Raw genomic sequence first — 56,363 nt, 5'->3', positions numbered from 1 at the left:
GCCTACCGGCGCAGCGTGGCCGGGATCCAGAGCGGGCGCACGTTCCGGGTCGCCTAGGGCGCGCCATCAATCCCCGAGCAGCTCGCGCCACTCCCGCGCATGCGTGTTCACGTCAGCACTGGCGCGGCAGCTTGCACGCGCAAGAGCCGCCCTACGGATTGGGCCTGTCAGGCCGCCAGCCGGCACCGCGCGGCTTGAGCTGACCGCCAGTCAGGCGCTGCGCCACGCAGCGCCGGCTGGCGACCTGACAGACCCAGCGCGACCTGCTCGGGAATTGATGACATGCCCTAGGGCAACAGGCCGCGCCGATCCTGCGCACGAACGGGACAAGCAAGAGAGCGGACGTGGACGCGTGTGCAGTCCCGAACCATGACGCGCCCCGCGTACGCGCAAGCGGCCCAGCGGCCTGCGCCACGCGGCTTGAGCCGACCGCCAGTCAGTCGCTGCGCCACGCAGCACCAACTGGCGACCTGACGATCCAACGTGACCTACTCGGCACTGCATGACATGCCTTGGCGGCATGGCGACGCCATCGGCGATAATCGGCCGATGACCACGACCCCCATCTGCAACATCGCCGCGACGCTGCCGCCGTTGGCCCGCGAGCGCCCCGACCAGATCGCCATCCGCTGCCCGGGCGGCCGCGGCGCCAACGGCCTGGCCGCCTACGACGTGACCCTGAGCTATGCGCAGCTGGATGCGCGCAGCGACGCGATCGCCGCCGGGCTGGGCGGCTACGGCATCGGCCGCGGCACCCGCACCGTGGTGATGGTGCGGCCGTCGCCGGAGTTCTTCCTGCTGATGTTCGCGCTGTTCAAGGCCGGTGCGGTACCGGTGCTGGTGGATCCGGGCATCGACAAGCGCGCGCTCAAGCAATGCCTGGACGAGGCGCAGCCGGAGGCGTTCATCGGCATTCCGCTGGCGCAGCTGGCGCGGCGCTTACTGGGCTGGGCGCGCTCGGCGCGGCGCATCGTCACCGTGGGCCGGCGCTGGGCCTGGGGCGGTACCACGCTGGCGCAGATCGAGCGTGCCGGCAGCGGCGCCGGCAGCCAGCTGGCCGACACCGCGGCCGACGACGTGGCCGCGATCCTGTTCACCAGCGGCTCCACCGGCGTGCCCAAGGGCGTGGTCTACCGGCATCGCCATTTCGTCGGCCAGATCGAACTGATGCGCAACGCGTTCGACATGCAGGCCGGCGGCATCGACCTGCCGACCTTCCCGCCGTTCGCCCTGTTCGATCCGGCGCTGGGGCTGACCTCGGTGATCCCGGACATGGACCCGACGCGGCCGGCCAGCGCCGATCCGCGCAAGCTGCACGATGCGATCGACCGCTTCGGGGTGACCCAGTTGTTCGGTTCGCCGGCGCTGATGCGGGTGCTGGCCGACTACGGGCGGCCATTGCCGAACGTGCGCTGCGCCACTTCTGCCGGCGCGCCGGTGCCGCCGGAGATCGTGGCCAAGATCTGCAGCCTGCTGCCGGAGGACGGCAAGCTGTGGACGCCGTACGGCGCCACTGAGTGCCTGCCGGTGGCGGCGATCGAAGGCCGCGAACTGCAGGACACGCGCGCGGCCACCGAAACCGGCGCCGGCACCTGCGTCGGCGCGGTGGTGGCGCCGAACGTGGTGCGCATCATCGCCATCGACGATGCGGCGATCCCCGAGTGGCCGGGCGTGCGCGAGCTGCCGGTGGGCACGGTCGGCGAGATCACCGTGGCCGGGCCGACCACCACCGACACCTATTTCAACCGCGATGCGGCCACGCGCATCGCCAAGATCCGCGAGCGCCTGGACGACGGCAGCGAGCGCATCGTGCACCGCATGGGCGACATCGGCTACTTCGACGCGCAGGGCCGGCTGTGGTTCTGCGGGCGCAAGACCCAGCGCGTGGAGACTGCGCAGGGGCCGCTGTACACCGAGCAGGTCGAACCGATCTTCAACACCTTGCCGTGGCTGCGCCGCAGCGCGCTGGTCGGGATCGGCGCGGCGGGCGCGCAGCGTCCGGTGCTGTGCTACGAACTGCAGGCGGGCGTGGCGCCGCCGGCGCAGCCGGACGCCGTGCTGCGCGCGCTGGCGCAGACGCATGCGCACACCGCCGGCATCGCCGATTTCCTGCGTCATCCGGGCTTCCCGGTGGATATCCGCCACAACGCCAAGATCGGCCGCGAGAAGCTGGCGCTGTGGGCCAAGGACCGAGTGCGCTGAGGCCGCCGCAATGGGCGAGCGCTACCGGCTGGACGACCTGCGCATCGACGTGGCGCGGCAGCGGGTCGAACGCGACGGCGTGGCGCTGGAACTGGGCGGGCTGAGTTTCCGCCTGCTGCATTACCTGCTGCAGCAGGGCCAGCGGGTGGTCGGCTTCGACGAACTGATCGCGCAGGTGTGGGCGCCGGCGCTGGTCAACGAGGAGACCGTGACCCAGCGCGTGCGCCTGCTGCGGCAGGCGCTGGGCGATGCCTCGCGGCAGCCGCGCTACCTGCGTTCGGTGCGTGGCCAGGGCTACCAGCTGTGCGCACCGGTGCGCAGCGACGAAGACGACGGCGACAGAGACGACGCACCGGCACCGCGACGACCGCGTTGGCGTGGCATTGCGATCGTGGCAGTCGTGGCGCTCGGTGCCGGGACGCTGGCGGCGCTGGCGTGGTCATGGTCTGCGCCGCCGCAGGAAGCGGCGGCGTCACCGCTGCTGCAACGCGCCGAGTACTACGCCGGCATCGGCCAGCGCGACGACAACGAACGCGCGATCGCGCTGTACCGGCAGCGTCTGCAGCAAGTCCCCGACGAGCCGCGTGCGTTGCTCGGGCTCAGTCGTGCCTACAGCGCGCGCGTGTGCCAGTACGGCGGCGATGCGCAGTACGTCGCGCTCGCGCGGCGCCTGGCAGCGCAGGTGATCGCGGCGCAGCCGCAGCTGGCCGCCGCGCATGCCGCACTCGGCTACGCGCACGATTGCAGCGGCGAGTACGCGGCGGCGCTGGCCGCCTACGAGCGCGCGCTGCAGCTGGATCCGGGCGCCGATGCAGTGCGCGGCTCGGCTGCGTATCTGTACGAGCGCAAGGGGCAACTGGCGCAGGCGTTGGCCGCCAACCTGCAGGTGCGCGATCCGGCGCGGGTGCGGTTCCTGCCGATCCAGATCGCCAGCAACCTCAACCTGCTCGGCTACGTCAGCGCCGCCGAGGCGCGCTATCGCGACAGCTTCCAGCTTTATCCGGACAGCGCATTTTCCAACGTGGCCTGGCCGAGTTTCCTGTTCGCGCATGGCCGCACCGCCGAAGCGCAGGCGGCATTGGACGAGGCGCTGGGGCGCGGCACCGACTACGCCGGGCTGTATCTGCTGCAGGCGGAACTGGCGTTGGTGCAGGGGGATGCGGCGCGTGCGCGCCAGGCCAGTCTGCATGCGCTGCGGCTGCGCCCGCAGGGCAGCCTGGCGCAGACGCTGGCATGGACGCTGGATGCGCAGCCGCGGCCTGCCGCGCCGGCGCTGCGCGCGCGGGCGCAAGACCTGTTGCGCAGCCTCGCGGGTGGCGCCGACCCACTCGATGGGCTGGATGCGGCGCTGCTGCTGCAACTGGCCGGCGACCCGGACGCGGCGCTGGATGCGTTGCGCCGTGCACAGGCCGCCGGTTATCGCGATGCGGCCTACCTGCGGGTGTCGCCGCTGCTGGCGCCGCTGCGCGCGCAGGCCGGCTTCGCCACGTTGCTGGCGCGCAACCAGGCCGACATCGCCGCCCAGCGCGTGCAGGTGCGCCGCGCCGGCCTGCTGCCGCAGGAAACCGGCGCGGCTACGGCAGCGCCTTGAGCACGTAGTCGGCGAGCAGCGCCTGCGACTGCGGGTGCATCTTCGGCGTGTTGTAGGCGCCGCGGGTGATCACCACCACCAGGCGTTCCTCGGGCAGCACGAACACGTAATTGCCGCCGTTGCCGGACATCGCCCACACCCCGCGCTCCACGCCGCGCACCGGGAAGCGGAAACGCCACAGCAGATAGCCGTAGTCGGCGTCCTCGCGCGCCTGCGCGTGCACCGTGGTCATCGCCCGCACCCAGTCCGCCGGCAGCACCTGCTGGCCGTGCCAGCGGCCCTGGTCGAGCAGCAACTGGCCGAACTTGGCCAGGTCGCGGCTGCGGTAGCGGGTGCCGCCGCCGCCCATGCCCACGCCCTCGGCGGAGCGGCCCCAGTGGACGTCGGTGATGCCCAGTGGCCGTTCCAGCGCCTGCGCGGCGAAGTCTTCCAGGTGCCGGCCGGTGGCTTTCTCCACCAGCGCGCCGAGCAGGAAGCTGCCGGCGGTGCAGTAGGCGAAGGCGCGGCCGTGCGGGCTGTTCTCGGGGCGGCGCATCCATGGCGCGTAGCCCTTGATCGGCAGGTCCAGCGCGAACTGGGTCCAGTCGGCACTGACATACATGCGTTCCTCGTTGCCGCTGGAGAACGCGTTCTCGTCGTCGCACTCCAGCTGCGAACTCATCGTCAGCAGGTCCTCGACGGTGATCGCGCGCTTGCGCGGATCCGGCTGCTGCCAATGGCGGTCGCCGAAGGCGTCGTAGACCTTGGCCTGCGCGCCGGCCAGGCGGCCGCGGTCGATCGCCGCGCCCACCAGCATCGCGGTGACGCTCTTGGTCGCCGAGCGGGTGTCTTGCAGGGTCTGCCGATCGGCATCGCCGAAGTAGCGTTCGTAGACCAGTGCGCCGTCGCGCACGATCAGCACGCTGCTGGTGTCGGGCGCCTTGCCGTCGGCGATGGCCTGCTCCAGTGCCGCGAGCGTGGCCATGTTCCAGCCGGTGGCCCTGGCGTCGGCGACCTTCCAGCCGTCTCCGAGCGCCGGCGGCGCGGTGGCGGTGGTGATGGTGGTGGCGGGCGCGGCATGGACGACAGGCGCGGCGAGGGCGAACAAGGTGCACAGCAGGAACGGGACGCGCGACATGGTGGAACTCCGGAAGGAAGCGGTCCGCGCACTGCGCCAGCACCGTGGATGAAGTGCCTGATGCCACGGTGAAGAATTATGAAGTTCCGAAATATCAATGGTTTGGCGTGCGCAGCGGCGTCGCCCGCCGCCGCGCGGATCGCCTTCCCCGGCGACCCCGGCTATCGTGTGCGCCCTGGTGCGAACGGTGCGGCGCGATGAAGATAGTGGTGACGGGCGGTGGTGGATTCCTGGGACAGGCGCTGTGTCGCGGGCTGGTCGCGCGCGGGCACGAGGTGATCAGCTACAACCGCGGCCACTATCCGGAACTGCAGGCGCTGGGCGTGGCCCAGGTGCGCGGCGACCTGACCGATGCGCAGGCGCTGCACCATGCCGTACAAGGGGCCGAGGCGGTGTTCCACAATGCGGCCAAGGCCGGTGCCTGGGGCAGCTACGACAGCTACTACCAGCCCAACGTGGTCGGCACCGAGAACGTGCTGGCCGCCTGTCGCGCGCATGGCGTGGGCCGCCTGATCTACACCTCCACGCCGAGCGTGACCCATCGCGCCACGCATCCGGTCGAAGGGCTGGGCGCGGACCAGGTGCCGTACGGCGAGAACTTCCAGGCGCCGTACGCGGCGACCAAGGCCATCGCCGAGCGCGCGGTGCTCGCCGCCAACGACGCGCAGCTGGCGGTGGTGGCGCTGCGGCCGCGGCTGATCTGGGGGCCGGGCGACAATCAGATCCTGCCCAAGCTGGTCGAGCGCGCACAGGCCGGCCGCGTGCGCCTGGTCGGCGGCGGCGACAACCGGGTCGATTCCACCTTCATCGACAATGCCGCGCAGGCGCATTTCGACGCATTCGAGCATCTGCGCGTCGGTGCGGCCTGCGCCGGCAAGGCGTACTTCATTTCCAACGGCGAGCCGCTGCCGATGCGCGAGTTGCTGAACAAGCTGCTGGCTGCGGTCGGCGCGCCGCCGGTGACCAAGACCCTGTCGTTCAAGGCGGCGTATCGCATCGGCGCCGCCTGCGAAACGCTGTGGCCGCTGCTGCGCCTGCGCGGCGAGCCGCCGCTGACCCGCTTCCTGGCCGAGCAGCTGTGCACGCCGCATTGGTACAGCATGGAACCGGCGCGGCGCGATTTCGGCTATGTGCCGCAGGTTTCGATCGAGCAGGGCCTGCAGCGGCTGGCGTCGTCATGGCGCCGCGACACTTCCGTCACTTCCTGACGACCGGCGGTTTCCGAAGATACCTGCGCGCCGATTCGGCACGACAACTTCTGGACCTTGCCATGCTGCATTACGCCATCATCTTCTTCGTCATCGCCATCATTGCGGCCGTGCTCGGTTTCAGTGGCATCGCCGGCGCCGCGACCAACATCGCCTGGATCCTGTTCGTGGTGTTCCTGATCCTGGCCGTGATCTCGATGTTCCGTCGCGGCAAGGTGTAGTCGCCCGCGCTGCATCGCGAACGGCCCGCCGCACCGGAGACATCCGGTGCGGCGGGCCGTTCGTTTTTGTGCGCGCCGCTGGCGCCGGAGTCGCGCCATTGCATGGCCACCGCGCTATTCGCCGGATTCCGGCAAGGCCACCGCGCTCCGCAGCGCCGCATCCTGCGCATGGCGTTCCAAGGCCAGCTCGATCAAGCGCGTGATCAGCGCGCGGTAGCTCAGCCCGCTGGCCTGCCACAGCTTCGGATACATGCCGATGCGGGTGAAGCCGGGCAGGGTGTTGAGTTCGTTGATCACGATGCGGCCGTCGCCGGTCAGGAACACGTCCACCCGCGCCAGGCCGGCGCATTCCAGCACGGCGTAGGCGCGCAACGCGACGGCGCGGATGCGTTCCTGGGTGGCCTCGTCGATCGCCGCAGGCACCACCACCTCGGCCCCGGTCTCGCTGATGTATTTGGTCTCGTAGGAATAGAACGCGTCGTGCACCACCACCTCGCCGCAGACGCTGGCCTGTGGGGCGTCGTTGCCGAGCACCGCGCATTCGATTTCGCGCCCATCGATGGCCGCTTCCACCAACACTTTGTGGTCGTAGGCCAGGGCCAGCGCCAATGCCGCGTCGAAAGCAGTCGCGTCGTGCACCTTGCTCACGCCTACCGACGAGCCCTGGTTGGCCGGCTTGACGAACAACGGCAGCCCGAACTGCGCGGCCAGCGCGGCGAAATCGGCCTGCGTCGCATCGCGGCGGCGGATGCAGGCGAACGGCGCCACCTCCAGCCCGGCATCGCGCAGCAGGCGCTTGGCCACGTCTTTGTCCATCGCCAGCGCCGAGCCGAGCACGCCGGAGCCGACGAACGGCAGCCCGGCCATGCGCAACAGGCCTTGCAGCGAGCCGTCCTCGCCCAGCGTGCCGTGCACGATCGGGAACGCCACATCGATCTGCTCCAATGCCTGTGCCGGCTGCAGCGCGCGCAACGGCTGCGCGTCGTCGCCGGGGATCACCGCCACGCCGCGTCCGCTGCGCTGCAGCGCGATCCGTGCCGGATCGTTGGCATGCAGCAGGAAGCCGTCGCGCTCGTTGGCGTGCCAGCGGCCCTGCTTGTCGATGCCGATCAGGGTGGCGTCGAAACGCTGCGGATCCAGCGCATCGACGATGTTGCGCGCCGATTGCAGCGAGACCTCGTGCTCGGCCGACTTGCCGCCGAAGATGATGCCGACCCGGATCTTGCGCATGTCGCGGCTCCGTCATTGCCCGATGAAGGGGCGATAGCATGGGCCATCGCCGCGCGTCGCGGGAGAGGGTATCTGCGACGCACGCGCAGGGCTCCGCGGACTGTGGCGGGCATGGACGCCGTTCGCGGAGCTTGCCAACATAGGCCGCTCAGGGGACAGGGGATGCACTCGATGCGACGTTGGACGTTCGTGGCCGGCCTTGCGCTGGCCGGCATGGCATGCGCGCAGGCCGAGCCGCCGCCGCTGGATCTGACCCCGTATCTGAAGCGCGACCAGTTCGAGCGGGTCAAGATCTCGCCGACCGGCGCCTACTATGCCGTCACCCAGCCGATGGAGGACCGGACCGGGCTGGTGGTCGTTCGCCGCAGCGACAAGCAGCTCTCGGCCAGGATCATCGGCGGCGCCGACTCGGTGATCGACGATTTCTGGTGGGCCAACGACGAGCGCATCGTGGTGTCGATGGCCGAGCGTTTCGGCACGCGCGATGAACCCGTGGCGATCGGGCAGCTGCACGCCATCGATGCCGACGGCAAGAATCCCCGATTGCTGGCCAGCCCGTATGGGATGAACGACGCGGTCAACGCGGCCACGCTCAAGGTGGGCCTGGATCCGTCGGTGTACATGCTCGATACGCTGCCGCAGGATCCGCGCAACGTGCTGGTGTCGGTGGTGGAGCAGACCAGCGACCCGACGGTCCATATCGATAAACTGGACATCTACAATCACCGGCGTACGCCCGTGGCGACCGCGCCGGTCTCGCGAGCGGACTTCGTTGCCGACCACGCCGGACGCGTCCGTTTCGCCAACGGCGCCGATACCGGAAATTCCAGCAAGCTCTACTACCGCGACGACAGCGCCACGCCGTGGCGGCTGATCAACGACGAAGCCGCCAGTTTCCATCGCGCCTATCCGTTGGGATTCTCCGCCGACGACAAGCTCGCCTATCTGCAGGTGGAACAGGCCAGCGGCCCGGATGCGGTGGTGTCCTGGGATCCGGCGACCGACCGCTATTCGCCCTTGCTGCGCGACGAGCAGGTCGACCCGCACCGGGTATTGCGCGACCTGGACGGCAAGACGCCGATCGGCGTGTCGTTCATGAGCGACCGGATGCATAACCGTTTCTTCGACGACAACGCGCCGACCTCGCGCCTGTATCGATCGCTGGAAAAGGCGTTCAACGGCGATGCGGTGTTCATCACCTCGGCAACGGCCGATCGCCGGTTGCTGTTGCTCTACGTCTGGAGCGACCGCAACAATGGCGACTATTTCCTGTTCGACAGCACGGACAAATCGGCCAAGCGCGTGTTCAGCCGGCGCGAATGGTTCCGGCCCGACCAGGTCCCGCCCAGCCGCGAAGTCAGCTTCAAGGCCAGGGATGGCTTGCCGCTGCACGGCTATCTCACCCTGCCGCTGCATGCCGAGGCAGGCAAACCCTTGCCGATGGTGTTGCTGCCGCACGGTGGGCCGTTCGGCGTGTTCGACGCGTGGGATTTCGACGACGACACGCAACTGCTCGCTGCGGCGGGCTATGCGGTGCTGCGGGTCAATTACCGCGGTTCGGGCAACTATGGCCGTGCCTTCACCCAGGCGGGGGCGAAGGAATGGGGCGGCCGCATGCAGGACGACCTGACCGATGCCACGCGCTGGGCGGCCGCGCAGGGCATCGCCGATGCCGCGCGCATCTGCATCTATGGCGCCAGCTACGGCGCCTACGCGGCGTTGATGGGCGCGGCCAGGGAGCCGGGCTTGTACCGCTGCGCCGCCGGCTACGTCGGGGTATACGACCTGGAGACGATGTACCGCGACCAGGCCAGGCGAGCGCGCTGGGCAAAGAACTGGGCCGGCGACTGGCTTGGCGAACGCGGCACCCTGGCCGCGCGCTCGCCGGTCAATCTGGCCGATCGCATCCGCATCCCGGTGTTCCTGGCCGCGGGCGGCAAGGACGAGCGTGCGCCGATCCAGCACACCGAGCGCATGGAAAAGGCGCTGAAGAAAGCCGGCGCGCCGGTGGAGTCGCTGTACTTCCCCAACGAGGGCCATGGCTTCTACACCGAGCCGCACCGGCGCGCCTACTACACCCAGTTGCTGGCGTTCCTGAGCAAACATCTGGGCGGCGCGCAGGCGCAGTAGCGCGGCACGCTTCACAGTCTGCCGCTCGCACGGTGCGGCGACGTGTCTGCCGCTAGAATGCGCGGCATGCCTGGATCTCCCTTCGATGCCCTCAAGCCCCTGGCCGGCCGCGCGCTGGAAGCGGCGCTCAACCGCGCGCTGGCGCTGGACCCGGATACCCGCGAGGCGCTGCGCGGTCTCGACGGCCAGCGCGTGGCGCTGACCCTGGACGCGCCGGCGCTGGCGCTGCAGATCCGCGTGGACGGCACGCGCCTGCAGGTCGGCCCGGTGGATGCGGCGCAGGAGCCGGACCTGGCGGTGCGCAGCACCCTCGGCGGGCTGTTCGCGCAGCTGCCGTTCCTGGCGCAGGCGCGGCGCGGGGCCAGCCCCGGCGGGCGGGTGCGGGTGTCCGGCGACGCCGAGCTGGCGCGGCGCCTGCAGCAGTTGGCGGGGCGTTTCGACCCGGACTGGCAGCGCCCGTTCACCCAGGTGTTCGGCGACGTGCTCGGCGTGCAGTTCGCCAACGCGGCGCGCGCGGCGCTGCAGCAGGCCCAGCGCAGCGCGCAGGACCTGGCGCAGAGCGCGGCCGAATTCGTCACCGAGGAATCGCGCGACGTGGTCCCGCGCGCCGAGCTGGATGCGTTTTACGACGATGTGGATGCGGTGCGCGACGACGTCGAGCGCCTGGCCGCGCGCGTGGCGCGGCTGCAGCCGGGACGTGGCGCATGAAGGCGATGTTCCGCGCCAGCCGCATCGGCCGGGTGATCCTGCGCTACCGCCTGGACGACCTGCTCGACGGCACCCCGGCCGAGCGCTGGCTGCGCCTGGCCAAGCCGTTCGTGCCGCGCGCCAGCCCGGACATCGCCGCGCAGTCGCGCGGTGCGCGCTTGCGCCTGGCGCTGCAGGACCTGGGGCCGATCTTCGTCAAGTTCGGGCAGATCCTGTCCACCCGCCGCGACCTGATGCCGCCGGACGTGGCCGAGGAACTGACCCTGCTGCAGGACCGGGTGCGCCCGTTCGACGGCGAGGCGGCGCGGCGCATCGTCGAGCAGGCGCTGGGGCAGCCGATCGGCGTGGCCTTCGCCAGTTTCGACACCACGCCGCTGGCCTCGGCCTCGATCGCGCAGGTGCATGCGGCGACGCTGCACGACGGCCGCGAAGTGGTGGTCAAGGTGCTGCGCCCGGACATCGAGCGGCAGATCGACGCCGACATCGCGCTGCTGAAGTCCGCCGCCGCGCTGGTCGATCGCGCGCATCCGCGCGCCGACAAGATCCGCCCGCGCGAAGTGGTGGCCGAGATCGAGACCACCCTGGCCGCGGAACTGGACCTGCAGCGCGAAGGCGCCAACGCCAGCGTGCTGCGCCGCTTCTGGCTGCATTCGGACGACATGTACGTGCCGGAGGTGATCTGGAGCCACACCGCCGAGCGCGCGCTGACCCTGGAACGGGTGCGCGGCATTCCTTCCGACGACATCGCCTCGCTCGATGCCGCCGGCATCGACCGCAAGGCGCTGGCGGCCAAGGGCGTGCGCGTGTTCTACACGCAGGTGTTCCGCGACAACTTCTTCCATGCCGATGCGCACGCCGGCAACATCTGGGTGGACAGCGATCCGGCGCGACGGATCAACCCGCGCTTCATCGCGCTGGACTTCGGCATCATGGGCCAGCTGTCGCAGGAAGATCAGTACTACCTGGCCGAGAATTTCATGGCCATCTTCAACAAGGACTACCGGCGCATGGCCGAGCTGCACGTGGAGGCGGGCTGGATGCCGGCCAACGTGCGCATCGACGAACTGGAAGCGGCGGCGCGCTCGGTGTGCGAGCCGTACTTCACCCGGCCGCTGTCGCAGATCTCGCTGGCCGAGGTGCTGATCAAGCTGTTCCGCGTGGCCCAACGCTACCAGCTGACCCTGCAGCCGCAGCTGATCCTGCTGCAGAAGACCCTGCTCAACATCGAAGGCGTGGGCCGCCAGCTGGATCCGGAGCTGGACATCTGGGCGGTGGCGCGGCCGGTGCTCGAGCGCATCCTGATCGAGCGCTACAGCCCGCAACGCGCGGTGCAGGAGTTGCGCAAGCGGCTGCCGGAAATCATGACCCATGCGCCGGACATGCCGCGCCTGGTGCACAGCTGGCTGCGCCAGCAGGTGGAAGGCGGCCACGAGCTGTCGATGCGCTCGCGCGACCTGTCCGACCTCAATCTGATCCTGCTGCGCATGCAGCGCCGCGTGGTCACCGCGATCACCGGCGTGGGCCTGCTCACCGTCGCCGTGCTGCTGTACGCGCTCCACGCGGGCGGGCCGCAACTCGGCGGGGCCTCGCTATGGGCCTGGATCGCCGGCGGCATCGGCGTGGTCAGCCTGCTCTCGGCGTGGTGGCGGCGCTAGGCGCTTCGCCGCCGCAATCGAACGCCCCGCGCTGGCCGCGTCCTGCGTCTTTCACCTGTTGGGAGCTGCGCATGCCCTGGATCGTCGGCAAGTACCTGATCACCGCCGCGCTGGTGGTGGCGATTTCCGAAGTGGCGCGGCGCAGCGACCGGCTCGGCGGGCTGATCGCCGCCTTGCCGCTGGTGACCTTGCTGACGCTGATCTGGCTGCAGTTGGAGCGGCAGCCGCAGGCCAAGATCGCCAACCATGCCTGGTATACGTTCTGGTACGTACTGCCGACACTGCCGATGTTCCTGGCGTTTCCGCTGCTGTTGCCGCGGCTGGGCTTCTGGTGGACGTTGGCCGCGTGCGCGCTGCTGACCATCGCCTGCTTCGCTGCGTTGGCGCTGGGCGTGCGCCGCTTCGGGATCCAGCTGCTGTAGGGCCTGTCATCCACCCATCAGCAGGTCGCGCCACGCCTGCGCGTGCATGGGGCAGGAAACGGGAGGACGCGAGCCTATGCGATGACATGGCAGCGTTCGCGCGAACGCGGCACGACTTGCGCGGAAGCGACACGCCATGGCGCCGATGAGGCTGCCGGCCGCCACCGGCAGCCATCGCCGTGGACGCCGCGGCTCAATGTCCTGCCGGTACCGCGGCCACCTTGGCGAAGAAGTCGTAGATGCCCTGATCGCTCATCTTGCGCGCATTGGCCAACTCGCCGGCCTTGGTGGTGTACAGCGTCTTGCCGTCGGCCCCGACCACCACCGCGGCCGGGATGCCCTTCTGGATCGGGTCCCCGTAGGCCTGGCTCAGTTCGAGGTTGTGGTCGAAGTTGCCGACATCGATCTTGACCACTTCGAAATGCGCCTTCACCAGCGCGGCGTTCTTGGCCGTGTGCAGCGAGGCGTCGAGCGCGCGGCAGTCGCCGCACCAGTTGGCGCCGAAGATCAGCAGGGTCGGCTTGTGCGCCTTCTTGCCGGCGGCCAGCGCCTGCCGCACCTGCGCCTTGGCGTCGGCCGCGGCGTCGTAGGGCAGGTCCAGCGCATGCGCCAGCGGGACCACGGTCAGCAGCGACAACAACAGCCAGCGCTTCATCGGGACTCTCCGCAACATGGGGGAGGATCATCGTCGAGCGGTGGCGCGGCGGCGTCAACGGCCGGCCATGGGACGCTGCGTGACGCGCGCATTGTGGCCGGGGCCGCCGGGCGCGGATAATCCGGCGGTGAGCATTTCCCCCGATTCCCTGCAGATCCTCTATCTGGACCCGTTCCTGGCCGTGGTCGACAAGCCGGCCGGGCTGATGGTCCACGACAGCAAGCTGGCCCGCGGCGAGGACGACTTCCTCGCCGATCGCCTGCGCGCGCAACTGGGACGGCCGATCTTCCTGGTGCACCGGCTCGACCGTGCCACCAGCGGCTGCCTGCTGCTGGCCTTCGACCGCGACACCGCCAGCGCGCTGGGCAAGGCGCTGATGGGCGGGGAGGTGGACAAGGACTACCTGGCGATCTGCCGCGGCTGGCCGGCCGAGGAGCGCTTCGACGTCGACCACGACCTCGACGGCGGCCCCGGCAAGCCGCTGAAGAAGCCGGCGCAGACCCGCTTCCAGCGTCTGGCCTGCGGCGAATTGCAGGTGCCGTCCGGCGAGTTCGGCACCTCGCGCTACGCGCTGCTGCGCTGCAGCCCGCTAACCGGGCGTTTCCGCCAGATCCGTCGCCACCTCAAGCATCTGTCGCATCACCTGATTGGCGACACCAGCCATGGCGATGGCCGCCACAACCGGATCTTCCGCATGCAGGGCGTGCACCGCATGCTGCTGCATGCCGAGCGGCTGGCGTTTCCGCATCCGGACGGGCGCCGGATCGAGGTGAACGCGCCGCTGGATGCCGAGTTCGTGCGCGCGTTCGGGTTGTTCGGGTGGGCGGCGGCGCCGTGGTCGCGGGGCGAGGCGGAACGCTTGCTGGATACGCCGGGCGAAGCCGCTGGCTGACCGGTCAGCACGCCCTGTAGGAGCGGCTTCAGCCGCGACGGGCATTACCGGTAAAGCCCGTCGCGGCTGAAGCCGCTCCTACAGGTGTCATGGCTGCAAGAGGAGGTGTTTTGGCCGTGCTCGGGAGCGTTTGACTCAGGTCCTTGCCGAGACCGGAACGCTCGCTGCTTCGTTCGTCGCGGTTGATGGCCCGAGGCCACCCGGAACCGCTCCGACAGCCGCAGCGCAGTGCAGGCGTCGCGCGCGCGCAGGGGCGCGGCGCGGTTGCCGCGGCAGGACTACTTCTTCGCCGCCGGCGGCGTGTTGACGGTCTGCTCCAGGTCCTTCTGCAGGTCGACGAACAGCGGGGTGATCTTCTGCTGGATCGCGCCCATCAGGTTCTGCATCAGCTGCGGGGTCTTGTCGAGCATGCTCTGGCCGGCCGGACTCTCGTAGAACTCGGCCATCGCCAGCACGTCCTGCTTGGAGAACGACTGCTTGTAGAGGTTCACGTACAGCGGGCGCATTTCCTGCCACGACAGCGCCTTGCGCACGGTGGCCTGGGTGCGCTCCTGGATCTGCTGCACCTTCTGCTGCTGCGCCGCGTCGAGCGGGTGCTGCGCGGTCAGCTGCGCGAATTGCTGGCGCTGCATCGCCTCGATCTGCGGCAGCATGCTGTCGAGCATGTTCTGCGCGCGCGAGGCCGACAGCAGGCGGTTGACGTCGCCATCGCTGGGCGGCTCGGCCAGGGCGGGAGCCGCGGCCAGGGCCAGCAGCGCGGCCAGTAGCAGGCGCTGCGGCCAGCGACGGGAAAGGAGCGGGGTCGGATTCATCGAGCGTCCTGCAAGGCTATGACCGGCGGCCAGGATACGGGAATCGCCGCGGCCTCGCCGTCTGCGCGCTTGCCGCGATTCGGTCTCCCGCGGCTTCGCCGGACCCGGCGGGCGATGCGCGAGCGGGCCGGCTCGAAATAGCGCAACAGCCCGGCGCTGCCGTGCGGAACTGGTCGGCGCTGTCGAAATGGCGGCGCAAGGCGCGCAGCGTGGCCTGGTCGGTGTCGAGCGTGCGGTGGCGTGCTCATCCCGCGGGCCATGGGTCGGTGTCGGTGCCTTGTCGCCGATCTGCAGCCGGGGTCCAGGTCATGCGCCGTCGCTCGGGACCCAGCCCTGGGACGGCGGCAGGCGGCGCCGTAGTCGCCGACGCCGCTTGCGCCCGGCCGTTCAGGCCGCAGGCCGTCGAAAATCAAGCGGTCTGGCGGATGCCCTACAATTCGCGGATGGGTACCGGGGCCATCCACATCTCGAACAGCCTGGCGATTCCGGAAAGCGAAATCGTCGAGCGCTTCGTGCGCGCCAGCGGCGCCGGCGGGCAGAACGTCAACAAGGTCTCCACCGCGGTGGAGCTGCGTTTCGATCTGGCCGGCTCGCCGTCGCTGCCGGAGCCGCTGCGTGCGCGGCTGCTGGCGCGGCGCGACCGGCGCATCACCGCCGAGGGCGTGCTGGTGATCGATGCGCAGCGCTTCCGCACCCAGGACCGCAACCGCGACGATGCGCGCCAGCGCCTGGCCGAGTTCATCGCCGCCGGGCTGTCGGTGCCGAAACGGCGCATCGCCACCAAACCCTCGCATGGCGCCAAGCTGCGGCGCCTGGATGCCAAGCGCGAGCGCAGCCAGATCAAACGCGGCCGTTCGCCCGGCCGCTGGGAGTGACTTTTGAGCGAACGCGATTTTTCGTTGCCCCCCGCGACCCCGAACATGCCGATGGTCAAGCCCAGCCGCTTCGGCCGCTGGCTCGGCCGCACCGCGCTGCGCCTGACCGGCTGGCGGGTGGTGGGCGAGTTCCCGGACGTGCCGAAGCTGGTGATGATCGTCGCCCCGCATTCGTCCAACTGGGACGGTTTCCTCGGCTTCGCGGTCAAGTTCGCGGTCGGCTTCGAGGTGCGCGTGCTCGGCAAGACCCAGCTGTTCTGGTGGCCGCTGGGGCCGCTGCTGCGCAAGCTCGGCGGCATCCCGCTGGACCGCAAGTCGCCGCGCGGCGTGGTCGAGCAGGCGGTGGCGCTGATCCGGGAAGCGCCGCGCATGTGGTACGTGATCACGCCGGAAGGCACGCGCAAGCGGGTGGAGAAGTGGAAGGTCGGTTTCTGGAAGATCGCGCATGGCGCCGAGATCCCGATCTTCCCGGTGTACTTCGACTACCCCAGCCGCACCGTCGGTCTCGGCCCGCTGTTCCACACCAGCGCCGACATGCACGCCGACATCGCCGCGATCCGCACCTGGTACCGGCCGTGGCGCGGCAAGCATCGCGATACGTTGTGAGGCCGGGCGGCACCTCGATGCGAATGCGCTTCCTGTAGGAGCGGCTTCAGCCGCGACCGGGCGTTACCGGTAGCATCCTGTCGCGGCTGAAGCCGCTCCTACAGGGGCGCGTACCTGCAACCTCTCGCAAGGCCGCTGTTCCGCACCAGCGCCGACATGCGGGCCGACGTCGCAGCGCTGCTGCCGATAGCGTTGCGACATCCCGGCGTCTTGCGGCCGGCGCAGTGCTGTGGGAGCGACTTCGGTCGCGACGGGCTCTACTGGTAAGGCCCGTCGCGACTGAAGTCGCTCCCACAAGGTCGCCGCGACCTGCAAAGGGTCGAAAAACGCCCTGGCCGCGGTGCCGGCGGCGGCGCCGCTACAACGCGCTGCCGCCGAACTTGTGCGTGTACTGCAGGTACAGGCTGCGGCCCACGGTGTCGAACCAGGACACGTCGTAGTACGGATACGACGTGTAGGTGCGGTCGCGCGGCGGCATCTTGTCGAACAGGTTGGTCACCGCCAGCGACAGCTGCGCGTGGTCGCCGATGCGGTACTGCACCGAGGCGTTGTAGCGGTAGGTGGCGCCGATCCACGGGCTGTCGCCGCTGTCCGGGTCGTAGACCTGGTCGTAGGAGTCGGAACTGGGCAGGCGGCCCAGGCGCTCGCCGTGCAGCGTCGCCGACCACGCCTTGCGTTCCCACGACACGCTGGCGCTGGCCTTGCTGCGCGGGATGTCGTAGCCGCTGTTGACCGCGAATTCGTCCACCATCGCTTCGCCGGCGTAGACCTGGATGTCGTGGCGGCGCACCCAGGTGTAGCTGCCGCTGAAGCGGAAGGTGCCGATCCCGGTGTCCAGCCGGTAGTGGGTGCTGAGGTCGATGCCGCTGGTGCTTTCGCGGGCGATGTTGATCGGGTTGACGTAGACCCCGTACAGGTCGCCGTCGGCGCTGCGGGTGACCCGCGCCAGCGCCTGCTGGCAGGTGGTCGAGGCCGCATCCAGGTTGCCCAGTCGGCAGTCGGATTCGTCGCGCAGCACCTGGTCCACGCGCAGGTCCTGCACCTGGTTGCGCATGTCGATGTCGAAGTAGTCCACCGACACGTCCAGCTCCGGTCGCGGCGACCAGACGAAGCCGGCGGTCCACGAGGTGCTGGTTTCCGGGTCCAGTTTGCGGTTGCCGCTGCGGCCGCGGATGATCGCCTCGTCGTTGTAACTGCAGTCCTCGATCGCCACGCCGGGTTCTTCGCTGGCGCAGCGGTAATAGTCCACGCCGGAGGTTTCGTCGTTGCCGGCGCCGGCGTAGATGTAGTGCAGGTCCGGCGCGCGGAACGCGGTGCCGTAGGAGCTGCGCAGCAGCAGCGTGTCCAGCGGCCGCCATTCCAGCCCGCCGCTGTAGGTGAACTTGCCCAGGGTGCGGCCGGAGAAGCGGTACTGGTCGTAGCGTCCGGCCAGGCTCAGCGCCAGCGTCGACAGCACCGGCAGGCGCAGCTCGCTGGCCAGCGCCCAGCGGTTGCGGCTGCCGTGGCCGTCGGAGTCCTTCCAGCTGTAGTAGTAGTACTGGGTGGCCAGCGGATCCGGACGCAGGTCGTAGCCCTGGTTGCCGAACTCGGCGGTGGCCGACAGCCCGGCGTCGCCGCCGGGCAGCGCGAACAGGCTGGGATTGGTCACGGTGAAGGCGGCGGTGTCGGTGCGCGAGCGCGGTTGGTACACGCTGCGCTGGGCGATGCTGTCGTATTCGGTGCGGGTCAGCGGCGTGTACAGGCGCTGCGGGTCGGCATTGAAGATCGGCAGGCCGGAGTCTTCGTCCACGCCCAACTGCTCGCCGAGGAACAACGCGTTGGCACGCTCGGCGACGATCTGCGGCCAGCTGATCGTGGCCTGGTACTGCGAATGGCTGAGGCTGGCCTCGTAGTCCCAGTCGCTGGCCAGCTTGCCCTTGAAGCCGGTGGTCAGGCTGAAGGTCTTCTGCCGGGTGCGGATGGTGCCGGCGTTGAGCCCGCCCATTTCCTCGGGACTGAACTGGCGGCCCCAGGCCTCGATCTGGTCGGTGGCCTGGTTGTAGAAATAGCCTTCCTCGTTGCCGTCCGCGGCCATGTAGCCCCACTGGGTCACGTCGCGGAACAGCGACAGCTCGTGGTAGCCGAGTTGCAGGTCGGCGAACCACTCGGTGCCGCCGTCGAAGGCGTAGCTCAGCGAGGCGTAGGCGTTGATGCCGCGGCGCTTGTTGCCGATGGTGCCGTAGCCGATCGACGCGCTGCTGCCGCAGAACTCGCCGTAGCCCGGGCGCGAGGCGTAGCCGGTGCTGCCGCGGTTGAGGCCGGACACCGCCTCGCAGGTGGCCGCGCCGGGATCGAGATAGTTGTCGTCGTAGTCGGTGCGCAGGAAGGTGCGGCGCGGCACCTGCGAACGCACGGTGGGGCCGTCCAGGGTGCTGTCCTGGCGGCTGCGCTGGTAGGCCCACAGCGGATTCTGGGTCACCGCTTCGGCGCCGAACACCGCATCGAACGCGCCGCGCGAGAAGCCGCTGCTGATGCTCAGGTTGAAACTGTCGCCACCGCCGCCGCTGGTGTCGCCGAAGCGGTAGTCCAGGGTGGTGCCGTCGGCGTGCTTCTTGAGGATGAAGTTGACCACGCCGGAGATCGCGTCCGAGCCGTAGATCGCCGAGGCGCTGCCGGTCAGGATCTCGATGCGCTCGATCATGCCCAACGGGATGTTGGAGATGTCGGTGAAGTTGCTGCGGCCCTTGAACGGCATCGGGAAGTCGGCGATGCGGCGGCCGTTGACCAGCACCAGGGTGTGGTTGGGGCCGAGCCCGCGCAGGTCCACCTGCTGCGCGCCGGGCGAGAAGTCGGCGCCGCTGGCCGACTGCGGGCTCTGCGTCTCGCCGCCGTTCTGGGTCATCGCGCGCAGCACGTCCGGGACCGAGGTGAAGCCGTTGGCCTTGATCTGTTCGGCGCTGATCACGCTGATCGGCGCCGGCCCTTCCAACTGTGCGCGCGGAATGCGCGAGCCGGTGACCTGCAGCGTCTGCAGCTCGGCGACCGGTTCGGCGGGCGCGGCGGCGGGCAGCGTGGCGCGCACCGGTTGCGCGCGCGGCGCTGCCGGGGCCGGCTCCTGGCGCCGCACCAGCCAGGCGCCGGAGGCATCGCGCTGGGCGACGAAGCCGCTGCCGTGCAGCACGCGTTGCAGCGCCTGCGCGGTGTCCAGCTGGCCGTGCGCGCCGGCGCTGCGCGCGCCGTCGAGCTGGTCGGCGCGGTAGATCAGCTGCGCGCCGGATTGCCGCGCCAGTGCCTCCAGCGCCGCGCGCAGCGGGCCGGCGGGAATGTTCATCTGGCTGGCCGCGGCTTGGCCGTCGGCAGCGGCTTGCGCCTGCGCCGCGCAGGCGGTCGCACAGGCCATGCTCAGCAGCAGGACACGCATCGGATATCGCATCGAGTTTTCTCCCCTAAACCAGGCGCAGGGCCACGCCCCCGCTAGTCATGACGAACGAGTTACGCAAATCCCCCCGTCGCGCCGCACCGCCGCGCGCGGCCGCGCTCAACGGCTGTGCAACAGCACCTGGTCGCCGCGGCGCTCGGCGCGGATCGGGAAGCCCTGCTCGAGCAGGCGCACGAACGCGTCGGTGTTGGACCAGCGGAAGTTGCCGCCGACGCGCAGCGCGCCGGCACTGGCGTCGGCCACCTGCAGCTTGACCGTGTTGTAGCGGTTGAACTCGGCCACGGCCGCCTGCAGCGGGGTGTCGTCGAAGGTCAGGTAGCCGTTGCGCCAGTCCAGCGCGCGTTCGGCCTCGGCCAGTGCGACCCGGCGCACCAGCACCCCATGCGGGCCGGCCAGGGCGATGCTGCCGGCCGGCAGCAGGGTCGGCGGCGCCTGCGGATTCGCCGCCGACTCCAGCCGCACCGTGCCCTCGGTGACCACCACGCGCAGCGCGTCGGCATCGCGGCGCACCGCGAAGCGCGTGCCCACCGCGATCACCCGGCGCGCGCCGCTGGCGACCACGAACGGCCGCGCCGGATCCTTGCTCACCTCGAAGAACGCCTCGCCGCGCTCCAGGTCGATATGCCGCTGCGCGCGCGACAGCGCCACGTCGATGCGGCTGTCGCTGCTCAGCGTCGCATGCGAGCCGTCGGCCAATGCCAGCGGGCGCAGGCTGCCGGTGGCGCTGGCGTAGGCGACCGGCTGCAGCGCCGCGGATTGGCGCCAGGCCAGGCCCAGCACCGCGCCGAGCAGCAGCGTCGCGGCCAGCGCCAGCGGCCAGCGCCGGCGCGCGCGCGCGGGTAGGCGCGGCGCGAAGCGCAACTGACCGAGGTCGGCTGGCGTACCGGGTGCGATCGCTGCCGCGGCGCCGTCGTTCGCTTCGGTGGCGTTCGCCAAGGCGTCTCCACCCGCCAATCCCCGCCAGCTGCCGCGTGGCGGAATGTGGCCGTCGCGCTGGCCCGCACCCAGCGCCTGCAGCCGCCCGCTTTCCTGCCACGCCGCGCGCAGGCGCAGGAACGCCACCCGGTGCGCCGTGGCCGCGGCCAGCCACGCCTCCAGCCGCGCCTGCTGCTGCGGCGTCCAATCGCCGCGGTCGCAGCGCGCCAGCCAGGCCGCGGCGCGCAGCTCAATCCGCCTGCTGTCCATCCTGTGCCCGTGCCTGCCGCGGCGCCGCGGGCGCGCGCGCGCCGTCGTCGCCATGAAAATGATCGGCCAGCAGGCGCATGCCCTTGGCCACGTGCTTTTCCACGGTCTTCTCGCTGATGCCCAGACGCATGGCCACCTCCTTTTGCGACAGTTCCTCGACCCGCCGCAGCCAGATCACGCTGCGGCAGCGGTCGGGCAGGCGGTCGAAGGCGGCCGCCAGCCGTCCCAGTACCTGCCGCCCGCCGCACCAGCGTTCCGGCGACAGCTCGTCTACCAGGACGTGCAGCGACTCCAAATCACCCACTGCCTCGATCGACACCACCCGGCTGCGCCGCCGCCGGTCGCTCATCAGGTGCCGCGCGGTGGCGAACAGGAACGACTTGGGCAGGCTCGGCCGCGCCTTGCCGGCGGCCTCGTAGACGCGCACGTAGATTTCCTGGCGCAGGTCGTGCCATTCGTCGCGCTGCGGCCAGCAGCGCCGCAGGTAGCCGCTCAGCGCCTGCTCGTGGACGAGGATCTCGTGGACGAACCAATCGTCGAGGGAGGCGGGCATGCATCCCACATTAGCCGATCGTCCGCCCGTGTGGCAGCGCCCGCGCGCCGCCGCGAACCGGTACAACGACGAGGGGGGAAACCGCGCCGCCGTTCGTCCCCTGTCTGCAACGAACCGCCCGTCCGCCCTCGAGGAGATCCGCATGACCCGTTCCGTCGGCACGTTCCGGCCCTGGCTGGTGGCATTGCTGGGCCTGTGCCTGGCCGCGCCCGCCGCCGCTCGCGATTACCGCCAGTACCTGGTCGGCGATCCGGCCCTGCCCACGCCCGGCCCGGTCGCGCCGGGGCTGCTGCTGATGGGCGGCGGCGACCGCAACTACGACGCGCTGCGCTGGTTCATGGCCAAGGCCGGGCACGGCCACGTGGTGGTGCTGCGCGCCTCGCAAGGCAACGAAGTGGCCGAGGAGTTCTACCGCGACGTCGGCGGCGTGGCCTCGGTGGAGACATTCGTGTTCAGCGGCCGCGGCGCCTCCAGCGATCCGGCGCTGCTGCGCAGCCTGGCCCGCGCCGACGGCATCTTCATCGCCGGCGGCGACCAGTCGCGCTACGTGCGCTACTGGAAGGGCACGCCGGTGGCCGCCGCGCTGGACGCACACGTGCGCGCCGGCAAGCCGCTCGGCGGCACCAGCGCCGGCCTGGCGATGCTGGGCGAGTACCTGTACGGGGCGATGGACGGCGGCAGCCTGACCAGCGTGCCGGCGCTGGCCGATCCGTTGGGGCCGGCCACCACCATCGAGACCGACTTCCTGCACCTGGACCTGCTCAAGCGCGTCATCACCGACACCCACTTCAAGGAACGCGACCGGCTCGGCCGGCTGTTCGCGTTCCGCGCCAAGGCGGCGACGCTGGCCCCGGCCGGGCAGCCGCTGATCGGCCTGGGCGTGGACGAGAGCGCGGCGTTGGCGGTGGAGGGCGACGGCAGCGCGCGGGTCTATGCCACCGATCCGCAGGCCGGCGCCACCGTGGTCGCCGGCCCGCTGCAGCCGGCCACGCCGGCCGGACAGCCGCTGCAGGCGGCACGCATCGAGACGGTCGGCGTCGGCCCCGGCTCGACTCTGCACCTGCCCGACGGCCGGGTCGATGCGCCGGTGTTCCACCGCTACTACGCGGTGCGCGATGGGCAAATGCGCGAGATTCCCGCCACCACCCTGGTGATCCACGGCGGCGCCGGGGTCGAGCGCGCCAGCAGCAGCGCCGCCGACCTGGCTGAGGCCCGCGCGGCGATGGAAACCGCCCTGCGCACCGGGCAGGCGCTGCTGGCGCAGGGCAGGCCGGCGGTGGACGCGGTCGCCGCGGCGATCGCGGTGCTGGAGGATTCGCCGCAGTTCAATGCCGGCAAGGGCGCGGTGTTCACCCACGACGGCCGCAACGAACTGGACGCGGCGATCATGGACGGCGCCAGCGGCAAGGCCGGCGCGGTGGCCGGGGTGCACCGGGTGAAGAACCCGATCCAGCTGGCGCGCGCGGTGATGGACCAGTCCGAGCACGTGATGCTGGTCGGCGACGGCGCCGAGGCATTCGCGCGCCAGCACGGGGTGACCCTGGTCGATCCGTCCTACTTCCGCACCGAGAAGCGCTGGAAGCAGCTGCAGCAGGCGCTGAAGGAAGAGGCGAACAAGCAGGCGCACGCCGACCTGGAGACCGCCAAGCACTTCGGCACGGTCGGCGCGCTGGCGCTGGACACGCAGGGCCGGCTGGCCGCGGGCACCTCCACCGGCGGCATGACCAACAAGCGCTATGGCCGCGTCGGCGACTCGCCGATCATCGGCGCCGGCACCTATGCCGACAGCCGCTGCGCGGTGTCCGGCACCGGCTGGGGCGAGTTCTACATCCGCGCGGTGGCGGCCTACGACATCTGCGCGCGGGTCAAGTACGCCGGGCAGAGCCTGGCGCAGGCGGCCGAGGCGGTGATCGACCAGCAGATCCCCAAGGCCGGCGGCGACGGCGGCGCGATCGCGCTGGGCGCCGACGGCAGCGTCGCCTTCCCGTTCAACACCGAGGGCATGTACCGCGGCTGGATCGGCGCCGACGGCGTGCCGCACGTGGCGATCTTCAAGGACGAGGCGCTGCCGCTGCCTGGGACGCTGTAGTCGATGTGCCGGCCGGCTGGCGATCGCCAGCCGGACCATGTCTCCCGGGCAAGCCCCGTCGCGACTGAAGTCGCTCCCACAAGGAGCCTCGCCGTTGCTGCCATGTCGGCCAAGCCCACTGTGGGAGCGACTTCAGTCGCGACGCGCCGAGCCTTCAACCCAGGCCGCTCCTGCCGCCATCGCCAACCTGATCCGCCGGCCCACCCCCAGATCCAATGGCACATGCCCGCCCCGCGCAAACCGCGTAGCGTGCGCGGCTGCCCCGCCACCATGTCCCTGTCAGGAGTTCCACCCCATGTCGCGTACTGTCGTTCTGGCCGCCGCCATCAGCCTGGCGCTGGCAGCCTGTTCCGGTAAGGAGTCCACCCCCGTGCCCGCCGCCCCCGCCGCTTCGCAGTCCCCCGCTCCCGCCGCCGCCAATCCGCTGTTGAGCGCCAGCACGCTGCCGTTCCAGGCGCCGCCGTTCGACAAGATCAAGGACGCCGACTACCTGCCCGCGTTCGAAGAGGGCATGAAGCAGCACCTGGCCGAGATCCGCAAGATCGCCGACAACGCCGAGCCGGCCACCTTCGCCAACACCATCGAGGCGATGGAGCGCAGCGGCCAGACCCTGAGCCGGGTCCAGCGGATCTTCTTCGGCCTGGTCCAGGCCGACACCAACGACGAACGCCAGAAGATCCAGGAAGCGGTGGCGCCGAAGCTGGCCGAGCACCAGGACGAGATCAGCCTGGACCCGAAGCTGTTCGCGCGGATCAAGGCGATCTACGACCAGCGCGACACGCTGAACCTGGAGCCGGAGCAGAAGCGCCTGGTCGAGCGCGACTACGAGGAATTCGTGCGGTCCGGCGCACAGCTGTCCGATGCCGACAAGGCGACGCTGCGCAAGCTCAACGTCGAGGAAACCACGCTGGCCACCCAGTTCCACACCAAGCTGGTCGCGGCCACCGCCGCCGGCGCGGTGGTGGTGGACGACAAGGCCAAGCTCGACGGCCTGTCCGAGGGCGACATCGCCTCGGCCGCGCAGGACGCCGCGGCGCGCAAGCTCGACGGCAAGTATTTGCTCGCGCTGCAGAACACCACCCAGCAGCCGGTGCTGGCCTCGCTGAAGGACCGCGAGCTGCGCACCCAGGTGATGGCCGCCTCGCAGTCGCGCGCCGAGAAGGGCGACGCCAACGACACCCGCCAGACCATCCAGCGCCTGGCCCAGCTGCGCGCGCAGAAGGCCAAGCTGCTCGGCTTCGACAGCTACGCCGCCTACAGCCTGGGCGACCAGATGGCCAAGACCCCGGCCGCGGCGCTGAAGCTGCTCACCGACACCGTGCCGGCGGCCACCGCCAAGGCGCGCAGCGAGATCGCCGAGATGCAGAAGGTGATCGATGCGCAGAAGGGCGGCTTCAAGCTCGCCGCGTCCGACTGGGACTTCTACGCCGAGCAGGTGCGCAAGGCCAAGTACGACCTGGACGAGTCGCAGATCAAGCCGTACTTCGAGCTGGACAACGTGCTCAAGAACGGCGTGTTCTACGCCGCCACCGAGCTGTACGGCATCACCTTCAAGGAACGCACCGACATTCCGACCTACAACCCGGACATGAAGGTGTACGAAGTGTTCGACCAGGACGGCACCTCGATGGCGCTGTTCTACACCGATTACTACAAGCGCGACAGCAAGTCCGGCGGCGCGTGGATGGACGTGTTCGTCGAGCAGGACGGCCTCACCGGCGCCAAGCCGGTGGTGTACAACGTCTGCAACTTCACCAAGCCCGCGCCCGGCCAGCCGGCGCTGCTCAGCTTCGACGACGTCACCACCATGTTCCACGAGTTCGGCCACGCGCTGCACGGCATGTTCTCCAAGGTGAAGTACCCGTCGATCGCCGGCACCGCGACCTCGCGCGACTTCGTCGAGTTCCCGTCGCAGTTCAACGAGCACTGGGCCTCGGATCCGAAGGTGTTCGCGCACTACGCCAAGCATTACCAGACCGGCGAAGCGATGCCGGCCGAGCTGGTGGAGAAGATCAAGAAGGCGCGCACCTTCAACCAGGGCTATGCGACCACCGAGTACCTGTCGGCGGCGCTGCTCGACCTGGCCTGGCACACCCAGCCGGCCGACGCGCCGCTGCAGGACGTGGACAAGTTCGAAGCCGACGCGCTGAAGAAGTTCAAGGTGGACGTGGCCGAAGTGCCGCCGCGCTACCGCACCACCTATTTCGACCACATCTGGGGCGGCGGCTACTCGGCCGGCTACTACGCCTACTTCTGGTCGGAAGTGCTCGACGACGACGCGTTCGAATGGTTCAAGGAGAACGGCGGCCTGTCGCGCAAGAACGGCGACATCTTCCGCGCCAAGATCCTCTCGCGCGGCAACACCGTCGACCTGGCCACCCTGTACCGCGATTTCCGCGGCAAGGATCCCAGCGTCGAACCGCTGCTGGAAAACCGCGGCCTGAAGGACTGAGTCGCGCGTCGCCGCATGCGGTGATCGAGAGCGGGATGGCCCAACGGCCATCCCGTTTTTCGTTGCGGCGGATGCGAAACGGTGGCGGCGACCCTGTAGGGGGGGGGCTTCAGCCCCGACCTCATCCGCAGCCGCGAGCAAGCGCGTTTCGAGCGTCATGGTTTCCCAAGCCGACCGCCCACCGGCGCCGTGCCGCGACCGATGGTCCGAGGCCCCCGGAGCCGCTCTTACAGGCAGAGCATGCGATTGCCTGCTGGGTGCACTGCAGGAGGGGCTTCAGCCCCGACAGAACCCCTCCGCGCCCGACTCGCGGCGCCGGAACCGCCGCCCATGCCTTCCGTCACTGGCAGGCCACGCGGCCACGCGCGCACTGTCGCCATGGCATCGCGCCGCGATGCACTCCCGCCCGAATCCCACAGGTGTCGCATGACCTCGACCGACCCGCAAGACTCCCGCCTGCACCGCGCCGCGCGCTGGACGCGCAAGGAACTGCTGCCGATCGCGGTCATGCTGCTGTTGCTGACCGCCGCGCGTTCCTCGTTCGCCAACCACTACGTGGTCCCGAGCGGCTCGATGCAGCCGACCCTGCAACCCGGCGACCGCGTCGCCGTGGACATGAGCGCCTACGGCCTGCGCGTGCCGTTCACCGAATGGCGGGTGCTCGAGCGCGGCCATCCGCAGCGCGGCGACGTGGCGGTGTTCGATTCGCCGCGCGACGGTACCCGCCTGATCAAGCGTGTGGTGGCGGTGGCCGGCGATCGCGTCGACATGCGCGGCGGCCACCTGTCGATCAACGGCCAGCCGCTGCAGATCGGCAGCGATGGCGACAAGGAACAGTTCGGCGAGCGCATCGCGCAGCTGGACCTGGATGCCGGCGGCGGCCCGGACCTGTACGACGTGCGCGTGCCGCCCGGCAAGCTGCTGGCGGTCGGCGACCATCGCGGCGACAGCCTGGACGGCCGCTACTTCGGTTTCGTCGACGCCGACAGCGTCTACGGCAAGGCGCTGGCGGTGTACTACCGCCGTGGCGAAGGCCTGGAGTGGCTGCGCTTGTAAGCGCCATGCCTGCGCGTCGGTCGCGTCATGCGACCGGCGCGCGGTTTCCGAAGGGGATGCCGGCGCAGGTCGCGGACCGCGCCGGCATTGCAACGTTGCTGCTGCTTCAGCGCCTCAGCGCGCCGCCGCAGGAACCGCGCCCAGCGTGCGCCACCAGCGGTCGCCGGCGGCCGGCGCGCTCAGGTCCACCCGCTCGCCCATGCGCGGCGTCGCCAGCGGCACGCCGGCCGCGACGGCCAACGCGACGATGCGCTCGAACGGTTCGTGCCAGGCATGCAGGGCCAGGTCGAAGGTGCCGTTGTGGATCGGCAGCAGCGTGCGCCCGCGCACGTCCAGGTGCGCCTGCAGGCTCTGCTCCGGCTGCATGTGCACGTGCGGCCACTGCGGGTCGTAGGCGCCGGTTTCCATCAAGGTCAGGTCGAACGGACCGAGCCGCTGGCCGATCGCCTTGAAGCCGTCGAAGTAGCCGCTGTCGCCGCTGAAGAAGATCTTCAGCGCGTGGTCCTGGATCGCCCACGAGCACCACAGCGAGCGGCCGCTGTCGAACAGTCCGCGCCCGGAGAAATGCTGCGACGGCGTCGCGGTCAGCGTCACCCCGTCCATCGTGGTCGATTGCCACCAGTCCAGCTGCCGCACCTTGGCCGGGTCCACGCCCCAGCGCAGCAGCAGATCGCCCACGCCCAGCGGCGTCACGAACACGCCGACGCGGTCGGCCAGGCGGGCGATGGTGGCGCGGTCCAGATGGTCGTAGTGGTTGTGCGACAGGATCACCCCGGCGATCGGCGGCAGATCGTCCAGTGCGATCGGCGGCGCATGGAAGCGCTTGGGGCCGGCGAAGGAGAACGGCGAGGCGCGCTCGGAGAACACCGGGTCGGTCAGCCAGAAGCCGCCGCGCAGCTTCATCAGCACCGTGGAGTGGCCGAGCCGGAACAGGCTGTGGTCTGGCGCGGCCAGCAACTGCGCGCGGGTCAGCGGTAGCACCGGCAGCGGTAGCGACGGCACGGTGTGCGCCGGTTTGTTGAACAGGAACTCCCACATCAGCCGCAGCGTCGGGAAAAACCCCAATGCGCTGGTCGCGGTGGGAACCGTATTGCGGAAGCGCCCATGGCGGAACTGCGGCGAAGCCGCATGGGGCGACGAACTGCGGGGCATCTGGCGGGCGGAGGCGAGCACGGTGGCATTCCAACGGGGTGGGGGGACGGGCGGCCCCGGGGCGGGTGCCGGCAAGAAATTACACTACACAGTGTAGTTTCCTTTGGAGAAAAGTAAACCGCCCGGTGTAAAATGTCCACATGTCCAGTTCCTCCGCCCCCGCGCCGGCCCCGGTGCGCCTGACCGAGCGCAAGCGCCAGGCCATCCTGGAGGCGGCGATCGCCGAGTTCCGCAGCCAGGGCTTCGACGCCACCAGCATGGACCGCGTCGCCGCCAGCGCCGGCGTGTCCAAGCGCACCGTCTACAACCACTTCCCGAGCAAGGACGCCTTGTTCGCCGAGATCCTGCGCGGGCTATGGCAGCGCAGCGCGGACACGCTCGACGTGCCGTATCGCGCCGACCGGCCGTTGCGCGAGCAACTGCTGCAACTGCTGCAGCAGAAGCTGCGGCTGCTCGACGATCCGGCCTTCGTCGACCTGTCGCGCGTGGCCATCGCCCAGGGCATCCACTCGCCCGAGCGCGCCCGCGAACTGATCGCGCAACTGGGCAGCAAGGAAGAGGGCACCACGGTCTGGATCCGCGCGGCCCTGACCGACGGCCGCCTGCAGCCGCTGGATCCGGAATTCGCCTCGCAGCAACTGCAAGGCCTGGTCAAGGGCTTCGCGTTCTGGCCGCAGATCGCCATGGGCCAGCCGGCATTGAGCGCCGCGCAGCAGGCGCAGGTGGCGGAGTCGGCGGCGGACATGTTCTTGCGGCACTACGCCCGCGAGTGAGTGTGGTGCGCGGGCGGCGTGCCGTTGCGCCAGTAAGTGGTTGGCTAGCGGCAGCAGTGCCGCAAACGCGCAGCGGCCTCTGCGCCGCAGTCTTGCCCAGCCGTCAGCCTTCCGACCACACCGCCAACTCGTAGCCGTCCTGGTCGGCGAAATGGAAGCGGCGGCCGCCGGGGAATTCGAACAGCGGGCGGACGATGCGGCCGCCAGCGGCCTCGATGCGCGCCTGGGTGTCGGCCAGGTCGTTGGAGTACAGCACCACCAGCGCACCGCCGGGTTGCGCGGTGCCGTGGAAGAAGCCGCCGGTGAGGCGGCCGTCGCGGAATTCGCAGTAGTCCGGACCGTAGTCCTGGAAGGTCCAGTCGAAGGCCTGGCCGTAGAAGGCCTTGGCCGCGGCGATCGAGGCGACGGCGAATTCCAGATAGTCGATGCGGTGCTGCTGGTCGGCGCGGCTCATGGCGGGCTCCGTGGAAAGGGCCGCCAGTATCCATCGCCGCGCCGCTGCCGGCTTGGCGAAAACGGCCAGCTCAGCGCGCGTGCCGTTGCACCAGATCGCGCGGGCTGAGGCCGGTCAGCTGGCGGCTGTCGCGGACCAGGTGCGGGGCGTCGCCGTAGCCGGCTTGCAGCGCCGCCGCGGTCAGCGTGGGATGGCCGCGGGCGATGCGAAGGAAGCGCTGCAGGCGCAGGATGCGTTCCAGGGTCTTGGCGCCGTAACCGAACGCGTCCTGGCAGCGGCGCCGCAGCGAGCGTTCGCTGATGCCCAGGCTGCGCGTGAGTTCGGCCATGCGCGGCGCATCGTCGCCGGCCAGTTGCGCGAACACCCAGGCCATCGGCTGGTCCGCCACGAGTGGACGGCTGGCGCATAGCGCATGCAACACCGCCAGCGGTTCGATGCTGTCTTCGAGCCGTGCCTGCCAGTCGCGGCCGCGGCCGTCCCACAACGCCTCCAGCGCAACGCGTTGGTCGGCGATGGCATGCAGCGGCACGCCGAGCAGGCTCGCGCCCGCGCCGGCAGCCAGGCGCACCCCGCTCAGCACGCTGCCCGGCGCCAACGTCGCGACGCTGGCGCCGCGGTCAGGCCCGGCCACGAACAGGACGCGTCCGTCCCAGATCAGGTCCACGCAGCCATCCGGCAGTACCTGCGTCGGCAGCGGATCGGCATCGCCATGGCGAAAGCGCCAGCTGCAGCACAGGCGATCGCGCAAGGCCGGCGGCGCATCGCGTTCGGCGTAGCGGGAGGATGTGGGCAAGGCGCTCATCGGCAGGCGGGCGTGCGCGGCGGGCGACGGCGGGGTGCGCGGTCGCCTGGTCCGGCATGCCTGCGCCAACCGCACAAGACATGTGCGCCGAGCGCCGCGACGGCATGTCGGACGATGCGGGCGCCGCGGTGCAGCCGTTCGCTCGGCACGGCCCAGCGCTCAGCGACCGGACCGGCTCGCGCCCAGTCCGGCGGCGCCGGCGGCACGCCGTTCGCGATGGAACCAGGCCACCATCGGCGAGGCCATGAAGGTGGTCACCAAGGTCATCCCGAACAGCAGGGTGAACAGGTCCGGGCCGATCACGCCGCTGTCCAGGCCGATCTTGATCACCACCAGTTCCATCAGCCCGCGTGCGTTCATCAGCGAGCCCACGGTCAGGCTGTCGCGCCAGTCGTGGCCGCTCAGGCGCGCGCCCAGCGTGCAGCCGACCAGCTTGCCGAGCACCGCTACGCCGATCACCAGCACGAAGCCGGCGATACCCGTGCCGGCGAAGACGCTGGGGCTGGTGGCCTGGCCGGCGACCGCGAACAGCACCGGCATCAGCAAGGTGATCGCCAGCGGCTCGATGCGCCCGGCCAGGTGTTCCAGCAGGCGGTCCTCGCGCGGCAGGCAGATGCCGAACAGGAACGCGCCGAAGATGGCGTGCAGGCCGATCCATTCGGCCGCGGCGGCGCAGGCCAGCACGCCGATCAGCACCCAGACCAGGGCGGTCGGCGCATAGCGGCCGTCGCGCGCGCGGGGCTTCAGCAAGCGCGCGAACGCGGGGCGCAGTGCGCCGAACACCACGGCGATCAGCACCAGCGCGCCGACCGCGGTGAAGCCGACGCCGCCGTGCGCGTTGCCGCCGGTCAGGGTCAGCACGACCGCCAGGAAGATCCAGACGGTCGCGTCGTCGATCACCGCCGCACCCAGCGCCAGGCGGCCGGCGGGCGTGCGGGTCATGTTGCGGTCCTTGAGGATCCGCGCCAGCACCGGAAACGCGGTGACCGACATCGCCGCGGCGATGAACAGCGCGAACGGCCAGAAGCCGATGCCGTGCGGCGCGAAGCGCGGATACAGCCATGGCGCCGCGGCCAGGCCGAGCAGCAACGGCAGCGCGATGCCGGACAGCCCGACCGTCACCGACGAGCGCACCTGCGCCTTGGTGCCTTCCGGCGCGCGCAACTCCACGCCGACGATGAACATGAACAGCACTACGCCGATGTTGGCCAGGCCGGACAGCGGCGGCAGGCTGGCGGGTGCGAACAACGCGCCGTGCAGATCCGGCAGCCATGCGCCGAACGCGATCGGCCCCAGCAGCAGTCCGGCGGCCATTTCGCCGATCACCGGCGGCTGGCCGACGCGCTGCAGCAGCATGCCGCACAGGCGCGCGGCGCCTAGGATCGCCGCCAACTGCACCAGCAACAGCGTGGTTGGATTCATCGCCAGTCCTTCCGTTGGATCGCCTCGGCATGCACGCCAGCACGGTCGCGGCGCGCGCGTTCGCCGGCCCTGTTCCCCGCGACTGCCGGCCTGCGCGCTTGTCGTGCGGACGGGTGGTCGCCGTGTGCGGCTAGTCTATGACGACGGCGGCGCGCGCGTCAGCCGCTGCCGATGGCGGCTTGCGACCACGACCGGCAATCCTGTCCCGATTCCTCGAGGAGGCCAGCCGCGGCGCGCACGCTTGCGACGGCCCGAGACGATGCGCTGCCGGATGCGCGGCGAAGACGCGCCTCAGCGCTCCGACGGCCCGCTCTCGTCGTAGCCGCGCGGGGTGAACAGGTCCGGCTGGATCAGTTCGATGAAGGCGCGCGCCTGCGGCGACAGGTACTTGCCCTTGCGCACCACCACGCCGTAGCTGCGCGACGGGAAATAGTCGCCCAGCGAGCGCGTGGCCAGCTTGCCGCGGTCGGCCTCGGTGACGCAGATCGAGCTGACGATGGAAATGCCCATGCCCATCGCCACGTACTGCTTGATCACCTCCCAGCCGCCCACTTCCAGCGCCACCGTGTACGGCACCCGCGCCTGCTGGAACACCAGGTCGACCAGGCGGTAGGTCACCTGACGCTTGGGCGGCAGGATCAGCGGATACGGCGACAGGTCGTGCAGGGTGAGCTTGGGCGTGTTCGCCAGCGGGTGGTCGCGCGGGGCGATCAGCAGTTGTTCGAAGCGGTACACCGGCGCGTAGCTGAGGTCGGCCGGCACGTCGAGCATCGAACCCACCGCCAGGTCCACCGCGTCCTCGCGCAGCAGCTCGGTGCCGTCGGCGCTGATCGCGTTGTGCAGGGTCAGGCGCACGTCCGGGTGGCGCGCGCGGAAGTTCTCCACGATCTTCGGCAGCAGGTACAGGATGGTGGAGCTGTTGGCGGCGATGTTCAGTTCGCCGGCGTCCAGCCCACGCGCCTTCTCGCGGAAATCGGCTTCCAGCCGGTCCAGGCTTTCCACCAGCGGCTGCGCCATTTCGTACAGCAGCTGGCCCTCGCGGCTGGGGATCAGGCGCCGTCCGCTGCGCTCCAGCAGCACCACGCCCAGTTCGCGCTCCAGCGCCTGCAACTGCAGGGTCACCGCCGGCTGGCTGACGAACAGCGCCTCAGCTGCCCGTGAGACCGAACCCAGGCGCACGGTCTGGCAGAACGCCCGCAGCGGCTTCAGCCGGTCGGATTTGTAGGGAAAACGCGGGGTTGCGGTGCCGCGCGTGGCCATGATGTGACAACTATAAGGTGTACTTATTTAATGCATTGATAAAACTGTATTGTCAAATACATGATGCGGAAGCACGGTGACAGCCCGGAAACATCGAGGAACCCCACCATGTCCGCCGCCGCCTTCGCCGCTTCATCCCCGTCCGCCGAACGCTCCACCCCCGGCATCACCCTGACCGCCTCGCTGGCCGGCCAGGACGCCCTGCTGCCGCCGGCGGCACTGGCCTTGCTGGTGTCGCTGCACCGGGCGATCGAACCCGAACGGCAGGCGCGGCTGGCGGCACGCCGCGAACGCCAGGCCTGGTTCGACGGCGGCGGCCTGCCGGACTTCCGCGCCGACACCCAGGCGATCCGCGATGGCGACTGGCGCGTGGCGCCGCTGCCGGCCGCGCTGCAGGACCGCCGCGTCGAGATCACCGGCCCGACCGATCCGAAGATGGTCATCAACGCGCTGAACTCCGGCGCCAAGGTGTACATGGCCGACTTCGAGGACTCGACCGCGCCGACCTGGCGCAACCTGGTCGCCGGGCAGCGCGCGCTGGCCGAGGCGGTGGCCGGCACGCTGACCTTCAGCGCGCCGCCGGCGCGCGACGGCAGCGCGGGCAAGCGCTACGCGCTCAAGCCCTACGACGAGCAGGCGGTGCTGATCGTGCGCCCGCGCGGCTGGCACCTGGACGAAAAGCACGTGCTGGTCGACGGCCAGCCGCTGGCCGGCGGCCTGTTCGACGCGGCGCTGTTCGCCTTCCACAACGGCCGCGCGCTGCTGGCCAAGGACCGCGGCCCCTACCTGTACCTGCCCAAGCTGCAGTCGATGGAAGAGGCCGCGCTGTGGGAAGCCGCGCTGTCGCACATCGAGGCGATGCTGGGCCTGCCGCAGGGGCAGATCAAGGTCACCGTGCTGATCGAGACGCTGCCGGCGGTGTTCGAGATGGACGAGATCCTGCATGCGCTGCGCGAGCGCATCGTCGGCCTGAACTGCGGCCGCTGGGACTACATCTTTTCCTACCTGAAGACCTTCCGCCGCCACCCCGACCGGGTGCTGCCCGAGCGCGGCCAGGTGACCATGACCCAGCCGTTCCTGAAGGCGTATTCGGAACTGCTGATCCGCACCTGCCACCGCCGCGGCGCGCATGCGATGGGCGGCATGGCCGCACAGATCCCGATCGGCCACGACGAGGCGGCCAACGAGCAGGCGATGGCGCGGGTGCGCGCGGACAAGTTGCGCGAGGTCACCGCCGGGCACGACGGCACCTGGGTCGCGCACCCGGCGCTGATTCCGATCGCCCGCGCCATCTTCGACGAGCACATGCGCGCGCCGAACCAGCACACGGTGCTGCGCGAGGACGTGCAGGCCGACCGCGACACGCTGATCGCGCCGTCCCCGGGCACCATCACCCGCGCCGGCTTCGAGGGCAACATCGAAGTGTGCGTGCGCTATCTGGCCGCGTGGCTGGACGGCAACGGCTGCGTGCCGATCCATCACCTGATGGAAGACGCGGCCACCGCCGAGATCAGCCGCAGCCAGCTATGGCAGTGGCTGCACGTGGGCGGCCTGCACCTGGACGACGGCACCGCGATCGACTTCGCGCTGTTCGACGCCTGCATGCGCCAGCTGCCGGCGCGCCTGGGCGAACGTGCGCTGCTGCCCGGCGGCAATCGCCTGGACGACGCCATCGCGCTGCTGGACACGCTGACCCGCAGCGAGGACCTGGCCGAGTTCCTGACGTTGCCGGCTTACCAGATGATCGATTGATTGAACTGCGGGGATTCGGGATTCGGGATTGGGGATTCGCAACGGCGGATTCCGGTTTCGCCGATGCCGCTCCGTAAAACCGCCTCACCGTTTCATCGCCGTATCCATTCCGAGGAGAACGCAAGATGAGCACCACGTTGCAGACCGCCGAACAGATCCAGCATGCCTGGGACACCGATCCGCGCTGGGCCGGGATTGCCCGCAACTACACCGCCGCCGATGTGGTGCGCCTGCGCGGCACCGTGCACGTGGAACATTCGCTGGCCCGGCTCGGCGCCGAGAAGTTGTGGAAGTACCTGCACGAAAAGGACTTCGTCAACGCGCTGGGCGCGCTGACCGGCAACCAGGCGATGCAGCAGGTCAAGGCCGGGCTCAACGCGATCTACCTGTCCGGCTGGCAGGTCGCCGCCGACGCCAACCTGGCCGGGCAGATGTACCCGGACCAGTCGCTGTACCCGGCCGATTCGGTGCCGGCGGTGGTCAAGCGCATCAACAACACGCTGTTGCGCGCCGACCAGCTGCACCATGCCGAGGGCAAGGACGAGATCGACTTCCTGCAGCCGATCGTGGCCGATGCCGAGGCCGGTTTCGGCGGCGTGCTCAACGCCTTCGAGCTGATGAAGGCGATGATCGAGGCCGGCGCGGCCGGCGTGCACTTCGAGGACCAGCTGGCCTCGGTGAAGAAGTGCGGGCACATGGGCGGCAAGGTGCTGGTGCCGACCCGCGAGGCGATCGAGAAGCTCAATGCCGCGCGCCTGGCCGCCGACGTGCTGGGCGTGCCGACGCTGCTGGTCGCGCGTACCGACGCCGAAGCCGCCGACCTGGTGACCAGCGACATCGACGCCAACGATCGCCCGTTCACCACCGGCGAGCGCACCGTCGAAGGCTTCTTCAAGACCAACAAGGGCCTGGACCAGGCGATCAGCCGTGGCCTGGCCTACGCCCCCTACGCCGACCTGATCTGGTGCGAGACCGGCAAGCCGGACCTGGAGTTCGCGCGCCGCTTCGCCGAGGCGATCCACGCCAAGTTCCCGGGCAAGCTGCTGGCCTACAACTGCTCGCCGAGCTTCAACTGGAAGAAGAACCTGGACGACGCGACCATCGCCACGTTCCAGAAGGAGATCGCCCGCTACGGCTACAAGTTCCAGTTCATCACACTGGCCGGCTTCCATGCGCTGAACTACTCGATGTTCAACCTGGCGCACGGCTATGCGCGCCGGCAGATGAGCGCCTTCGTCGAGTTGCAGGAAGCCGAGTTCGCCGCCGCCGATCGCGGCTTCACCGCGGTCAAGCACCAGCGCGAGGTCGGCACCGGCTACTTCGACGCGGTGACCCAGGCGATCCAGCAGGGCCAGTCTTCCACCACCGCACTGAAGGGCTCGACGGAAGAAGAGCAGTTCCACGGCGAAAAGGCCGCCTGACCTGCAGCCAGGCGTCCATTGCTTGCCGATCCCCATGGGAGGGGAGAGCCCGGGTTCGCCCGGGCTTTTTTTGCGTACGCGATGGCGCATGTGCCGACAGCAGTACGGTGTCTACGAGTTACGACAGGACTGGGTGCGGAAACGCCGTACCGGCGGGCCGCCAACGCCCGATTTCGGATCATTTCGCGGTCTCCGCGCATGCGAGATTGGCTGTGATCGCATCAGCGCCGATTCGTTCAGGTGCTATGCTTTGCGCAAGATGGCGGGCGACGCCAAGAGCAGTAGGGGGCTGGATGAGCTGCGACAGCGCCGCGTCCAATGCACGCGAGACAATTCCGACGGTTGCCGTGGTTGCCCCCAAGCCCAATGAGCTGGCGGTGCTGACCGCCGCGGAACTGCGCCTGTTCTCCGAGTTCGGCCGTTCGCGCACGGTGCGTGCCGGCGACGTGCTGTTCCGGCGCGGCGACGGCGGCAGCGCCATGTTCGTGATCAGCAGCGGCGTGATCGACCTGGATTTCGGCGAGGACCTGGTCGTCAAGCATCTCGGGCATGGCGAATTCTTCGGCGAACTCGGCCTGTTGATCGGCAGCCACATGCGCAGCGCCGACGCCATCGCCGCCAGCGACGGCGTGCTGGTGGAGCTGGACCACGACGACTTCCAGCGCCTGGTGGAGCGCGACCCCGGCCTGGTCGCCTACTTCCTGCGCCGCACCATCATGCGCGTGGTGATGAACGAACAGACCCTGATCCGCCAGCTGCGCCGCCGCAACCACGACCTGGAAGCGGCGCTGGATAACCTCTACGCCACCACCCATCAGCTCAGCCAGACCGAGGAGCTGGTGCGCACCGACGAACTGACCGGCCTGCACAACCGCCGCGGCCTGATCCTGCGCCTGCAGGAATGCCGCCGCGACGGCCGCTCGCCCGGTCCCGGCCTGCTGCTGATCGATTGCGACCGCTTCAAGCGCATCAACGACGAGCACGGCCATCTGGTCGGCGACCGCGTGCTGCAGAACGTCGCCAACATCCTGCGCTCCGTCGCCGGCCAGGACGACATCGCCTGCCGCCTCGGCGGCGACGAATTCTGCCTGCTGGTGTCCACCGGCAACGCGGACGATCTGCGCCGCATCGGCGAGTTCGTGATCGCCACCGTGCAGAACCTGCTCGGCGTGCCGCATCCGCTGCCGCACATCTGCCCGGTCAGCATCGGCATCAGCCGGGTCGATCCGCAATCCGACTGGAACGACTGGTACGCCAACGCCGACGCCGCGCTGTACGAGGCCAAGCGCCTCGGCGGCAACCGGTTGTATTGGCACGACCTCGCCTCCGGCTCGCGCTGAGCCCACCAAGCACCCTCGAGCTGCCCATGAACCACGCCCACCAGCCGCAGCCCGACGCCCCGCAGCTGCGGACGTTGCTGCTGACCGACCTGTGCGATTCGATGGCGCTGGTGGAGCGGCTGGGCGACGCCAACGCCGCCGAGCTGTTCAAGCTGCACGATCACCTGGTGCTGGAACTGCAGCAGCGCTGGCGCGGGCGCCTGATCGACCGTTCCGACGGCCTGCTGCTGCTGTTCGAACGGCCGATCGACGGCCTCGGTTTCGCCCTGGACTACAGCCGCGGCCTGCACGCGCTGGGCAAGCAGCGCAAACTGGAACTGAAGGTGCGCGCCGGCCTGCACGTCGGCGAGGTGCTGACCTGGCGCAACAGCGATGCCGCGGTGCAGGTCGGCGCCAAGCCGCTGGAAGTGGAGGGCCTGGCCAAGCCGACCGCGGCGCGGCTGATGACCCTGGCCCGCCCCGGGCAGATCCTGCTGTCGGCGGTGGCCGAGTCGCTGACCCACCGCGCCGCGCGCGAACTGGGCGAGCGCGGCGAGCGCCTGCTGTGGAAATCGCACGGCCGCTGGCGCTTCAAGGGCGTGCCGACGGCGCAGGAGATCTACGAAGTCGGCGAGATCGGCAACACCCCGCTGCGCGCGCCGAAGCCGACACCGAAGGCGTGGCGGGACATCCCGCTGTGGCGGCGGCCGGCGGCGCTGCTGGCGGAGGTCGGCCTGATCGCTGCGGTCGCGGTCGGCGTCTGGTTCGTCACCCGTCCGCAGCCCGCGATCGCCTTCGCCGAGCGCGACTGGGTGGTGGTGGGGGATCTGCGCAATCTGACCGGTGACACGCTCTACGACGACACGATCGAGACCGGGCTGCGCATCAGCCTGGAGCAGTCGCGCTACGTCAATGTGCTGGCCGATGCGCGCGTGCGCGAGGCGCTGAAAATGATGCAGCGCGACGCCGGCGTTGCCGTGGATCGCAAACTCGGCGCGGAAATCGCCCAGCGCACCGGCGCGCGTGCCTTGCTGCTGCCCACGGTTTCCGACGCGGACGGGAAGGTGCGGATCAGCATCGAAGTGGTCGACCCGGCGACGGAGGCCACGGTCGTCACCGAGTCCGCGACGGCGCGTGGCCCGGGGTCGGCGGTCGCGGCGTTGGGAGAGGCCGGCGACTCGTTGCGCAAGGCGTTCGGCGAGAGCGTGGCGTCCATCAAGAAGAGTTCGGCCCCGCTGGAACGGGTGACGACCGACAAGCTCGATGCGCTGCGTGCGTTCTCGCTGGGTCAGAAGTCCTACGCCGAGCAGAATCTGCAAGCGGCGGAAATGCAGTTCAGGCAGGCGCTGAATATCGACCCGAACTTCGCCATGGCCAAGATCGGCCTGGCGCGCGTGGCCTACAACAAGACCGACGTGCTCAGCGCGCAGCAACAGATGGGCATGGCGATCGAGGACACGGGCAGGCTGACCGACCGCGAGCGCCTCTATGCCATGGCGCAAATGGCGCTGTTCCGATGGGAAAAGGATTATCCCGGCAAATGGGTCGCCCTGTCGTCCCTGTATCCCGATTATCACGTTGCCGCATTCAATGTGGCCACGAGCATGCGCGACGGTGCCCGCTTCAAGGAGATGTTCGAATACAGCAACCGCGCCGCGGCAACGCAGGCAGTCACCCGTCCGGTCGCATTGAGCTTCAGGGCGATCGCACGCTCGGCCCTGGGCGATGTGGCCGAAGCCGAGCGCGACTATCTCCAGGCCGAAGCGTTGGGGTTCCGCAAGAATTCCGTCGAATTTTCGCTGATCAAGGCGGCCGAATCGAAGTTCAAGGAAGCCGACGCGATGTTGCGTCCGGTTCCGGGAGAGCCGCCGTTCGCTAAAAACGAGCGGGCCGCCGCGAACCTCAATGTGATGGCGGATCAAGGCGAGTGGGAAAAGGCCGCGCAGCAGGCCGATGCGCTCAGGGCTGCGGTCGCCGATCCGCATACGCCGTTCGAATGGGGCGCGCGGACCTCCGTACTGGCGATCATGCGCCATACGTCCGACAGCAAGACGGTTCTGCAGGAAGCGCAGAAGCTGGTGACTCTGGCGGAAAACGGCCTGCACAACAGCGCCGGCCGGGCGCAGGAAGCGGTGGCGAATGCGGCGCTCTATGCGGGCTATGTCGCGGCCTGCAGCGGCGATATCGCCACTGCCCAGCGTGCATTGAAAGTGGCCAAGCCGATTGCCGACATCGCCCCCTATCCTCTGCTCAAGAATTCTTCGGCCATCGTCGAGGCCCGGATCGCCATGCAGTCGGGAAAGCCCGACGCGGCGCTGGAAATCCTGAAACCCTTCGATCAGCCCTGGGCGTTGACCTTGACTAAGGTCGAGCGGTTATCCGCCGAGGTGGCACTGGGCCGGGATGTGGGCGAGCAGCTCGCCTCTATGAAAACGTTGGCCTGGCGCGGTCGCGTCTACGCCGAATGGGCGGCCGAAAGGCCGCCCGTGATCGAATCGCTGTCGTCGCCGCAGCAACTCCTCAACGACAAAAAACCACCCAGCCAAGGCTCGCTTCGAACTGCTTCGCCAGAAGTTCCAGATTCGCTTCGATCTCTTCCTTGCTCGGGAGATTCACACTCTCGGGCAAAATGCTCGGGTCGAGGTTGAATCCATATTCGGCGAATGCCGCGACAGGATTCTGTTCCATGGCAGCGCGAAAGGCATCGTCGCTGGCGAGGCGTTGCAGCAGGGACCGTGCATTATCTAGTGTGGTCATTTAGTTTGCGCTCGTGGATGGTTTTATTGCCCAAGTGATTGATGCGTCGCGATCAACGGCTTGGGATTCAAGTGTAGCGTGTTTTTCGTGGCATCAATGTTGCCGACGCCATTGGCGCCGATCACCATGGTCGTGAGCGGGTCCAGCGACAGCAGTCGGCCGGCATCGATATCGTTGATGGCGGCCGTGTAGAACGCACCGAGATCGCGTTCCGTCGCAAGCAGGTAGAACGTCTGGCTCAGGTGGCCGGAGTCCAGCAGAACCGCCTTGTAGGCCTTGGGGTGGCGCCGGTATTTCCAATGGTGCCGATCCAGCCGCGCGACATGGAAGACGAGCGCGCTGGAATCGGCGAAGTAGGTTTGCCCGATGGTCAGGTCGGCGGCCAGCGTTCTGGCCTCGGCCTCGGTCAGGTCGATTATCTTGACGAGCTTGTGGGTGTCGGATTCATAGTGATAGAACCCTGGCGTCAGCCCTTCCACATCGATTATCAAGGGATACGCTTCGATCGGGTGCAGCGATCCGCCGGAAGGACTGGTGCGGCGTACGGCGACATGACCGGGTGCGATTTCCTCGGCCCCGATCGCGCCGAACGTGCCGAACAGCATGCGCGACAGTTCGGTCAGGGCGAGAGGGCGCGTCCGATCGAAATGCCGGGTGGTGCGCCTGGCACGCAGGACATCGGCAACGTCGCCTTGCAGTGTTTCGGCCGGAAGCGCTATCGAACCGATCCCATCCTGGCGCTTCGGGAAATGCGCGGGAAGCGGGCCATACGTGGCAATGTGCTTGTCCAGGCGCGCGCGCTCGGCCGCATTTCCGTGTTCCCGGCTGCCCTCGTCGCCGACCACGCCTGACCACGCGCTCATGCGGTGATAGACGCTGGCCAGCGGATGCCATCCCACGGTTTCGAGCGTCGCCTGGCCGGCCAGGATGGCGGCGCTTCTGGTGTCTGGAGCGTCGCAAAGAATGATCTCGTCCTCGATCATCCTGTCGATGAAGGACGCATCGCAGTTGTGCTTTCGCATGACCTCGCCGGCGTCGGTCCAGGCATTTCCCGGTAGCGAGGCGACGATGGCCAGCGCCTCGGGCGAAAGCGGAATGCGTTTTCCGCTGAGGGGACACAGCAGGGCGGTGGCGATGGTGGTATCGAGGACGACCGAGCCATTGAGCAGCGCGCTGATATTGGGGAAGAGCACGTCCCCGATTTCGATGATGCAGTGAAGCCTTCGGCGTAATTCCATCTGGATTGGTTTCTGATCGCTGACGGTATGCGGGAGAACCTGGCCGACCCGACGCTGTGCCGCGCGCGATGGTGGGTCGATGACACGGCGTTTCCAGCGCTCGGGTCATGTGCACTGGCATACGATCAGTATGCCGAAGGATGTGGCCGAGGCGTGGGCGCGTTGGCAGCCGATCCGAAGGCACCTTGCCAGGCTTGCCGCGCAACCGGCCATCGGTGCAGGCCGAGCGCGCCGGCCGGCGTCCTGGACCATGTCGGGAGCAGGGCGTCCTTCGCCGGTCGACCTATCGTGTTGCTGTGCCTGCGCGCGACGCAGGCGCAGTGGGGCGCGTTCGTGACCTCGGCGATCAACGAGGTGGATATCGAGCAGGCATTCGGCATGGACCCGTTGCGCGAAGGGCAGCTGGTGATCTGCGGCTTCGGCTGGCTGGCGCCGGCGTTGACCACCGCGGAGTTCGATCCGGCCGGCGCGGTATGGCAGGCCAGCGTCGCCGGATCGCCCTGACGAGCGCGCGGTGGCATGAGGCGCTTCAGTCAGTGCCAGCGAGCATGGCCGCCGCATTGGTGCAGCGCCCCTGCAGTTGCCTGCGGTGGCGTCCGCCGCCAGTCGTTGCCTGCCCTCAGTGCGCCTGGCTGTGCGTCGTTGCGGTTGCAGCCACAGCCGCTGCGTCGGGGGCGGCCGGCTTGGCGGGCTTGTCGCTATGTTCTAGCAGTTCCAGACGCTTGCCGCCGGGCAGCCGATAGTCCAACTGCTGCTCCAGCGCATCCAGCGCGGCGACCTGCACGCAGAGCGCGTCGGCCCTGGCTTCCAGCGCCTTGCCACGCGCGTCCATGCGCCGCTCCAGGTCCTTCTCCATCGCGTCGGTGCGTTTCTCGATGGCGTCGGCGCGCCCGGTGAACACCGCGAACATCACCCCGCGGGTCAGCGCGCCGGCCATTTCCTCGGCGGCGGCGCTGACGTCGGCTTCGAACGCCTTGTCGAACGGTTCCTTCTGCCATTGGCCTTTGCCGAGGGTGCGGTCAAGGTGGGCGAGGGCGGCGTCGCGATGCCGCTCGAGCTTGCGCGCCTTGCTGCTGCTGCCGGTGATCGCTTCGACCACGCCGCCGAAGGCGTCGAAGGTGATGCCGACCACTTCGCGGGCGATGCCGGCCACTTCTGGCATCAGCGCCTGGGCGCCCTGTTCCATCTGCCGCAAGCGCTGGGCGTCGGCGCTGCTGAGCGGCTGCGCGACGCCGTCCACCTGCAGGCGGCCGTCATGCAGGAACACGGTCTTCGGCGTGCCGGCGCTGCGCGTCAGGGCGACGCCGGTCCGGTCGACGATGACGTCGTAAGGCGTGGAAAAGCCGCATTGCTGCGAGGAGAACTGCGGGCCGGCGCTGGCGCTGGCGGCGGCACCCAGCAGGGAGAGCGTACACACGGAAAGCAGCAGGCGCATGGCGGCGGTTCCTTTGACGATGACGGCAGCATCGGTGCTGAGCCGTGCCGTGTCGTCTGCGGGAAGTCAGGGTGCGGGAAGTCATGCCTGACCGCGGCGCCGGCAAGCCCGCGCGTATCTAGCTCGGACCCTCAGGCATCGCCCAGTGCTGGAGAAGGGGGCCTTGCGGGCCGGCGACGGGATCGCTGGGCGGGAACGGCAGCTGGGCGATGCGCCGGATCGTTTCGGCGCTGGGCACCTGCCGGCAGATGTCCCAGTCCTGCCCGGCGGGATAGGCGCCGACCACCACGAAGTCGCCGCTGGAGGCGATGCAGCGATGGCCGGTGCCGGCCGGCAGCAGCAGGGCGTCGCCGGCCGCCAGCGTGGTTTCGGGGCCGCCTGGGCCGCCGATGACCAGCCGCGCGCTGCCGCTGGCCACGCCAAGCACTTCGTGGGCAGTGGAATGGTAGTGGTGGTAATCGTAGATGCCATCGCGCCATTGCGGCGGCCAGCCGTGGGCGGCGAAGCGGCGTTCGAAGCCGGCGGCATCGCCCTCGCGTCCGGCTTGGCGGTACAGCAGGACCGGCAGGAACGGATGGTTGGGCACCCAGTCGTGCGGCGGCAGCAGCCAGTGTTCCAGGTGCATCGGCGCGTCCTCGCGGCATGGTGTGGCGGGCAGCGGGCGGCCGCCGTTGCGGATCATGCTAGCCAGGCCGCGTGGTCGCGGCGTCATGGCGCGATGCGGCGACATCGTCGCGGTGCACGTCCGCATGCAGCGTTCGACACGGCAATCCCAACGCCATCCGCCGGCTTGCGACACGGCAGCCCAGGCGATATCGCCAGGACTGCCGCTGCTTGCCTCAATGCAACGGTGCAGGGCCCGCGTCGGCACGATGGTGCGTGCCCAGGTCCCCGACCATGGCGGCGCTGGCGGCGTTCAGTCCCACCACCTGCACCTGCGCACCATGGCGGCGGAATTTCAGCACCACCTTGTCCAGCGCGCCGATGGCGCTGATGTCCCACAGGTGCGCCTGCGTCAGGTCGAGGGTGACCCGCGCCGGTGCGTGCGCATAGTCGAACGCGGCGGCGAAGCTGCCGGCCGAGGCGAAGAACAGCTGGCCGCCGATGCGGTAGGTGTGGCCGCCATCGGCGTCTTCGGTCCTGGCGATGTCCAGCATGCGCCCGACCTTGCGCGCGAAGAACAGCGCCGACAGCAGCACGCCGGTCAGCACGCCGCGCGCCAGGTCGTGGGTGGCCACGGTCACCACCACGGTGGCGAGCATGACCAGGCTGGAGCTCTTCGGATGCGTGCGCAGCTGCGCCAGCGAGCGCCAGCTGAAGGTGCCGATCGAGACCATGATCATCACCGCCACCAGCGCCGCCATCGGGATCTGCCGCACCCACGCGCCGGCGAACACCACCAGCATCAGCAGCACGCTGCCGGCGACCAGCGCCGACAGGCGGCCGCGGCCGCCGGATTTCACGTTGATCACCGACTGCCCGATCATCGCGCAGCCGGCCATGCCGCCGATCAGTCCGCTGGCGACGTTGGCCGCGCCCTGGCCGATGCATTCGCGGTTCTTGCCGCTGGGGGTGTCGGTCATGTCGTCGACGATCTGCGCGGTCATCATCGATTCGAGCAGGCCGACGACCGCCATCGTCGCCGACACCGGGAACACGATCTTCAGCGTCTCCAGCGTCCATGGCACATCCGGCAGCAGGAACGTCGGCAGGCTGTCGGGCAACTGGCCCTTGTCGCCGACGGTGGGCACGGCGATGCCGAAGTACAGCGCCATGCCGGTCAGCAACACGATCGCCACGAGCGGCGGCGGCAGCGCGAGCGTGCGCGTCCAGCGATGGCCGAGCAGCAGCGCCGCGGCACCGATCGCCGCCACGGCATACAGCGCACGCGCATCGAGGCTGCCGGCGGTCAACGCGGCGCCCAGCAACAGCAGCCACAGGCCGAGTCCGGCAAAGATGCGTCGCGACAGCCACGGCAGGCCGTAGATCACCAGCAGGCCCAGCGCCACCAGCGGGTAGACCGGTGCGGGCACGCCGATCAGTTCCGGCAGCTGCGCCATGAAGATCAGGATCGCCAAGGCATTGACGAAACCGGTAATCACCGAGCGCGACACGAAGCGCATCAGCGCGCCGAGCTTGAGCAGGCCGGCGCCGATCTGCAGCACGCCGGTCAGCAGCGTCGCCGCCAGCAGGTACTGCAGCCCGTGGTCCTTGACCAGGCCGACCATCAGCAGCGCCATCGCGCCGGTGGCGGCGGAGATCATGCCTGGCCGGCCGCCGACGAAGGCGATCACCACGCAGATGCAGAACGAGGCATACAGCCCGACCTTGGGATCGACCCCGGCGATGATGGAGAAGGCGATGGCTTCGGGGATCAGCGCCAGCGCCACGACCAGGCCGGCGAGCACGTCGCCACGGATGTTGCCGAACCATTGCTGGCGCAGCGGGGGATTGAGATTCACGAGAAAACGCTCCTGGCGCCGCGCCCGTCGCGGGGCGGCGCTACACGAAATGGAAAGCCAGAACACACCGGGCGTCCCGCAAGGGGACAGCGTGGAAAGCGCAGCGCGGGTGTCAGGGTGGCGTCATGTCGTGGCGTGGGGAGCGGAAGAGCACGCGGCGATGCGTTGCGTGCCGCGCCAGTATAGAACAGTCGCGCCTGTGCCGGCCTTGCGCTGCTTCCCACTTGCGCGTGTTGCGGTGGTTGCAGCGCTGCATGTGCAGGCATGCGAGCACGGCGGAGAAGCGGGCTGACGTCCGATACGGCTGTTCGCAGCCGCTGGCATGCCCGCCTGGGTCGCGCGGCGGAACGCGCCGTCCCATTGCCGGAGACGCCACGGCTCACAATCTCCTCACTATTTGCGCGCAGAATGTGGCAACAGGATTGCGCGACGTGGAGCGCCGGCGAATGAACGATTTACGCATCGACCATGTCGACGCTGCCTTGTCCGCGCTGGACCAGGCCGATCCGCAACGCAAGGCGGCGTTGTGGCAGTGGGCGTATCTGGAGATGTTGCACGAGACCCTGAGCGCGATGCATCAGCTGTCGCACCGGGTCGGCGTGGCCGAGCTGGTCGCCGATGCCTGGCTGGCGCCAGTGGACGTGATCGCACTGGAGCATTCGTTCCTGGACCGAGCCACGCTGGCCGATCCGCGCGTGCAGGCCTTCGCGTTGGCGTTGGCCGAAGCGTCCTCGCGCCAGTCGCGCGCCGAGCTGTGGCGCAGCGGCTACGCCAGCGCGGTGCAGGCCACGCTGCAGGGCATGCAGGCGCTGGCCGGCAAGCACCGGATCGATGCGCAGGTCGCTGCGCCATTGTCGTCCGCCTGAGCGCCACCTCGACGCATTCGTGCGGCGTGGATAGCGTCGCTGGTGACGCGTCGGTAGCGCGCTAGCAGCAGGCGACGTCGGCAGTTGCATCCTCGACATCCAGCGACCTGCTAACGCGCTCGGCACGCAGCGTTCACCATGGCGCAACGCCGTTGCCGACAGCCTTGGGAACATGGTCAGCTCCCACCGCCATTCCGCATCGCAGGCGACGGCCACGCAGCAGGCACCGCCGGCGAACGACGTTCCTGCCGATGCCCCGGGCATCTCGGAAGCCGGCGCCTGGTGGCGGCAATTGCGTGCCGCCGTGCCGCGCTGGTTGCTCGCCGCGGTGGCGCTGCTGGCGCTGGGTCTGCTGCTGTACTGGTACGCCCGTGCTTGACCTCCTGTCCTCCTCGCGTGGAGAGCCGCGCATGGCGCCATCTGCCGCACACGACCATGTCCGTCGCTGCAGCGTGCGCCTGCATCCGCCCGGCGGGCACGAGGTCGCCACGCACGCCTGGATCGCCGCCGAAGTGGCGCGGCTGATGCGCCTGCCGTTGCAGGATGCCCGCGCGGCGCAGAGCGGTTTCTACGTGCCGGACGACACCCTGACCGTCGCGCAGGCGCAGCAGCTGGGCGTGCGAGCGGCGACCGACCTGCTCGGTGGCGTGGTCCCGCATGCGTTCGTGGCCACCAAGGCGATCAGCCATCCGCTGGTCGATCCCGGCGCGGCCGCGCCGCAGGGGTGGGCCCATGCGCTCGGCGGCGCGCTGGCCGAGGCGACGGTGCCCGGCTACACCGCGTTCGCTGCGGACGATGCGCGCGTGGCGTATGCGCGCCTGTGCGGCGGCGGCCAGGTGCGGTTGAAGCTGCCCAGCGGCATCGGCGGGCAGGGCCAACTGTTGCTGCACGACGCGCACGTGCTGGAGACGGCATTGGCCGCGGTGGCGGCGACGGACCTGGCGCAGCAGGGCGTGGTGCTGGAGCGGCAACTGGACCGCTCGACGACCTTCAGCGTCGGCGAAGTGGACTGCGCCGGCATGACCATCGCCTATTACGGCACGCAATCGGTCACCGACGACGCTGCCGGCCGCGAGACCTACGGCGGCTCGCAACTGTTCGTGATCCGCGGCACCCTGGACGCGCTGCTCGAACGCACGTTGCCGCCGCAGCAGCGCGAGGCGGTGCTGAAGGCGCGCCACTACGATCGCTGCATCGCCCAGGCCTATCCCGGTTTCTATGCATCGCGCCGCAACTACGACGTGATCGACGGCATCGCCGAGGATGGCACGCGCCTGTGCGGCGTGCTCGAGCAATCCTGGCGCGTCGGCGGCGCCACGCCGGCGGAACTGGCCGCAGTCGATGCCTTCCAGCGCGATCCGGCGTTGCAAGCGGTGATCGCGGCCACGGTCGAACGCTACGGCATGCCGGCGCTGCCCGCGGACGCCGAGGTCTACTACATGGGCGAGGATCCGCGCGTGGGGCGCCTGACCAAATACCGTTATGTGAGCGCTGCGGACTGACGATGGAAACCAAGCTCTCCAGCATCGATATCGCGGTGGACGGCGACGCCTTGAGCGGCACCTTGCTGACGCCGACCAATGGCATGCCCGGCGTGCTGTTCGTGCATGGTTGGGGCGGCAACCAGCACCACAACCTGGTGCGCGCGCGCGAAGCGGTCGGCCTGGGCTGCGTATGCCTGACCTTCGACCTGCGCGGCCACGAAGGCCTGGCGTCGATGCGCGAGACGGTGACGCGCGCGCAGAACCTGGACGACATCAAGGCGGCCTACGACCGGCTGGTGGATTCGCCGCAGGTGGATCCGGAGTCGATCGCGGTGGTGGGTTTGAGCTATGGCGGCTATCTCGCCTCGCTGCTGACCCTGGAGCGGCCGGTGGAGTGGCTGGCGCTGCGTTCGCCGGCGCTGTACAAGGACGCGCATTGGGACGGCCCGAAGGTGGCGTTGAACCGCGATCCGGATTTGATGCCGTATCGGCACCGCGCCATCGCGCCGGAGGACAACATCGCGCTGGCCGCGTGCCAGCGCTTCCGCGGCGACGTCTTGCTGGTCGAGGCCGAGCAGGACGTGATCGTGCCGGGACAGGTGCTGAAGAACTATGCCGCCGCGTTCTCCAATGCGCGTTCGCTGACCTCGCGGGTGATCAAGGGCGCCGACCACGCGCTGACCCGCAAGGAACATCAGCTCGAATACACCCGCTACCTGGTCGACTGGCTCACCGAGATGGTGGTCGGGCGCCGCGTGGCGCTGGCCAAGAACGTGGTCGAACGGCGCAAGCAGCAACTCAAGAGCACCCAAGGCGATGCGGCGACATCGCCCGGACAGGGCTCGAAGGAGTTCCAGGGCCGCATCGAGGCCAAGGAACGCACCTCCGACGCCACGCCGTCGCGGTGAAGCGCTGGCGCGGCGGCGCCGCGGCGGATGCACGCGACGAAGCGGTCGCGCTGCAGTCTGCAACGCGATCCCAGTCCGGCGCGCTCGCCGCTGCCGTCAGTGGCTGCGCCCGGATTGCTCCAGATGGTGCCAGGCGTGGCGGACCAGCCAGCGCGCCTCGTCCCACGGCACCGACAGCGACGGCGACAGGTGGTGATAGGACTCTTGCAGCACACGGTACAGCTGCGCTTCGGTGGCGCGCGGGTAGGCCAGATAGACGTCGTAGCCCATCTTCAGCAGCGAGGCATAGTCGGAGAAACCATGGTGGCCGAGGCGGCCATTGGCATGCGCATGCCGCCAGTAGGCCATTTCGGCATCCAGATCGACGGCGCGACGAGCATGGGCAGGACGAGCGGGAGCGGAAGCGGTCTGCATGGGTAGGACTCCTCTCGAAGCTACCCCCCTGTCGCTCCGATCCTAGCGGATCGGTGCCGCGATTTGCGCGGGCAGCACGATATCGCGCGCGAATCGCTGAACCGCTAAGCGAGATGAGCGGACAGATGCGCTGTAAGCGTTTGCAACGCAGTGCTGGATAGCGCGCCGGTTGCGAGGGCGCATGACGCGCCGTCGTCGTGCCCGGCGAGGATGCGTCATGCGACGGGGCGCCAAGCACGCGTCACACGCCTTGTCATGCGGCACATGCCGATCGCCGTGGAGGCGACGGCACGATCACCGATCCAGGGCAGGCAGCGCCGCGGCTTCAGTCCCAGTCCGGCGCAATACCGGCGGGGTTCGCCAGCCGTTCGCCGCGATCCAGCGTGGCGATCTGCGCCATGTCCGCGTCCTCCAGGCGCAGCGACTGCGCGAGCAGATTGCTGGCCAGGTTCTCGCGCTTGGTCGAGGACGGGATCACCGCATAGCCCTGCTGCAGCGCCCAGGCCAACGCCACCTGCGCCGGCGTGGCGGCATGGCGTGCGGCGATCGCGGCGATCACCGGATCCTGCAGCACCTTGCCGTAGGCCAGGGTCATGTACGAGGTGACGTGGATGCCCTGTTGCTGCAGGTAGCCGATCAGCTTGCGGTTCTGCAGATAGGGATGCACTTCGATCTGCTGGGTGGCGATCGCGTCGGCGCCGAGGATCGCGATCGCCTGCTCGGTCAGCGCGATGGTGAAGTTGGACAGGCCGATCTGCCGGGTGAGGCCCTGCCGCTTGGCGTCGGCCAGGGCGTGCAGAGACTCGGCCATCGGCACCGCGTCGCGCGGCGAGGGCCAGTGCACCAGGGTCAGGTCCACGTACTCGCTGCGCAGCTTGTCCAGGCTCTGGCGCAGGCTCGGCAGCAGCTTGTCGGCGGACAGGTTGTCGGTCCACACCTTGGTGGTGACGAACAGGTCCGCGCGCGGCACGCCGGAGGCGGCGATGGCCTGGCCGACCTCGGCTTCGTTGCCGTAGATCTGCGCGGTGTCGACGGCGCGGTAGCCGAGTTCGAGTGCGTTGCGAACCGAGTCGACGACGACCTGGTCCTTGAGCCGGAACGTACCCAGGCCGAAAGCGGGAATGCGCATGCAGTGACTCCTTGCGAGGAAGATGGGAAAGAGCGTTGGATTTCAGTATGCGAGCGGTGCAGTTGCGGTAGCGTCGGCGCGCATCGCACCGGGCTGGCCGAACGCTGCGGTGGCGCCGAGGGGCGCTCACAGGCATGCAGGGCCAAAAGACGGAAGCGGGAACATGACGGCATCCCGTAGGGGAAAGCAGGTTCACAGTGTGACCTGTCCCTGGCCCGGAAAAACCCGCCGCCAGACCAATCACTTTTGCGTTCTGGTCAATAATCGGCTTCCGATTCCGCCATCCGCCTTGCCATGAAGACGACGCTGGAGGTGCGGCAACCGATCCATGCCGTGTACTACCGCAACACCGCGTTCTCGGCGCGCATCGCCTCGTTTCTCGATCCCCTGGCGGAGGCCATGGGACCTACGCCGTTCGCGGCGTAGCGGCTAACCGCTGCCTGAGCTGAGTGGGTGCATGCGCAGTCGGCGGCCGGCCAGATCGCCAACGACGCGGCATGCCGCAGCGGCCGTCCGGTCGTGGCAAGACCATTGACCGGCGCCGCCAAAAGTAGTTGTATGAGGCAACGAAGTTGCCGGAGCCGGCCATGCCAGCGGTGGATCCCGTCGTCGTCGAACAGATCCGCGCCGCCTCGCGGCAGCTGGTGCGCGAACTCGGCTTCCTGCAGGACACCCTCGCCGCGACCGACTATCCGCCGTCGGCGGTGCATGCGTTGCTGGAGATCGACGCGCGCGACGCGGTCGGCGCGTCGCAGCTGGCCGACTGCCTGCAGCTGGAAAAATCCAGCGTCAGCCGCATGCTGCGCAAGCTGATCGCGGCGGGCGAACTGCGCGAGCGCACCAGCGCCGAAGACGGCCGCGCCAAGCAATTGCGGCTCTCCGCCCGCGGCCGGCGCACGGTGCAGGGCATCCACGCTTTCGCGCGCGCGCAGGTGGAGGCCGCATTGGCGCCGCTGCCGGCGCAGGCGCAGGCGGACGTCGGCCACGGGCTGGCGGTCTATGCGGCCGCATTGCAGGCCCTGCGCAATGGCGCCGCGCCGCCAGCGCCGGAAGCGGTGCGCATCGACGGCGGCTACCGGCCCGGTGCGATCGGCCGCATCGCAGAAATGCACGCCACCTTCTATGCGCGGCATGCCGGCTTCGGGCAGTTCTTCGAAGCCAAAGTCGCGGCGGGCGTCGCCGAATTCGCCGCGCGCCTGGAGCGGCCCGGCAACGGCCTGTGGCTGGCGATGCAGGCGCAGCGCATCGTGGGCGCGATCGCCGTCGACGGCCAGGACCTGGGCAACGGCGAGGCGCATCTGCGCTGGTTCGTAGTGGACAACGGCCTGCGCGGCAGCGGCATCGGCCGGCAGTTGCTGCAGCAGGCGTTGCAGTTCTGCGACGCGCAGGGTTTCGCCGCCACCCGGCTGTGGACCTTCGCCGGCCTGGACGCGGCGCGGCGGCTGTACGAGGCGCACGGTTTCGCGTTGCTGCAGCAGTGCGAAGGCGACCAATGGGGGGCGAGCGTGATCGAACAGGTGTTCGTGCGGCCGCGGCCCGCGGTCGCGGCACCGGCGCAATCGTGCAGCCGGCAGGACGGCTAGCGGCCGCCATCCGCACCCACGCCAGGCATGCGCGCCGCGTATCGCCTCGTTGCCGGGCCATCTGCTCGTCGCACTGGTGCCGAGCGTTCGTTGCGCAGCGGTTCGCCTGCGCGGCACATAGCGATTCGGCGACTCGACCGGCCGGCAAGCGGGACGCTGGACACGCGCCAAATAATGTAACTATTATAGTTACATGAAAAGAAACACGCAGCTGTCCGACGTGCTGCACGTGCTGGTGCACCTGGCCCAGCATGGCGAGCCGATGACCTCCGAGCAGATGGCGGCCTGCCTGCAAAGCCATGCGGTGGTGGTGCGGCGCCTGCTGGCGCGGCTGCGCGACGCGCAACTGGTCGAATCCACCCGCGGCCACGGCGGCGGCTGGCAGCTGGCGCGCGCGCCGGAGGCGATCAGCCTGTACGACGTCTATGTCGCGCTGGGCGAGCCGCTGCTGCTCGGCCATGGCGTGCGCGGTCCGCATCCGGATTGCGCGATCGAGCGCGCGGTCAACGACGCGCTCGACGACGGCTACCGGCAGGCGCAGGCGGCACTGGCCGCGCAGCTGCAGGCATTGACGCTGCGCAAGTTGGCCCGGCGCGTGCAACGCATATCCAGGCAGGAGCAGAACGATGCAGCATGACGCAGTGATCGTCGGTGGCAGTTTCGCCGGCCTGTCGGCCGCGCTGATGCTCGCGCGCGGGCATCGCAAGGTGCTGGTGGTCGATGCCGGCCTGCCGCGCAACCGCAACGCCGCGCACTCGCATGGTCTGCTGGCGCTGGACGGCATGCCAGGCAGCGCGGTGCTCGCGCAGGCAAAGGCGCAACTGCTGAACTATCCCACCGTCGCGTGGTGGGACGGGCAGGTCGAAGCGGCAAAGGCGCTGCCCGGCGGCTGGGAGCTGGCGTTGGCCGATGGCCGGCAGGCGCAGGCGCGCGGCCTGGTGCTGGCGACCGGGGTGGCCGATCGGTTGCCGGAATTGCCCGGCGTGGCGGAACGCTGGGGGCACAGCGTCATGCACTGCCCGTATTGCCACGGCTACGAGCTGGGCCGGCAAGCGCGTATCGGCGTGCTCGGCAACGGCACCACGGCATCGGCGGAGCAGGCGCTGATGCTCGCCGATTGGGGGCGAGTGACGCTGTTCGCGCAAGGCATGCCGTTGGACGACGCGGAGTTGATGGCCAGGCTGGCCAAGCGCGGTGTGCAGGTGGAAACGCGGCGGGCGCTCGCGCTGGAGGGCGATGGCAAGGCGATCGACGGCATGCGCGTGGACGATGGCGCGCGGGTGCAGATCCAGGTGCTGTTCGTGGCCGCGCCGACGCAGATGGCCAGCCCGTTGGCCGAGCGCCTGGGCTGCGTGTTCGACGACGGCCCGTCCGGCCCGTATCTGCGGGTGGACGAGCGCAAGCAGACCAGTGTGCCGCGGGTCTACGCGGCCGGCGACGCGGCGCGCATGTTCGGCAATGCGACCCTGGCCTCGGCCGACGGCGTGCTCGCCGGCGTCGGCCTGCACCATGCGCTGATCGCCGAAGACAGCCAGCCGGATCCCGCGAGCGGCGCATAAAAAAGGCCGTCCGCGAACGGACGGCCTGCTACCGGCGACATGCCGCCCCGCTTGCGGGGGCGACAGCCTCAGCCCTTCACGCACAGCACCTGACGCAAGGTGTGCACCACTTCCACCAGGTCGCTTTGCGCGGCCATCACCGCATCGATCGACTTGTACGCCGCCGGCGATTCGTCGATCACCGCCGCGTCCTTGCGGCATTCCACGTGCGCGGTGGCCTCGCGATGCTGGGCCAGGGTGATCTGCTGGCGCGCGGCGGTACGGCTCATCACCCGGCCGGCGCCGTGGCTGCAGCTGTGGAAGCTGTCGCCATTGCCCAGCCCGCGCACGATGAAACTCTTCGCGCCCATGCTGCCGGGAATGATGCCCAGCTCGCCGGCACGCGCGCTGACTGCGCCCTTGCGGGTGACCAGCAGTTCCTCGCCGGCGTGCGTTTCCTTCTGCACGTAGTTGTGGTGGCAGTTCACCGCCAGCTTCTCCAACTGGAACTTCGGCAGGCGGTGACGCATCTCCGCCAGCACTCGCGCCATCATCGCCTCGCGGTTCTCGCGCGCGTAGTCCTGCGCCCAGGACACCGCTTCCACGTAGTCGTCGAACAACGGCTCGCCTTCCATGAAGAACGCCAGGTCCTTGTCCGGCAGGTGGAAGCCGAGCACGCGGTGCGCCAGCTGCTCACGCGCCTGCTCGATGAAGTAGCTGCCGATCAGGTTGCCGGTACCGCGCGAGCCGCTGTGCAGCATCACCCATACCGCATCGCTCTCGTCCAGGCACACTTCGATGAAGTGGTTGCCGCCGCCGAGCGTGCCGATCTGGCAATCCAGCTTGTCGGTGCGGATCCGGCGGTGCCTGGCCTTGATCGTGTCCAGGCGCGCGACCAGCCCCGACTGCGCGATGCGCGTGGCGATGCTGTCGGGCAGCTTGCGGTGTTCCCCGCCGCGGCCGTTGCCGACCGGCACGCTGCGTTCGATGCTGGAGCGCAGTTGCGCCAGGCTGTCGGGCAGATCGGCCGCGCGCAGCGTGGTCCGCACCGCGGCCATGCCGCAGCCGATGTCCACGCCGACCGCGGCCGGGATGATCGCCCCGCGGGTCGGGATCACCGAGCCCACGGTCGCGCCCTTGCCCAGGTGCACGTCGGGCATCACCGCCACCCACGGCCCCACGAACGGGATCGCGGCGATGTTGCGCAGCTGCTCGTGGGCCTGCGCTTCCAGCGGCACGCCGCGCACCCAGCCCTTGATCGGCGTGGCGCTGCCTTCGGCGTGCAGCAATTCGTAGTTCTGCATCCTCATGTCTTCATTCCTTCGAGGCCATGCGCGGTGCTTCCTTGCGCCGCGCATGGCGGTCCTACTTCATCGTCACCAGCTGCTTCAGCACGCCATCCAGGCCGCCGAACACGGTGAGCTTGTCGATCTTCTCGGTGACCTTCTCCAGCGCCTCCAGCTCCTTCAGCCGCATCAGCACCGGGTTGTCCTCGATCAGCTTGGCGGTGTTGAGCAGCGAACGCGTGGCGTTGGCCTCCTCGCGCCGGCGGATCACGTTGGCCTGCGCCGACTTCTCCGCCTGCACCACCGCGTTGAGGATGTCCTTCATCTCGCCGGGCAGGATCACGTCCTTGACCCCGACCCCCAGCACCTCGATGCCGAAGCCGGCCACCTGCTCGCGCACGTAGCCGAAGATGTCCGCATCCAGCGACGCCTTGTCGCCCAGCAGTTCGTCCAGCGTCTTCGCCGACACCGCACGGCGCAAGCCGTACTGCAGCTCGCGGTACAACTGGTCGCCGTACTTGGCCACCCGCGTCCGCGCGGCGACCGGGTCGGCGACGCGCATGCTCGCGGCCAGGTTGACGCGCAGGCTGACCTTGTCGCGGGTCAACAGCTCCTGCCCGGACACCTCCACCGACTGGATCCGCAACTCGATCACTTCCGCGACGATGTTCTTGCGGAAGTTCCAGAACGCGTAGTGCCCCGGTGCCAGGGTCTGCTGCAGGCGCCCATCGACGAACACCAGTCCCGCCGACTCGGCCGGAACGTCCAGCGCCACCGCGAAACGCGACAGCAGGCCGAGCTGGCGCAGGCGCTGGGCGACATCCGCCGGCACCGCCAGGCTCTCGCCCAGCGGCAGACGCATCACCTCCACCGAGATCAGCCCGCGCCAGTACAGCCGGCGCGTGCCGGGCGCCAGCACGTCTTCGAGCTTGCCCTGCTTGAACACCAGGCCGACTTCGTCGCTGCTCAGGTCGGCCAACACGAAGACCTCGTGCAGCTGTGCGCCCAGGCGCGCGATCAACGCATCGGCATCGGCGCCGGCGTAGTCCGGCACGGCGATATTGCAGGTCTTCACGTCGATCCGCCGCGACGGATCGAACAGACGGTAGACGCCGGGCGCGAGCACGCGCTCGAAACGCCGGTTGCGATACATCAGGCCGCGCTCGCTATCGCCGATCACGACCCGCTTGGTCCAGAACATGGCACGTTCTCCTTGTGTGGCTCTGGTGATCCGGTCCTGTGGATGAAATCGCCGCGCCGGACCGACGAGCGCGAGGACGCCACGTTGCGAGCGCCATGGGCGCCGCAACGCTGCAAGAGAAGTGCAAGTGCGCGCACGACGTCGCCACGGCGGCCAGCGGGCGCTGTCGGTGCGGAGGCCGGCGCATGTCGTCGGCATCGCGCTGCATTGCGATGCGACCGTCGGCGCAGGCGCGCACGTCCAGGGCGGCGTGGCGGCGGCAGCGGCGCTGCGGTGCATGCGTTACGCAGCGCCGGTGGCGATGCGTGCGGCGTGTCCCGCGCGGCGCGACTTGCTGGGCTTGCGCCCGGTATTGCACATGACGTGACAGGTCATGGTTCTCGGAGCGGGAATCGAACCCGCAACCCTCGGATTGAGTTTCCGATGCTCTACCCAATTGAGCTATCCAAAAGGTGACGTGCCGGAGTCGAACCGGCGACACGTGGACGCGCCACTGCTCTACCTCTGAGCTAACGTCTGGTGGAAACTGCACGTCCCGGCTGCAGGCATACGCGACGGCAGTGCCGTGCGCACCGGACGGGAATGGCATCCCGTACCGCTAGCGACCATTAAGTGCAGTTTCCCATTGCC

At 69.4% G+C, this 56,363-nt stretch carries 48 protein-coding genes, 1 tRNA gene and 2 pseudogenes (1 of these 51 only partly in view); 30 read left to right on the top strand and 21 right to left on the bottom strand.

Annotated features, from left to right (window positions below; all coding sequences use genetic code 11):
* The 3 genes from HDC36_RS22690 to HDC36_RS22680 form a co-directional block, all read left to right on the top strand.
* A protein-coding gene (locus HDC36_RS22690; protein ID WP_179571114.1) for a short chain dehydrogenase crosses the window boundary here: on the top strand, positions 1-57 show its end. It extends 543 nt beyond the left edge of the window; 57 of the gene's 600 nt are visible here — the last part of the coding sequence; its start codon lies beyond the left edge, outside the window; it ends in the stop codon at positions 55-57.
* A 492-nt stretch (positions 58-549) separates the two neighbouring features.
* Complete coding sequence (gene oleC, locus HDC36_RS22685; protein WP_179571113.1) at positions 550-2,202, top strand: olefin beta-lactone synthetase; 1,653 nt, start codon at positions 550-552, stop codon at positions 2,200-2,202.
* Positions 2,203-2,212: 10 nt separating this feature from the next.
* Positions 2,213-3,793, top strand: a complete 1,581-nt coding sequence (locus tag HDC36_RS22680) for a winged helix-turn-helix domain-containing protein (RefSeq protein WP_179571112.1) — start codon at positions 2,213-2,215, stop codon at positions 3,791-3,793.
* On the opposite strand, the gene HDC36_RS22675 is transcribed toward HDC36_RS22680, so the two are convergent.
* A complete protein-coding gene (locus tag HDC36_RS22675; RefSeq protein WP_179571111.1) occupies positions 3,777-4,910 on the bottom strand; it encodes a serine hydrolase in 1,134 nt (377 codons plus the stop codon). The genes HDC36_RS22680 and HDC36_RS22675 overlap by 17 nt on opposite strands.
* 197 nt (positions 4,911-5,107) lie before the next feature.
* Between HDC36_RS22675 and oleD the strand changes: the two genes are divergently transcribed.
* Entirely contained in the window at positions 5,108-6,118 is a 1,011-nt protein-coding gene (gene oleD / locus HDC36_RS22670) for a 2-alkyl-3-oxoalkanoate reductase (protein ID WP_179571110.1), read from the top strand.
* A gap of 62 nt (positions 6,119-6,180) precedes the next feature.
* Positions 6,181-6,339, top strand: a complete 159-nt coding sequence (locus tag HDC36_RS22665) for a DUF1328 domain-containing protein (RefSeq protein ID WP_003468167.1) — start codon at positions 6,181-6,183, stop codon at positions 6,337-6,339.
* Between the two features lie 114 nt (positions 6,340-6,453).
* Here the strand turns inward: HDC36_RS22665 and ddlA are convergent, their stop codons facing one another.
* The gene (ddlA, locus tag HDC36_RS22660) at positions 6,454-7,569 is read right to left on the bottom strand and encodes a D-alanine--D-alanine ligase (protein ID WP_179571109.1); all 1,116 of its coding nucleotides are present in this window, start codon (positions 7,567-7,569) and stop codon (positions 6,454-6,456) included.
* A 171-nt stretch (positions 7,570-7,740) separates the two neighbouring features.
* On the opposite strand from ddlA, the gene HDC36_RS22655 reads away from it, so the two are divergent.
* The 4 genes from HDC36_RS22655 (at position 7,741) to HDC36_RS22640 (ending at position 12,484) form a co-directional block, all read left to right on the top strand.
* The gene (locus HDC36_RS22655) at positions 7,741-9,699 is read left to right on the top strand and encodes a S9 family peptidase (RefSeq protein WP_179571108.1); all 1,959 of its coding nucleotides are present in this window, start codon (positions 7,741-7,743) and stop codon (positions 9,697-9,699) included.
* A 66-nt stretch (positions 9,700-9,765) separates the two neighbouring features.
* Positions 9,766-10,407: an SCP2 sterol-binding domain-containing protein gene (locus HDC36_RS22650; RefSeq protein ID WP_179571107.1), complete on the top strand. Its 642-nt coding sequence runs from the start codon at positions 9,766-9,768 to the stop codon at positions 10,405-10,407.
* A complete protein-coding gene (ubiB, locus tag HDC36_RS22645) occupies positions 10,404-12,062 on the top strand; it encodes a ubiquinone biosynthesis regulatory protein kinase UbiB (protein WP_179571106.1) in 1,659 nt (552 codons plus the stop codon). The genes HDC36_RS22650 and ubiB overlap by 4 nt, the downstream gene beginning before the upstream one ends.
* Positions 12,063-12,133: 71 nt before the next feature.
* Positions 12,134-12,484, top strand: coding sequence for a DUF3147 family protein (locus HDC36_RS22640; protein WP_179571105.1), 351 nt, complete (start codon positions 12,134-12,136; stop codon positions 12,482-12,484).
* Between the two features lie 193 nt (positions 12,485-12,677).
* On the opposite strand, the gene HDC36_RS22635 is transcribed toward HDC36_RS22640, so the two are convergent.
* On the bottom strand, positions 12,678-13,139 hold the full coding sequence (locus HDC36_RS22635; protein ID WP_179571104.1) for a thioredoxin family protein: 462 nt from the start codon (positions 13,137-13,139) through the stop codon (positions 12,678-12,680).
* Between the two features lie 67 nt (positions 13,140-13,206).
* Here HDC36_RS22635 and HDC36_RS22630 point away from each other — a divergent pair, with 67 nt between their 5' ends.
* A complete protein-coding gene (locus HDC36_RS22630; protein ID WP_179571103.1) occupies positions 13,207-14,031 on the top strand; it encodes a pseudouridine synthase in 825 nt (274 codons plus the stop codon).
* A gap of 278 nt (positions 14,032-14,309) precedes the next feature.
* Here HDC36_RS22630 and HDC36_RS22625 read toward each other — a convergent pair whose 3' ends face one another.
* Positions 14,310-14,843, bottom strand: a complete 534-nt coding sequence (locus tag HDC36_RS22625; protein WP_179571102.1) for a DUF2059 domain-containing protein — start codon at positions 14,841-14,843, stop codon at positions 14,310-14,312.
* A 443-nt stretch (positions 14,844-15,286) separates the two neighbouring features.
* Here HDC36_RS22625 and arfB point away from each other — a divergent pair, with 443 nt between their 5' ends.
* The gene (arfB, locus tag HDC36_RS22620) at positions 15,287-15,718 is read left to right on the top strand and encodes an alternative ribosome rescue aminoacyl-tRNA hydrolase ArfB (RefSeq protein ID WP_179571101.1); all 432 of its coding nucleotides are present in this window, start codon (positions 15,287-15,289) and stop codon (positions 15,716-15,718) included.
* A 3-nt stretch (positions 15,719-15,721) separates the two neighbouring features.
* Positions 15,722-16,324, top strand: coding sequence for a lysophospholipid acyltransferase family protein (locus HDC36_RS22615; protein WP_179571100.1), 603 nt, complete (start codon positions 15,722-15,724; stop codon positions 16,322-16,324).
* 358 nt (positions 16,325-16,682) lie between these two features.
* Here the strand turns inward: HDC36_RS22615 and HDC36_RS22610 are convergent, their stop codons facing one another.
* From HDC36_RS22610 to HDC36_RS22600, 3 genes are all read right to left on the bottom strand, one after another.
* Positions 16,683-19,724, bottom strand: a complete 3,042-nt coding sequence (locus tag HDC36_RS22610) for a TonB-dependent receptor (protein WP_255432876.1) — start codon at positions 19,722-19,724, stop codon at positions 16,683-16,685.
* A 117-nt stretch (positions 19,725-19,841) separates the two neighbouring features.
* Positions 19,842-20,927, bottom strand: a complete 1,086-nt coding sequence (locus HDC36_RS22605; RefSeq protein ID WP_179571098.1) for a FecR domain-containing protein — start codon at positions 20,925-20,927, stop codon at positions 19,842-19,844.
* The gene (locus HDC36_RS22600) at positions 20,908-21,624 is read right to left on the bottom strand and encodes a sigma-70 family RNA polymerase sigma factor (protein ID WP_255432875.1); all 717 of its coding nucleotides are present in this window, start codon (positions 21,622-21,624) and stop codon (positions 20,908-20,910) included. The genes HDC36_RS22605 and HDC36_RS22600 overlap by 20 nt, the downstream gene beginning before the upstream one ends.
* On the opposite strand from HDC36_RS22600, the pseudogene HDC36_RS23605 reads away from it, so the two are divergent.
* From HDC36_RS23605 to lepB, 4 genes and pseudogenes are all read left to right on the top strand, one after another.
* A pseudogene (locus tag HDC36_RS23605) lies at positions 21,623-22,387 on the top strand (cyanophycinase); the annotation flags it as partial. The gene HDC36_RS22600 and the pseudogene HDC36_RS23605 sit on opposite strands and share 2 nt — an antisense overlap.
* Before the next feature lie 216 nt (positions 22,388-22,603).
* The gene (locus HDC36_RS23600) at positions 22,604-23,569 is read left to right on the top strand and encodes an isoaspartyl peptidase/L-asparaginase (protein ID WP_255432908.1); all 966 of its coding nucleotides are present in this window, start codon (positions 22,604-22,606) and stop codon (positions 23,567-23,569) included.
* A gap of 295 nt (positions 23,570-23,864) precedes the next feature.
* Positions 23,865-26,021: a peptidyl-dipeptidase Dcp gene (gene dcp, locus HDC36_RS22590; RefSeq protein ID WP_179571096.1), complete on the top strand. Its 2,157-nt coding sequence runs from the start codon at positions 23,865-23,867 to the stop codon at positions 26,019-26,021.
* A gap of 426 nt (positions 26,022-26,447) precedes the next feature.
* Complete coding sequence (lepB, locus tag HDC36_RS22585) at positions 26,448-27,077, top strand: signal peptidase I (protein WP_179571095.1); 630 nt, start codon at positions 26,448-26,450, stop codon at positions 27,075-27,077.
* 114 nt (positions 27,078-27,191) lie between these two features.
* Here the strand turns inward: lepB and HDC36_RS22580 are convergent, their stop codons facing one another.
* The gene (locus HDC36_RS22580; protein ID WP_179571217.1) at positions 27,192-28,229 is read right to left on the bottom strand and encodes an MBL fold metallo-hydrolase; all 1,038 of its coding nucleotides are present in this window, start codon (positions 28,227-28,229) and stop codon (positions 27,192-27,194) included.
* A 140-nt stretch (positions 28,230-28,369) separates the two neighbouring features.
* Here HDC36_RS22580 and HDC36_RS22575 point away from each other — a divergent pair, with 140 nt between their 5' ends.
* Positions 28,370-29,002 (top strand): TetR/AcrR family transcriptional regulator, encoded by a 633-nt coding sequence (locus HDC36_RS22575; RefSeq protein WP_179571094.1) that lies wholly within the window; start codon positions 28,370-28,372, stop codon positions 29,000-29,002.
* A gap of 103 nt (positions 29,003-29,105) precedes the next feature.
* Here HDC36_RS22575 and HDC36_RS22570 read toward each other — a convergent pair whose 3' ends face one another.
* The 4 genes from HDC36_RS22570 to HDC36_RS22555 all read right to left on the bottom strand — a co-directional run bounded on the left by HDC36_RS22570 (position 29,106) and on the right by HDC36_RS22555 (position 32,940).
* A complete protein-coding gene (locus HDC36_RS22570; RefSeq protein ID WP_179571093.1) occupies positions 29,106-29,456 on the bottom strand; it encodes a VOC family protein in 351 nt (116 codons plus the stop codon).
* 70 nt (positions 29,457-29,526) lie between these two features.
* Complete coding sequence (locus tag HDC36_RS22565; protein WP_179571092.1) at positions 29,527-30,258, bottom strand: helix-turn-helix domain-containing protein; 732 nt, start codon at positions 30,256-30,258, stop codon at positions 29,527-29,529.
* A gap of 159 nt (positions 30,259-30,417) precedes the next feature.
* Positions 30,418-31,680, bottom strand: coding sequence for a cation:proton antiporter (locus HDC36_RS22560; RefSeq protein ID WP_179571091.1), 1,263 nt, complete (start codon positions 31,678-31,680; stop codon positions 30,418-30,420).
* 291 nt (positions 31,681-31,971) lie between these two features.
* Positions 31,972-32,940 (bottom strand): LysR family transcriptional regulator, encoded by a 969-nt coding sequence (locus HDC36_RS22555; protein WP_179571090.1) that lies wholly within the window; start codon positions 32,938-32,940, stop codon positions 31,972-31,974.
* Between the two features lie 108 nt (positions 32,941-33,048).
* Between HDC36_RS22555 and aceB the strand changes: the two genes are divergently transcribed.
* The 4 genes from aceB to HDC36_RS22535 all read left to right on the top strand — a co-directional run bounded on the left by aceB (position 33,049) and on the right by HDC36_RS22535 (position 40,080).
* Positions 33,049-34,692: a malate synthase A gene (aceB, locus tag HDC36_RS22550; protein ID WP_179571089.1), complete on the top strand. Its 1,644-nt coding sequence runs from the start codon at positions 33,049-33,051 to the stop codon at positions 34,690-34,692.
* Positions 34,693-34,817: 125 nt separating this feature from the next.
* Positions 34,818-36,113 (top strand): isocitrate lyase, encoded by a 1,296-nt coding sequence (aceA, locus tag HDC36_RS22545; protein WP_179571088.1) that lies wholly within the window; start codon positions 34,818-34,820, stop codon positions 36,111-36,113.
* Positions 36,114-36,406: 293 nt separating this feature from the next.
* On the top strand, positions 36,407-37,453 hold the full coding sequence (locus HDC36_RS22540) for a GGDEF domain-containing protein (RefSeq protein WP_179571087.1): 1,047 nt from the start codon (positions 36,407-36,409) through the stop codon (positions 37,451-37,453).
* 26 nt (positions 37,454-37,479) lie between these two features.
* The gene (locus HDC36_RS22535; RefSeq protein ID WP_179571086.1) at positions 37,480-40,080 is read left to right on the top strand and encodes a putative peptide modification system cyclase; all 2,601 of its coding nucleotides are present in this window, start codon (positions 37,480-37,482) and stop codon (positions 40,078-40,080) included.
* A 132-nt stretch (positions 40,081-40,212) separates the two neighbouring features.
* Here HDC36_RS22535 and HDC36_RS22530 read toward each other — a convergent pair whose 3' ends face one another.
* Entirely contained in the window at positions 40,213-41,427 is a 1,215-nt protein-coding gene (locus HDC36_RS22530) for a putative peptide maturation dehydrogenase (protein ID WP_179571085.1), read from the bottom strand.
* 288 nt (positions 41,428-41,715) lie between these two features.
* On the opposite strand from HDC36_RS22530, the gene HDC36_RS22525 reads away from it, so the two are divergent.
* On the top strand, positions 41,716-41,931 hold the full coding sequence (locus HDC36_RS22525) for a hypothetical protein (RefSeq protein ID WP_255432874.1): 216 nt from the start codon (positions 41,716-41,718) through the stop codon (positions 41,929-41,931).
* Positions 41,932-42,046: 115 nt separating this feature from the next.
* Here HDC36_RS22525 and HDC36_RS22520 read toward each other — a convergent pair whose 3' ends face one another.
* The 3 genes from HDC36_RS22520 to HDC36_RS22510 all read right to left on the bottom strand — a co-directional run bounded on the left by HDC36_RS22520 (position 42,047) and on the right by HDC36_RS22510 (position 45,324).
* Positions 42,047-42,862 (bottom strand): DUF2884 family protein, encoded by an 816-nt coding sequence (locus HDC36_RS22520; RefSeq protein WP_179571084.1) that lies wholly within the window; start codon positions 42,860-42,862, stop codon positions 42,047-42,049.
* Between the two features lie 118 nt (positions 42,863-42,980).
* Entirely contained in the window at positions 42,981-43,574 is a 594-nt protein-coding gene (locus HDC36_RS22515; RefSeq protein ID WP_255432873.1) for a cupin domain-containing protein, read from the bottom strand.
* Positions 43,575-43,701: 127 nt separating this feature from the next.
* On the bottom strand, positions 43,702-45,324 hold the full coding sequence (locus tag HDC36_RS22510) for a SulP family inorganic anion transporter (protein WP_179571083.1): 1,623 nt from the start codon (positions 45,322-45,324) through the stop codon (positions 43,702-43,704).
* A 446-nt stretch (positions 45,325-45,770) separates the two neighbouring features.
* On the opposite strand from HDC36_RS22510, the gene HDC36_RS22505 reads away from it, so the two are divergent.
* From HDC36_RS22505 to HDC36_RS22490, 4 genes are all read left to right on the top strand, one after another.
* Positions 45,771-46,190, top strand: a complete 420-nt coding sequence (locus tag HDC36_RS22505; protein WP_179571082.1) for a hypothetical protein — start codon at positions 45,771-45,773, stop codon at positions 46,188-46,190.
* Positions 46,191-46,362: 172 nt separating this feature from the next.
* The gene (locus HDC36_RS22500; RefSeq protein ID WP_179571081.1) at positions 46,363-46,569 is read left to right on the top strand and encodes a hypothetical protein; all 207 of its coding nucleotides are present in this window, start codon (positions 46,363-46,365) and stop codon (positions 46,567-46,569) included.
* 31 nt (positions 46,570-46,600) lie between these two features.
* Positions 46,601-47,692, top strand: coding sequence for a DUF3182 family protein (locus HDC36_RS22495; protein ID WP_179571080.1), 1,092 nt, complete (start codon positions 46,601-46,603; stop codon positions 47,690-47,692).
* A 2-nt stretch (positions 47,693-47,694) separates the two neighbouring features.
* A complete protein-coding gene (locus HDC36_RS22490) occupies positions 47,695-48,582 on the top strand; it encodes an alpha/beta fold hydrolase (protein WP_179571079.1) in 888 nt (295 codons plus the stop codon).
* 96 nt (positions 48,583-48,678) lie between these two features.
* Here the strand turns inward: HDC36_RS22490 and HDC36_RS22485 are convergent, their stop codons facing one another.
* Entirely contained in the window at positions 48,679-48,996 is a 318-nt protein-coding gene (locus HDC36_RS22485; protein WP_179571078.1) for a hypothetical protein, read from the bottom strand.
* 325 nt (positions 48,997-49,321) lie between these two features.
* Positions 49,322-50,125 (bottom strand): 2,5-didehydrogluconate reductase DkgB, encoded by an 804-nt coding sequence (gene dkgB, locus HDC36_RS22480; RefSeq protein ID WP_179571077.1) that lies wholly within the window; start codon positions 50,123-50,125, stop codon positions 49,322-49,324.
* Positions 50,126-50,428: 303 nt separating this feature from the next.
* Here dkgB and HDC36_RS22475 point away from each other — a divergent pair.
* The 4 genes and pseudogenes from HDC36_RS22475 to HDC36_RS22460 form a co-directional block, all read left to right on the top strand.
* A pseudogene (locus HDC36_RS22475) lies at positions 50,429-50,551 on the top strand (LysR family transcriptional regulator); the annotation flags it as partial.
* Positions 50,552-50,712: 161 nt separating this feature from the next.
* Positions 50,713-51,708: a helix-turn-helix domain-containing GNAT family N-acetyltransferase gene (locus HDC36_RS22470; protein ID WP_179571076.1), complete on the top strand. Its 996-nt coding sequence runs from the start codon at positions 50,713-50,715 to the stop codon at positions 51,706-51,708.
* 193 nt (positions 51,709-51,901) lie between these two features.
* On the top strand, positions 51,902-52,345 hold the full coding sequence (locus HDC36_RS22465; RefSeq protein WP_179571075.1) for an Rrf2 family transcriptional regulator: 444 nt from the start codon (positions 51,902-51,904) through the stop codon (positions 52,343-52,345).
* Positions 52,335-53,267 carry an NAD(P)/FAD-dependent oxidoreductase gene (locus HDC36_RS22460; protein WP_179571074.1) on the top strand — a complete coding sequence of 311 codons (933 nt, stop codon included), beginning with the start codon at positions 52,335-52,337 and terminating at the stop codon, positions 53,265-53,267. Before HDC36_RS22465 ends, HDC36_RS22460 begins: the two co-directional genes overlap by 11 nt.
* 68 nt (positions 53,268-53,335) lie before the next feature.
* On the opposite strand, the gene HDC36_RS22455 is transcribed toward HDC36_RS22460, so the two are convergent.
* The 3 genes from HDC36_RS22455 to HDC36_RS22445 all read right to left on the bottom strand — a co-directional run bounded on the left by HDC36_RS22455 (position 53,336) and on the right by HDC36_RS22445 (position 56,184).
* On the bottom strand, positions 53,336-54,556 hold the full coding sequence (locus tag HDC36_RS22455; protein ID WP_179571073.1) for an RtcB family protein: 1,221 nt from the start codon (positions 54,554-54,556) through the stop codon (positions 53,336-53,338).
* Positions 54,557-54,611: 55 nt separating this feature from the next.
* A complete protein-coding gene (locus HDC36_RS22450; RefSeq protein ID WP_179571072.1) occupies positions 54,612-55,733 on the bottom strand; it encodes a slipin family protein in 1,122 nt (373 codons plus the stop codon).
* Positions 55,734-56,107: 374 nt separating this feature from the next.
* Positions 56,108-56,184: transfer RNA gene (locus tag HDC36_RS22445), tRNA-Glu, on the bottom strand.
* Between the last annotated feature and the right edge of the window lie 179 nt (positions 56,185-56,363).

The sequence above is a fragment of the Xanthomonas sp. JAI131 genome, assembly GCF_013410075.1.
Lineage (GTDB): Bacteria > Pseudomonadota > Gammaproteobacteria > Xanthomonadales > Xanthomonadaceae > Xanthomonas_A > Xanthomonas_A bonasiae.
The sequence above is the reverse complement of the archived record's forward strand: the minus strand, read 5'-3'. Positions and strand labels throughout refer to the sequence as shown.

Bases quoted from the DNA above. Each gene is read 5' to 3' on its own strand.
- HDC36_RS22680 (WP_179571112.1), top strand. From the start codon at position 2,213: ATGGGCGAGCGCTACCGGCTGGACGACCTGCGCATCGACGTGGCGCGG.
- HDC36_RS22470 (WP_179571076.1), top strand. From the start codon at position 50,713: ATGCCAGCGGTGGATCCCGTCGTCGTCGAACAGATCCGCGCCGCCTCG.
- HDC36_RS22650 (WP_179571107.1), top strand. From the start codon at position 9,766: ATGCCTGGATCTCCCTTCGATGCCCTCAAGCCCCTGGCCGGCCGCGCG.
- HDC36_RS22675 (WP_179571111.1), bottom strand. From the start codon at position 4,910: ATGTCGCGCGTCCCGTTCCTGCTGTGCACCTTGTTCGCCCTCGCCGCG.
- HDC36_RS22555 (WP_179571090.1), bottom strand. From the start codon at position 32,940: ATGGCCACGCGCGGCACCGCAACCCCGCGTTTTCCCTACAAATCCGAC.
- HDC36_RS22520 (WP_179571084.1), bottom strand. From the start codon at position 42,862: ATGCGCCTGCTGCTTTCCGTGTGTACGCTCTCCCTGCTGGGTGCCGCC.
- HDC36_RS22495 (WP_179571080.1), top strand. From the start codon at position 46,601: ATGGCGCCATCTGCCGCACACGACCATGTCCGTCGCTGCAGCGTGCGC.
- aceB (WP_179571089.1), top strand. From the start codon at position 33,049: ATGTCCGCCGCCGCCTTCGCCGCTTCATCCCCGTCCGCCGAACGCTCC.
- HDC36_RS22535 (WP_179571086.1), top strand. From the start codon at position 37,480: ATGAACCACGCCCACCAGCCGCAGCCCGACGCCCCGCAGCTGCGGACG.
- HDC36_RS22530 (WP_179571085.1), bottom strand. From the start codon at position 41,427: ATGGAATTACGCCGAAGGCTTCACTGCATCATCGAAATCGGGGACGTG.
- HDC36_RS22485 (WP_179571078.1), bottom strand. From the start codon at position 48,996: ATGCAGACCGCTTCCGCTCCCGCTCGTCCTGCCCATGCTCGTCGCGCC.
- HDC36_RS22565 (WP_179571092.1), bottom strand. From the start codon at position 30,258: ATGAGCGCCTTGCCCACATCCTCCCGCTACGCCGAACGCGATGCGCCG.
- aceA (WP_179571088.1), top strand. From the start codon at position 34,818: ATGAGCACCACGTTGCAGACCGCCGAACAGATCCAGCATGCCTGGGAC.
- dcp (WP_179571096.1), top strand. From the start codon at position 23,865: ATGTCGCGTACTGTCGTTCTGGCCGCCGCCATCAGCCTGGCGCTGGCA.
- ubiB (WP_179571106.1), top strand. From the start codon at position 10,404: ATGAAGGCGATGTTCCGCGCCAGCCGCATCGGCCGGGTGATCCTGCGC.
- oleC (WP_179571113.1), top strand. From the start codon at position 550: ATGACCACGACCCCCATCTGCAACATCGCCGCGACGCTGCCGCCGTTG.
- HDC36_RS22455 (WP_179571073.1), bottom strand. From the start codon at position 54,556: ATGAGGATGCAGAACTACGAATTGCTGCACGCCGAAGGCAGCGCCACG.
- HDC36_RS22605 (WP_179571098.1), bottom strand. From the start codon at position 20,927: ATGGACAGCAGGCGGATTGAGCTGCGCGCCGCGGCCTGGCTGGCGCGC.
- HDC36_RS22625 (WP_179571102.1), bottom strand. From the start codon at position 14,843: ATGAATCCGACCCCGCTCCTTTCCCGTCGCTGGCCGCAGCGCCTGCTA.
- HDC36_RS22630 (WP_179571103.1), top strand. From the start codon at position 13,207: ATGGGACGCTGCGTGACGCGCGCATTGTGGCCGGGGCCGCCGGGCGCG.
- HDC36_RS22580 (WP_179571217.1), bottom strand. From the start codon at position 28,229: ATGCCCCGCAGTTCGTCGCCCCATGCGGCTTCGCCGCAGTTCCGCCAT.
- HDC36_RS22500 (WP_179571081.1), top strand. From the start codon at position 46,363: ATGGTCAGCTCCCACCGCCATTCCGCATCGCAGGCGACGGCCACGCAG.
- dkgB (WP_179571077.1), bottom strand. From the start codon at position 50,125: ATGCGCATTCCCGCTTTCGGCCTGGGTACGTTCCGGCTCAAGGACCAG.
- HDC36_RS22450 (WP_179571072.1), bottom strand. From the start codon at position 55,733: ATGTTCTGGACCAAGCGGGTCGTGATCGGCGATAGCGAGCGCGGCCTG.
- HDC36_RS22465 (WP_179571075.1), top strand. From the start codon at position 51,902: ATGAAAAGAAACACGCAGCTGTCCGACGTGCTGCACGTGCTGGTGCAC.
- HDC36_RS22515 (WP_255432873.1), bottom strand. From the start codon at position 43,574: ATGACGCCGCGACCACGCGGCCTGGCTAGCATGATCCGCAACGGCGGC.
- HDC36_RS22600 (WP_255432875.1), bottom strand. From the start codon at position 21,624: ATGCGGATCTCCTCGAGGGCGGACGGGCGGTTCGTTGCAGACAGGGGA.
- arfB (WP_179571101.1), top strand. From the start codon at position 15,287: ATGGGTACCGGGGCCATCCACATCTCGAACAGCCTGGCGATTCCGGAA.
- oleD (WP_179571110.1), top strand. From the start codon at position 5,108: ATGAAGATAGTGGTGACGGGCGGTGGTGGATTCCTGGGACAGGCGCTG.
- HDC36_RS22560 (WP_179571091.1), bottom strand. From the start codon at position 31,680: ATGAATCCAACCACGCTGTTGCTGGTGCAGTTGGCGGCGATCCTAGGC.
- HDC36_RS22655 (WP_179571108.1), top strand. From the start codon at position 7,741: ATGCGACGTTGGACGTTCGTGGCCGGCCTTGCGCTGGCCGGCATGGCA.
- lepB (WP_179571095.1), top strand. From the start codon at position 26,448: ATGACCTCGACCGACCCGCAAGACTCCCGCCTGCACCGCGCCGCGCGC.
- HDC36_RS22490 (WP_179571079.1), top strand. From the start codon at position 47,695: ATGGAAACCAAGCTCTCCAGCATCGATATCGCGGTGGACGGCGACGCC.
- HDC36_RS22505 (WP_179571082.1), top strand. From the start codon at position 45,771: ATGAACGATTTACGCATCGACCATGTCGACGCTGCCTTGTCCGCGCTG.
- ddlA (WP_179571109.1), bottom strand. From the start codon at position 7,569: ATGCGCAAGATCCGGGTCGGCATCATCTTCGGCGGCAAGTCGGCCGAG.
- HDC36_RS22635 (WP_179571104.1), bottom strand. From the start codon at position 13,139: ATGAAGCGCTGGCTGTTGTTGTCGCTGCTGACCGTGGTCCCGCTGGCG.
- HDC36_RS22610 (WP_255432876.1), bottom strand. From the start codon at position 19,724: ATGCGTGTCCTGCTGCTGAGCATGGCCTGTGCGACCGCCTGCGCGGCG.
- HDC36_RS22575 (WP_179571094.1), top strand. From the start codon at position 28,370: ATGTCCAGTTCCTCCGCCCCCGCGCCGGCCCCGGTGCGCCTGACCGAG.
- HDC36_RS22665 (WP_003468167.1), top strand. From the start codon at position 6,181: ATGCTGCATTACGCCATCATCTTCTTCGTCATCGCCATCATTGCGGCC.
- HDC36_RS22540 (WP_179571087.1), top strand. From the start codon at position 36,407: ATGAGCTGCGACAGCGCCGCGTCCAATGCACGCGAGACAATTCCGACG.
- HDC36_RS22640 (WP_179571105.1), top strand. From the start codon at position 12,134: ATGCCCTGGATCGTCGGCAAGTACCTGATCACCGCCGCGCTGGTGGTG.
- HDC36_RS23600 (WP_255432908.1), top strand. From the start codon at position 22,604: ATGCGCGAGATTCCCGCCACCACCCTGGTGATCCACGGCGGCGCCGGG.
- HDC36_RS22570 (WP_179571093.1), bottom strand. From the start codon at position 29,456: ATGAGCCGCGCCGACCAGCAGCACCGCATCGACTATCTGGAATTCGCC.
- HDC36_RS22460 (WP_179571074.1), top strand. From the start codon at position 52,335: ATGCAGCATGACGCAGTGATCGTCGGTGGCAGTTTCGCCGGCCTGTCG.